Below are 48886 nucleotides of genomic sequence, written 5' to 3'. Positions count from 1 at the left end.
TCCTGTTCTCTTTTCAATTCATCTTTAACTTCTTCTTCATGATAATAGTATTTCATATGCATACCACCTTTCATGCCTACATTATAGGAGGGGAAAGGTTAAAAAAGAAGCGATTGTCAGTTGAATCCGTCAACCCTTCGTTGTATTTCACTCAACTGTCAGTTGGATTTTGCTGATTTAGTCATATTATGTACTTTTTTTCTTTTTTTGACAAGAAAAAAAAGGACGCTTAGTCCTTTTTAAAACATCAGCGTCAATGGCATCAGACAGATTCCTGCAAAAGCAGCCCACAAGGCAAGACGAGGATAACCGTAATCCCTGCTTGAAGGCAATAACTCTTCAATGGCAATATACAGCATGATACCGGATATCACACCAAAAATGATTCCTAAAGAAACATCATTGATAAACGGACGCAATACCAGAAAAGCCATTAAAGCGCCAATAGGCTCTGAGATAGAGGAAAGGAATGTATAATATATAGCCTTTCCTTTAGAACCGGTTGAAAAATATACCGGTAAAGCCACGGTAATGCCTTCCGGAATGTTGTGGAAAGCAATCGCAATCGCAATGGCCAAGCCCAATGAGCTGGAATCATAACCGGCCATAAAGGTTGCGATACCTTCCGGAAAATTATGAATCGCTATCGCCATCATACTGACAATTCCAACACGATAAAGATTTTCATGCTTCAGCTCATGTGTATCCTTTTCTTCTTCATGGGGTATGAATTTATCCAATAAAGAAGCAAACAATACACCCAGTATCAAACTGATCACCATATAAACGGTACTTAACTGTTCATTCGCAAATGAACGGAAATAAGACATTGAGCTGGGAAGCAGTTCCATGAAAGAAACTGAGATCATGACACCTCCGGCAAAGCCTAATGAGGTTGAGATCAGTTTTTCATTTTTCCGGTCTGAAAAGAAAATGATCAGTGCACCGATCATTGTTGAAAATCCTGCAAGCGTTGAGAGTAATAAAGCGCGTAAAGCTTCATGTTCCATAAAATCACCTCTCTCTATCATATTGTAATAAAAATGGTTTCAATAGGCAAATAAAACAATCTGATTTGTGATTATTTCCATATATTTCATAAAAACGATTGACAAATAACCAAAACTGTAATACTGTAATAGTACAGTAAGACGGAAGGAGGAATAACATGTTTATCATTCAAACCAAAGATGATACACCTGTTTATGTACAGCTGCAGCATCAGGTCTTAGATTATATTGCTTTAGGTATTTTAAAAAAAGACGATCAGCTACCGTCCGTACGCACCCTTTCAAAAGAGCTGGGCATCAATCCCAATACGGTTGCGAAAGCCTATTCGAATCTTGAACTGCATGGTTATGTTTACTCCATACCGGCAAAGGGAGTTTTTGTAAAGAGCGAGAATGTAACGGATCTGGTATATGAACAAAAGCTGGAGGAATTAAAAACAAAAATGAGAGATTGTAAGAATGTCGGAATTGAAAAAGAGAAGATTCTGGATCTTGTTGATAAGGTTTATGAGGAGGTTGATGAATATGTTGAAGGTTGAAGCTGTTTCAAAGAAGCTTGGTAATAAAACGGTACTTGAAAACTGTTCCCTGACGGTTCAAAACGGTTCGGTCATGGGCCTTATCGGACCTAACGGGGCAGGAAAATCAACACTATTAAGATGTATTTGTGATGTTTATCAATGTGATCAGGGAAGCATCACCTTAGATGGTGAAACGATTCATGAAAATGAATATTTAAAACAGAATATTCTTTATCTCAGTGATGATCCTTATTATATGTATAATGCCACGATCAAAGATATGAAAGAATTCTATCAGATCTTTTATCCGCAGTTTGATGAAAAACTTTATGAGAAATATCTGAAAATCTTCAAGCTGGATGAAAATAAGGTCATGAATAACTTTTCTAAGGGTATGAAACGTCAGGCATTTATTCTCATGGCTTTGGCGATATCACCTAAGCTGCTTTTATTAGATGAATCCTTTGACGGTCTTGATCCGATGATGCGTCTGTTATTCAAAAGAGCGATCGGTGAATGCATTGAAAAGAAAGATATCTCTATTATTATTTCCTCTCATAATTTACGGGAGCTGGAAGATATCTGTGATGCTTTTGCGATACTTGAAGATGCACATATTGAAACAAGCGGTATGATTGATGATACCAAAGAAGCCATTCATAAGATTCAGATTGCGTTTAGAGAAGAAAAAAATAAGGAAGCCTTTGAATCGCTGGATATCATGCATTATGCGAAAACAGGAAGGATCATTACGCTTGTCGTAAAAGGTGATCTTGAAGAAATCAAACAACAGATCCAGTCCTTACATCCATTGATGATGGATATCTTGCCTGTAAATTTAGAAGAGATCTTTATTTATGAAATGGAAAGGAAGGGGGTATTTGTCAATGAATAAGATAACGACCAACTACTTTAAAAACTTGTTTATTCGAAAAAGAAAGCTTTTGATCTTATATTTCTTTGTATGTTTCATGGCATATCCCTTTGTCATGTTTACTAATTTATTGACATCTGCCGGAAATAATGCCAGCAATATAACAGCCATCGTATTTTATCTTGCGTTGTTTGCATTAGGCGTATTTGCAATCGTATTGCCGATCTTTACATTTAAATTTTCCCTGACAAAACGTCATGTCGATACCTATTATGCGATTCCCATTAATCGCGATCATCTGTTTAAAGCACATTTTATTGCACCGATCATCGGTGTCTGTGTACCGATTCTGGTGAATTATCTGATTGGCGGACTGCTTCTTTGGGCTAATAGCTCTTTTATGGTTTATTTAAGTTTATTGATCGTACTTTGTCTGGCGTTTCTGCTATTTGTCATCATTTACAGCATCAATACTTTCTTTGTATTGAAATGCAACAATATCCTTGATGCTTGTATCATTACTGCGATGATCACGATCTTGCCTTTATTCGTCTATATGACCGTTACGATTTTCCTCGGTACACAGACAGTCAATAACGGCATGATTACGATTCGTGATATTCCGGAATTAGTGTTAAAGCTTCTTTCACCTATGAATGGACTGTTCATCGTGGAGCAAATCGTCCGTCTTGAGTATTCATATCCGATAAGGCTTTCTTTTCACTTTGGAGATGTTGACTGGGTGATGCTGAGCTATTATCTGGTGCTTGGCTGTGGTGCCATCGTTGGAGCTTATTTTACCTTTAAAAAGAAAAAGGGTGAAAGTGCTGAACAGCTGACGACAGATTTTATTACCTATCCGCTTCTTTCTAATATCGCTCTTGCCTGTCTGATTATTTGTTTCAATTTAATGGGCAATGAGTTAACGGTCAATATCTTGATTATCGTATCGCTGTTTGTAGTTTTCTTTATCGTTAATGGTATTGCGAAAAGAAGCATGAAACTGACGCCTTTGATGGCAGCGGAGTTTATCATTCTGATGGTATTGGTCAATGGCTTTAACTACGTATCCAGACAAACTGAATTTTTTGGAATCAACCGTCAGGTGCTGGATTATACTAACTATACGACAATTAATTTTGAGATATCTACTGTTGATTATTTTCCATTAAATGAGATGAAAAAGACGATTATCGTTAAAGATATTGATAAAGATGATCTGGCTCTTTTGGATTATGTGAAGGTATTGCAGGAAAAGACATCCTTGAATTTTAAAGAAAGAGGAGATACTTATATTGAGGACTGTGCTGCATATTTAGATATTAATTATCGTCTTGGTTATGATGAACATTATGTTCATTTCTATCTGGATAGTGAAGATGTCGAAATGCTGAGGTCACTGATTTTTAATGTGAGGTAGCAGTTATGTTTTATATTTATTGGATATTAATGATGATTGCTTTATTTACATCATTTGCTTATTTTTCTAAAGGCAATGAACATAAAAATCATGCTTTGATCATATCAAGCATGATTCAATGTCTGCTTACGCTGGTATTGCCACTGCTTAATTATTTGTTTGTGGCAGAGGGAAGATGGATGAACAGCTTTGAGAATGAGTTTGTATTTCTTTGGCAGAAGCTTCATGAGGGAAATATCGTTGCTTTTGTTATCTTATTTGGTTATTTGATTTTGTTTAGCTTAGTGATTTTTAATGGACGTTGGGCAGTTGAAAAGAATCACCGATCTTCAATTTCAATATAATAAGATATCTTATAAATGATATAACTATAAGAGATGATTTGAGAGCGAGTGCACTGCTTTCGCTCTTTTATTTTGTATATGAAAAAGATGATTTGTTGTGAGGTGTTACTATGAAATATCTGATAGACTTTATGTTTTTGATGCTTTTATATGTTTTTGTTTTTTATGGGAAGTGGAAAAACAGGGGATGTGATGTGTTATTTGTCAATACGCTTATGTATGTATATCTGTCATTTGTGCTTTATTTTACGTTGATGCCAATCATAACCTCGCTTCCATTTATGTTGGATCATCCTTACGTGGCAATGAATCTGGTGCCGTTTATAGATGTTTCAGCAAAACGAGGTGATTTTATAAGACAGATCGTATTGAATGTGATCATGACCCTTCCGTTTGGCTTTTTATTTCCGTTGACGCAAAAAAAAGGCGGATTTCTTAAAACCGTATTTTATGTTTTTTTGATGAGCCTGGGCATTGAGATATTGCAGCCTCTTATCAATGGTGTCAGATCTTCAGATATTACGGATATCATTACGAATGTGACAGGCGGAATGATCGGATATGTCTGTTATGTCATTTTCAAACCAATGATATATCAAATCTTAGATCATTTAACAGCAAGTAATTTAAAACTTTGAATTGGAAACAGCCAAATCAGAAAGAAAGTTCAGATAGTTATTATATCAAAAAGGCGTCCAACGACGCCTTTTAATTTACTTAATCTTATTCTTCCATTTTATTGAAGGCACTTGCCGGCTGATGACAGATCGGACAGCAGAACTCATCAGGAAGCTGATCTGTTGGTGGATGCGTTTAAGATTGACATAAACTCATCACCTGTGATCGTTTCTTTCTCATATAAGAATTTTGCCAATTCATCGAGTTTTCTGCGATTGTCTTGTAATATCTGACGAGCTTTTTCATGCTGCTTCTTAACAAGATCAACGACTTGCTGATCGATTTGGGCCTGTGTTTCTGCTGAGCAGGCAAGTGATGTATCACCGCCCAGATATTGGTTCGTAACAGTTTCCATAGCTACCATGTCAAATTCATCGCTCATACCAAAACGGGTGATCATGGCCCGTGCTAACTTTGTTGCCTGTTCGATATCATTGGAAGCACCGGTCGTAATGGAGTTAAAGATGATTTCTTCGGCAGCTCTTCCACCGGTAAGGGTTGCGATCTTATTTTCAATTTCCTCTTTGCTCATTAAGTTATGTTCACCCTCTTCTACCTGCATCGTATAACCGAGGGCACCTGAAGTACGAGGAACGATCGTAATCTTTTGTACGGGTGCGGAATGGCTTTGCATGGCTGCTACTAAGGCATGACCGATCTCATGATAGGCTACGATCATCTTTTCCTTATCACTTAAAATAGCATTTTTCTTCTGATAACCGGCAATCACGACTTCAATGCTTTCCTCTAAATCAGCTTCACAAACGTTTTTACGATTATTACGTACGGCACGCAGTGCAGCTTCATTGATGATATTCGCTAATTCAGCGCCGGATGCACCGGATGCCATACGCGCTATTTTACTGAAATCAACATCATTTGCCATTTTGATTTTCTTGGCATGGACTTTTAGAATTTCTTCACGTCCCTTCAGGTCCGGCAGTTCAACAGGTATGCGGCGGTCAAAACGTCCCGGACGTGTTAGGGCAGGATCCAAGGACTCAGGACGGTTGGTGGCAGCCAATAAGATGACACCGCTGTTTTCTTCAAAACCATCCATTTCTGTAAGCAGCTGATTCAATGTCTGTTCACGTTCATCATTGCCACCGATCTGACCTTCACGTTTTTTACCGATCGCATCAATTTCATCAATGAATACGATACATGGTGCTTTTTCTTTTGCCTGTTTGAAAAGATCACGAACCTTTGCGGCACCCATACCTACGAACATTTCCACAAATTCTGAACCGGACATTGAAAAGAAAGGAACATTTGCTTCACCGGCAACGGCTTTTGCCAGCATCGTCTTACCGGTTCCCGGAGGACCTACTAAAAGAATTCCTTTTGGCATGGCGGCGCCTATTTCTTTATATTTATTTGGGTTATGCAGATAATCAACGATTTCGGTCAGGCTTTCTTTTGCCTCATCTTCACCGGCAACATCTGAGAATTTAATACCTTCAGATGATTTCACATATATTTTTGCGTTGCTCTTGCCTAAACCAAAGCTCATGGAATTGGCGCCACCGGCACGATTCATCAATTTCTTCGACATATATTGACCGATACCTATGAAAATAACGATCGGTAAGACCCATGAAAGCAAAAAGCTTAACCATGGTGACATCTGTTCGATGATCTCACCGGAAAAATCAGCATCTGAATCAAATAAACGCTGGGTCAGATCAGGATCATCCACCATTCCTGTCTTATAGATCTGACCTTCTTTATCGGTAAATAAGATCTGGTTTTCTTGCTTTTGGATTTCTACCTGATCGATTTCATTATCAAGCGTCATAGACATGAAAGTACCATAATCGACTTGTTTGACCTGTCTTTCAGCCAGCCACGGTACCGCTAGAAAATTGATCAGCATCAAAACCAATAAAGCAATTGAATAATAATAAATCAATGGTTTTTTAGGATGTTTTACTTCATTCATACATGTTCCTCCTTTTCCTGAAGCTTATTTAATGTATTTTCTTCTGCATCTATCTGCATATCAATCGCCTTCAATGCCGCAATTAACGCATAACGCATCGATTGAACCGCAAAATCAATGGCATATTCCGCATAAAGCGCACTTGCTTCTGCTTTTTCTTCGAGAACTGGCTGTGATGCCATCTGATCCTTGAGAATCTCACTTGTTTTACGAAGGTATTCTTGCTGAGCATCGGCTAATGAAGCAACAATTGATGAATGGGAACCCTGTACCTGCTTTTTCAGTAAATATTCATTTTCCTGATACTCATCCATCGTGTCTTGAAGATGCTGTTTGATTTTAGAGTGATCCTGCTGCTGACAGAGATGAAGACGGCCCTGCATCTTTCCAAATTGCTCTTCCAGCTCATACAGCTTGATCGCAAATATTTCTTCATTGAGTTTCATATGACCTGCTCCTTTCACGAATAATGTTATATCAAAAGTTGGAAAAACGTTCCACTTGCAGATTTTGGAATCTGTATGAACACTTTTTTAAAAGTGTAAAAAAGCAAGACAAATCTTACTTTTTGTAAATAAAAAATTTTTGAAAATGACAGTTTCATTTTGTCCTGTCTTCTGCTATCCTATAATTAGAAAATATAACTCATCGAGAGTATCCGGGGGTAAAAATGAAAAGAGATGAAATGAATCAGGATGTAATGAAAATACTTGTTTCGCTGGATGAAAACTACCTTTATCAGCTTCAGGTACTTTTGACATCGATCGCCATCAATAATCCAAAAGAAAAAATAGAAATTTATCTGATGCATAGCGGCATATCGGCTTCTGATTTAGAAGGTGTCGAAAGAAGCTGCCAAAGCTTGGGATATCGCTTCTTTTCCATTTATGTGGATGCTTCTATTTTTGATGATGCCTTAGAAACCAAGCGATATCCACAGGAAATGTATTACCGATTATTAGCATCGTACTTTCTTCCAAAACAAATCGATCGTATCTTATATCTTGATCCTGATATATTAGTCATTAATGCTTTGCGCCCTTTGTGGGAAACCGATATGCAGGGAAATCTATTTGCGGCAGCTTCTCATACGAGCATGAAGGAGCTTTCTAACAATGTGAATCGCTTACGTTTAGGTACGGATCATGACTATTATAATTCAGGGGTCTTGTTAATGGATCTGAAGCTGTGCCGTAAGAAGATCGATCCCCGGGATGTGATTGATTTTTCAACGACGAAACGAATGAGTCTGCTTCTGCCGGATCAGGATATTTTAAATGCGATGTTTGGTGACAGGATACTGCCTTTAGATGATTCGATCTGGAATTATGATGCTCGCAAATATAACAGCTATCTGACACGAAGCTCGGGGAAAATAGATGTTGACTGGATCTTTGTGAATACGGTGATCCTCCATTTCTGTGGACGTGCCAAGCCATGGAAGCCACACTATCCGTATCGTTTTGGTTTGTTGTATAAGCATTACGAACAGTTGACAAAAAGGTGGTTCATAAATATTTAACAATTAGGTCTTAAAATATATTATTTTGATATTGAACTGTGAAAAAATTGAGAAGAATATTCATATAAATTATAAGATATGATATAAAAAATCCCCTCTAGTTATAAAAGAGAAGAGTTTAATAATTCTTGTCTTGCCTAGAGGGGAATTTTTTTTGTTCACTATTATTTGTTTTAACTTAGATCTTCTCCATTCGTAGCGATAACTTTCTGATACCAGTAAAAGGAGTCCTTACGTATTCTCTGATACGTGCCATTGCCTAGATCATCGGCATCTACGTAAATAAATCCATAGCGTTTGGACATCTCTGATGTGGAATTGCTTACGATGTCAATTGGTCCCCACATTGCATAGCCGAACACTTCGACACCATCTTTGATTGCTTCATGCAGCTGTTCTATATGTTGCCGGTAGAAATCAACGCGATAAGGATCGTGGATAGAACCATCAGCTTCAATGACGTCTTTGGCACCAATTCCATTTTCAGCGATGAAGATAGGTTTATGGTACCGGTCATATAGATTATTAAGTGTGGTGCGGAAACCCAGTGGGTCGATTGGCCATCCCCAGTCTGTGTTTTTCAGATATGGATTTTTTATTGGAGCAATCAGGCTTCCGGCATGAATAAGGTCTAGGTTTGGATTGTATTTGCAAACATATGTTTCATAGTAGCTGATAGAAATAAAATCAACGACACCTTTTTTTATAATTTCTAGATCGTGATCTTCAATATCGAGATGAATGTTATTTTCTTCAAAGACACGTTTCATGTAATATGGATATTCGCCTAGTACCTGCACATCAATATAAAAATAATTCAGATGACTTTCAAACATTGACTGATAAATATCTTTTGGATCAGGAGAGTTTGGATATTTTTCCAGCCTGCAGATCATACAGCCTATCTTCATTTCCGGATTGATAGAGTGGGCCGCCTGCACTGCCAGCGCTGAAGCGACAAACTGATTGTGAGACAGCTGGTATTTGAAATTCTTTTCATCACGCTTGCTTCTTTCCAACAACGCACCACAGCCACAGTAAGGGCTTCCCAGTGTAATATTGATTTCATTGAAAGTCAGCCAGTATTTCACTTTGTGCTTGTAGCGCTCCAGTACAGTCTTCGCATACTTAACAAAACAATCTACTGTTATACGGCTTTCAAAGCCATTGTATGTTTCACATAGATAGAGAGGAATATCATAATGCAGTAAAGTTACCAATGGTTCGATTCCGTATTTATGCAGTTCATCAAATACGTCATCATAAAATTGCAGTCCTTCTTCATTGGGCTTTTCCTCAATGCCGTTTGGATAGATTCGAGGCCAGGATATTGACATACGAAATACCTTAAAGCCCATTTCCGCAAATAAAGCTATATCCTCTTTATAGTGGTGATAAAAATCATTTCCGTGACGTTTAGGAAAGAAAAATTCGTCTTCATGAGTCTTGCGATATTGAAGCTGATCCCATGTCAATTCAATTCCTTTAAAACTTTTTTTGTCCGGAGTTTCATAGATTACCATATCGGTGGTTGCAAGTCCTCTGCCTCCTTCGTTATAAGCGCCCTCTAGCTGACAGGCAGAGGTAGCACCGCCCCATAAAAAATTCTTTGGAAAACTCATTTCATATACCTCCTTTTTTATGATGTAAACAAAGAATTTAATGCATAGTAAAATTCATCAAAGTTATTCGTATTGATCAGCTTCTGAAGGGTTACCTGGTTATCCAACAGTTTGATCAGCTGATCAAAAAACTTTGAGAAAATTTTTCGCGAATTGTTGTTGATACCAATCATTGCCACAAAATGGACAGCCTTATTGTCGGTCCACTGGATTCCTTTAGAAAAAATCGCTACATAAATAAAGCTTTTCTTCGTGCTGACAGAGGTCAGAGTATGGGGAACGGCAACATCATTGAAAGCAGTTGTAGAGAGTTTTTCCCTGTCTAAGATGTCCTCGTGAAAATGATCATCAACATAGCCCAGTTCTACTAAACGGTCACACATTGCATTTACAGCAACTACCCCGTCCTTAAAATCTGGATCTTTAAGATAAAGAGACTCATCGAAAAAGTTGAGAATATAGTCTTTCAGTTCTAACTTTTGTTTTTTTTCAGAAATCGCATAGATGACTTTCTCGAGATTGTTGAAATCATGTTCGTCCGGAAAGAAACCAACTGTAATCATCTCAATATTACTGTTTACCTTACAGTTTGGAGGTAAGATCAGTAAATCAATATCATCTCTGATAAGCGCCTGAATATCACTGGCGGCACTTGCTTCGATGATGGAAATATTCTTAAAACTTTCATGTAGTTTTTTTAGAGTATTTTTGTAGAAGTCATAGTAGTCGTTGTAAACATAAAGACAATTGACCCTTGTCATTTTGATGAATGCGTTATTTTCAAAATAGGAGCCAATATGAAATGAGATGAAAGCAATCTCATCTTCATTGAGATCAATATCATATAGAATTCGAAGCTCACGAGCGATGAAAACTGCGATGTCATAGACTAGAGGATAGGTCATCCGAATAATACCTGAAAGCGGATTTTTTACTTTAAAGTTGTTACGAGCACGGTAAAACAAGTTCTGTATGTGCAGGGTAAACTTTGTGATAAAACTATCTTTAAAAAGCTGTAAGTAATAATTGTCTTCAACTTTTTTCAATAGGTTTCTTGTGATATCGATGTATTTTTGGTCAACATATTTATGAATATTGTGCATGCTCAATTGATCATAATCAATGCGTTTGGTCATGACGATATTGTTGGATATCAGCAATGCCAAATTGATATACTCGGTTTCATTGAAATCAACATGGAAAAGTTCTTTACACCAGTGACCAAGAGAGGAAGCTGCTTGATAAAATACAGAATCACCGATCTCATCATATGTTGGTTCTTCATCTAGTTGATACCCACTTTCCAGACGACTGAGGATGATGATCAGATGTATCGTGATATTGTTAAGAACGAAGTTATTGTAATTCAGATGAAAGCGATCAAATGTTTTAATAATTTCTTGCTCTATATGTTTATAGTCATATTCCGTATTGAATAGAGAATATTGTTCTTCATAGAGATTGGTGTTAAAAGAATAATCCTGTACAAAATAGTACATCAGACGTCTTTTGTATTCCTCACTACATTCAAGACGGATGATATTGCGACGCGTAGTTAGTGATATATGACACTTTTTTAGATAAGTTTTTACATTTTGCAGATCTTTTTTTATTGTACTCTCTGATACATAAAGTTCATCTGCGAGATCAAAAATATCGCAGCCTTCCGGCGTTGTAATCAGTTTCTGAATAATATATTTCTGCCGATAATCTTGTTCACTGGAGCTGTTCTTTTGCTTCATGATAAATTCGCTATATAGAGATTGATCGAGCTGATATCCTTGACCGCTGGAAAGAACGTATTTTTTGTTCTTGTTGATACTTGCGATATATTTGCGGACCTGTCTTGTAGAAATCCCTAGAAAATCAGACAGTTGTGCCGCTTTGACCCATCCTTTTTTTTCTGATAGGTATTCGACAATTTTTTGCGTGTTATCCATTCTTTCCTCCATTTCTGATTTTTTCAATGTGGCTTGTTTAATCACATTCAATGCTTTGCCATATTTGTGATGTTTAATGACAATTGAATATAAAGATATTGACAGTCATGGCGAAAATCAGATGTACAATGATGCCAGCAAAAAGTAATTGAGCAACAAAATAAAAATCCCCCTGATTTTCTCGATATGTAAAGAAATGTTCCTTTCGTCTGTGAGCTTTAAATGCATATAGAAGCCACAGGAGTTATCTATCCCTTATATCCTTACTGGTTTTCCAGATGAGAAAGGCTACATTGATGTTGTTTGTGTTCATTAAAGTGTACATTTGAACATTTATATCATAGAAATTTGTATATTTAGATTCAAATAAATAAAAGTTCCTACCTGTGGAATCTATTTTGATTTGAAGAACACAAAAAGCAGATTTTATAATGATGACAAAGTTAAGAAAAGAAAAGGAGGTTGTTTATGAAAAGAATTTTGCTGTGTTGTGGTTCCGGTGCATCTAGCGGTTTTATGGCAAATAATGCGATGGCTGCTGCTAAGGCAAGGGGAATGGACATTAGCGTACAAGCTTGTAGTGAATCTGAGGTAGAAGATTATCTCGATGAAGTCGATCTAGTAATGGTTGGACCACATTTCCAGCATCGTCTGGAAGCAATCAAAGACATTGCGAATGAATATGGCGTTCCGGTCGATTTGATCGATGGCAACGTATATGGTTCTCTCGATGGCAACGGATTGCTTGAACAGGCATTGAAATCGCTGTAACGTCAGCAATTAATATGAAAGAAAGGAGATTGACGTATGCAAAAATTTATGACTTTTGTGGAGAAGCGCATTGCACCACTAATCGAAAAGATTGGTCAGAATGTGTGGATCAGTGCAACACAGGAAGCAATCCTGGCAGCAGTACCTGCAACACTTGTTGGTTCTGTTGCAACTCTGGTAAGTACCTTTAGAGGATTTGGATTAACATTTCTTCCTGATTTGACGCAGTTAAGTAATTTCTCGTTTGGTTTGTTTGGCTTGTTCCTGGCTTATGAGCTTCCATGTATACTCATGGAGAAAAAGAGACAGCGCCGCGTTGCCAGACAGGCTGGTTTAGCAGGGCTCGGTTTGTTCCTTCTGCTAGTATTTCCGCATTACGACGAGGCTGGAAATCTGGTGCTGGCCACAGCGAACCTTGGTGCCGGTGGTATGCTGAATGCATTGGTATCCGGTTATATCACTGCGGTTGTATTTAATATTTTTGCGAAATTCTCATTTTTCAAAAATAATACGACACTACCGCCATTCATCGTCACATGGTTTAATTCCATTATTCCGTGGACATTATGTTTGTTGTTTGGAATCGGATTAACGTTTGGATTGCAGTTTGACTTGATTGAACAGATTCGAGCACTGATCATGCCAATTTCTACATTTGCCCAGTCTTTCGGAGGATTCCTTTTAGTCATCTTAATGGTACTGTTTATGTATTCCTTTGGTATCTCTGCATGGATCTTGTATCCACTGATGTCTTTGATTTGGATGGAAGGACAAAATGCTAACTTAGCACTTGTTGCGCAGGGATTGCCTGCTACTAATGCACATACATATGAGGTCTTCCAGATGTGCTTTATCGGTGGACAAGGAGCTACATTGGCATTATGTATCTTTATGGCATTTTTAGCAAAATCAAAACGTTTGAAAACTGTAGGTCGTGCAGCAATCATTCCATCAATTTTCAATATTAATGAGCCAGTTGTCTACGGTGCTCCGGTTGCCTTCAATCCAGTACTGATGGTTCCTTTCTGGATTGCAGGACTTGCAAACTGTTTAATTGTTTGGTTTACATTCTCTATGGGATTAATTGCGATTCCGGTAGAGCCATTCCGTGTCACGATGCCTTCAATTTTATATGCACCATTAGCGACCGGAAACATCGTTGGTGGTTTGCTGTTACATATTGTCTGCTTTGCAGTGACTGCAATCATCTACTATCCATTCTTTAAAGTTTACGATAAGCAGTGTCTGGAAGAGGATGAAAAAGCAGTAGAAAAAGCAGCAAAAACAGCACCGACTGCACAAGATGCATAATGTTGGCTGGAGAGAATGCGAATGTCTGAGTATAGTGTAAAAGAATTGAATGAATTGGCCATGAAGATCATCCTACACGCAGGTGAGGGAAGATCTCTAGTCAATAAGGCATTTCAGTCTGCAGGGCAGGGAAAAAGCCGAGATGTGATAAAGGAACTATTAAAGGAGGCCAGGGAAAAAATTACTGAGGCGCATAAACTACAAACAAAGGTTATACAGGATACGGTGATGAACGAGTCACAATGCTTAACGATGCTATTTATTCATGCTCAAGACACATTGATGACGATTCACTCAGAACTTTTTATGGCTGAAAATGTTCTGGAACTATATTGTGCGAACCAAGGGAAGGAGGTAGAACATGAGTGAGTTTCCAAAAAACTTTTTTTGGGGTGGTGCCACTTCGGCGATTCAGATAGAGGGAGCATATAAAGAGGATGGAAAAGGACTATCAGGATCAGACTGTAAAACAGCAGGATCTTTCGCTAAACGCAGAGAACTGACTTATATCGATCAAGATGGAAAGCCGGGTGCTATTCCTTCTAATTTAGGAGGAACACTTCCAAAGGGGTCAAAACTTGCAGTTTTAGACGGATATTTTTATCCGAGTCATGAAGCAATCGATTTTTATCATACATATAAAGAAGATATTGCCTTATTTGCGGAAATGGGTTTCAAGATGTTTCGTATGTCAATATCTTGGCCACGTATTTATCCCAGAGGGGATGAAAATGCGCCAAATCAAAAAGGAATTGAATTTTATAAAAACGTATTTCATGAACTGCATAAATATGGAATTGAACCATTAGTAACTATTTTCCACGGAGATTTACCACTATATTTGGAGAATACTTATGGAGGATGGACAGATCGCCGTTTAATTGATTATTATATGAAGTTCGCTGAAACATGTCTGTGGGAATTCAAAGGTTTGGTTAAATATTGGCTGCCATTCAATGAGATGAACGATTATTTGTTAATGCTAGATATGTTTGGCAATATATCTACTAAGGAAACACATCAGAAGAGCTTTCAGATCATACATAACATGCTGGTGGCAAATGCAAGAACCGTGTCATTGGCTCATGAGATTGATCCGGAGAATAAGGTTGGATCGATGATTTGTGGTATTCCAAACTATCCGGCTACTTGTGATCCAAATGATATTCTGGAAACAAGATATCGTTGGGAGAAGGGAATCTATTATACAGGTGATGCCCAAGTGTTTGGTGAATATCCTGTGTTTGCCAAACGTCTATGGAGTGAGTATGAAGTAACCATGGAAACACAACCTGAGGATTTTGAAGATATGAAAAAGGGCAAGGTTGATTTCTATACATTCTCTTATTATATGAGTAATCTCGTAACAACACATGAGGTAAAGGATATCGTGCAAGGCAACTTTGCTAACGGAGCGCGTAACCCTTATTTGAATTATTCGCAATGGGGCTGGTCGTATGATCCAAAGGGACTTCGTTACTATTTGGAAGCAATCTATGATCGCTATCATTTGCCTATGATTATTACGGAAAATGGCCTGGGAGCAAAGGATACGCTTGTTGATGGAAAAATCCATGACGATTATCGAATTGAATATCTGAAGGATCATCTGCATGAGTGTAAGGTTGCGATTGAGCATGGTGTTGATTTAATCGGATATACCATGTGGGGATGTATCGATCTTGTCAGTGCCAGTACAGGAGAGATGTCCAAACGTTATGGTTTTATCTATGTTGACCGAGATGACGAGGGTAAGGGAACAAACCAGCGTATCCGGAAAGATTCCTTCTATTGGTATAAAGAAGTAATTGAAACCAACGGAGAAATGTTGTAAGTGATTGGACAGTTGTTTTTCTGATTTATTTAAGAGAAAAAGAAAACGAGTTTGGTGAAAATTCACTAAACTCGTTTTTACTTCAATGTATTTATGTTACTGGAGGACATTTTTTGACCTTTGTGTTTACCTGGGTATTAATTTAGATGTCCTTTTGCTTGACAATATATTCAATTGTGATTGTTTGAAGGAAGAATTTGACTGATCTGTTTTGCCAGTTTCTTGGTATCTATATCATCGTGCTGACAATACATCAATAACAGACCGCTGATACCAAAGCTATAGAAATTAAGGGCTACTTCTACATCATTATAATTGAGAGAAAGATCATGAGCTTTACATTCAACAAAAGCCTGAAGATATGTTTTTGTAGCCTGAACAAAGATTTTTTCCATTTGTGCTCTTTTTTGAGAATCCATAAGTTTATGGATCAGTTCATGATTTTCAACGGCAGAATCGATGAGATAGGTCAGAGCTTCTTTCAGCGTATCGGCTTTTTGAGTATATTTGATCGTTTCTTGAACCGCTCGCTCAATGGACCATTCAATGACTTCCATAATATCCTGAAAGTGATAATAAAAGGTCTGTCGTGAAATATGGCATTCTTCGATCAATGCTTTTACGGTTACTTTATCAATTCCTTTTTGTTTTGTCATCGCCAATAAAGTATCGGCAATGATGCCTTTCATATCTATGGGCATAACATATCCTCTCTTTTTTTGGATAAAATAACACAGATGACTTTATAGGTCAAGTGATTCATCAATTTATAAAATGAATTGAAAAATCTTAACGAATATTTAATCAGAAGATGAAAAATACAAATTATTCATTATTAAACTCAAACAAATCACGATCGAATGTCGTTAAAAATTCAGCACCGGTTTCTGTTACGAGGATCATATCTTCCACACGCATATAACATTCGCCTTCAAACATCATTTTCGGTTCAGAACAGAAGATCATGCCCGGACGTAAGATAGCATCGCTGGAACGGTTGACCATAGGATATTCATGACAGTCGGTTCCTATCTGATGGCCTAACATACCGGTATCTTTGAAACGCAAGACATCCGCAAATCCGCGTTTTTCAACTTCTTCAAGAACAAAATCATAGAGTTCATTTACATTTGTCTTGTTTGGAACGATACGCTCGACCATGGATACCTGTCCGGCTTGTAAAGCTTTATAACCTTCTTTGACTCTTTCTGGTGCTTTGCCATAATAAACAGTTCTTCCCCAGTCAGAGCAATATCCCTGGTCCATATAACCGACATCAAAGGCAATGGCCGTTCCCGGGACTAATTTTGAAGTACGTGGGAACACGAAGTTTTCTTCGCTTGAAAAAGTACCTCGTGTCTTAAAACCGGCCGTTGGCGGAAATGAGAAATCTTGGATGCCGTGATCCAGACCATACTGCATGAGCATCTGTTCAGCATCGTATTGAGTCATTCCTTCTTTGAGGTGGGTAACGACATACATGACGGCTTCATCGGTAAATTTAGCGAGCCTTCTCATGATCGCTATTTCCTTTTCATCTTTGATCGCGCGCAGATCATAAAACAGCTCTTCCGCATCAACGGTTTCTATCTTTGGATCAATTTCATGTAAGGCAGATTTGAGCCATTCATGACAGTCAACACCAATGCCGATCTTTTTTCCTTTGACATAAGGAGAAAGCGTATCTTCCATCTGATCCATATATGATACGATGACAGTTTCATTTGGGAAAGCATCTTTCAGACGCGGAATGGCAACGATCGTACACTCACCGCTAACGCTTAGATAAAGAACACATTCCGGCAATATTTTGGCACTGAGCCTGCCATCAATATTGTTCATACAGTTGCGCTGCCAGAAATAGTCCGTACTTTCACTTAAATACTGGAACGTAGGTCCGGTAGCAACCAAGACGCCATCCAGATTAGCTTCTTTTATTTTTGATATACATTTTTCTCTTCTCTGACTCATAAATATGTCCTCCTGTAGGTATGATAACATAAATTTTTAGTTTAATGTAAATAATTTTCAACAATAAATGTAAATATATGAAATAATTAGTGCAAAATTATGTAATTTTATGAAAAAAAGTATTGAAAATTATGTGAAAATGGTTTAATATAAACCCATATTTCACAGGAGGTAGCATATTATGTTTTCAAAAGAAAAAGTAAAAATTGCTTTTGATGCATTGCGGGACGAGAAAATTGATATGTGGATCATTGCCGGACAAGAGTCTGCAACGAACACGGAACCGATCTTGGCGGTTATGAGCGATGCAGAGTTTATTGGCTGTACGGCTCTTATCTTCTGCAAGGATGGTACGAGCACGGCTGTATGCACACCGATCGACTATAATGGATATGTGCATCATGGCGTCTTTGATGAAGTGATTGCTTTTCCGATATCATTTACAGATACCTTGGCTGAAGTGATCGTCAAAAAGAAGCCTGAAGTGATCGCTTTGGATTATTCGCTTGAAAATCCAAGTGCCGATGGTTTAAGTCTTGGTATGTATCATCTTTTAGAAGAAGCCTTTGAAAAAGCAAATTATCAGGGCAAGGTCGTATCTGCTGAAAACATTATCGTTCGTGTCCGGGGAATCAAATCAGAAGAAGAGCTTTCTAAGATTCGCAAAGCTTGTCTGGAAGCGGAAAAGATATTCGATGATGCGAAGGATTTCATTAAACCGGGAATGAACTGTAAAGATGTCTATGCTTTCTTCCAAAATGAGGTAGAACGAAAGGGGTTTGGATGGTCATGGCCAAAATCATGCAATCCGGGAGTCTTTAGCGGTTATGGATGTCCGGGAGGTCATATGGGAGCACCGGATTTTGCGATCAGCAGAGGAGATGTCGTCAATATTGATTTTGGTATCGTTGTTGATGGCTATGGCTGTGATCTGCAGCGTATGTATTATGTTTTGAAAGAAGATGAAAGCGAAGCTCCCAAAGATATCGTAGAAGCCTTCAATACCGTAAGGGATGGAATCTTATTAGCCGCGAAAGCCTTAAAGCCGGGAGTTACGGGCCTTGAGGTCGATACGGTAGCCCGTGAGTATATCACAGGTAAAGGATATGAGGATTGGAACGCTGCTTTAGGGCATCAGATGGGACGGGTTGCCCATGATGGAGGCCCTCTTTTAGGACCTGAAAAGCCTCGTTACAATAAAGACGAACTGATTCGGACACCTTTGTTTGAAAATATGGCGTTTACGCTTGAACCGGCAATACCGACGCGTGCCGGACGTATCGGTCTGGAAGAAGATGTTGTCGTGAAAAAAGATGGAGCAGAATTTATTGTTCCTCCTCAGAAAGAATTGTATCTGATATAAAAAGGGGGAGAGGGGTATGCTGAAATATATTATAAAAAAATTACTGATTGGCTGTCTGACTTTATTTGTTCTGGCAACAATTACTTTCTTTGGAATGAAAGCGATGCCGGGAAATCCTTTTTCACAGGATAACCGGGCTTTATCACAGGAAGCATATGAGGCTCTTGAAGCAAAATATGGATTAGATAAACCGGTCACTGAACAATATGTCATTTATATGACAAATGCTTTACATGGTGATTTTGGAGAATCGATTTCTAAAAAAGGACAGCAGGTCGCAGATATCATCATAAGCCGTTTTCCGGTAACGGCAAAACTCGGACTGGTTGCTTTTGCGATAGCACTTGTCGTTGGTCTGGTATTTGGTATTATATCGGCTTTGACCAAGCGAAGGGTCACCAATAATGTCATAACGATGATCGCGACCATGGGCGTATCGATACCGGGCTTCTTGTTAGCGATCCTTATGATGATCCTCTTTGGAGTAAAGCTGGGTTGGCTGCCGGTCGTAGGTTTGGATTCATGGAAGCATTATATCATGCCGGCATTGGCCTTATCATTCAGCTCGATTTCGATGATCACACGATTGACGAGAAGCTCGCTTAAAGATGTGATGAATAAAGATTATATTACACTTGCCCGAAGCAAGGGTACCAAAGAAGTGATGGTCACGGTGAAACACGGATTAAAGAATGCTTTGCTGCCAGTCATTACTTATTGTGGTCCGATGTTTGCAGGATTGATCACAGGTTCATTGGTCATTGAAACTCTATTTTCAATTCCGGGAATCGGACGTGAATTTACAAGCAGCATTACCAATCGTGATTATACTCTGGTCATGGGGTTAACTTTATTCTTTGGTGCTATCGTTATCATAATGAATATTATTTCAGATGTTGTAGCGGCTATTATCGATCCGCGTATCAAACTTGGAAAGTAGGTGTAAAACATGGAAAATAGAGAAATCGTTTATACAGATGATCTGTTTGAAAAGCTTGATGACAGTGAAAAGAATTCCGAGTTTATTGCCGTTGAAAGCAAGACCTTTTTAAAAGATGCATGGGATCGGTTTAAAAAGAATAAAATAGCACTTGCAGGTTTGATATTTCTGGTTGTAATGGTAATTCTGGTCATCTTTGTTCCGCTGCTATCTCCTTATAGTTATGAGGAGCAGAACATGAGCTTAAGAAATGCAATGCCAAGTCTGGCCCATCCGTTTGGAACGGATCAATTGGGTCGTGATATCCTTGTAAGAGTGATGTATGGCGGAAGAATTTCATTAGCCATTGGTTTTGCGACAGCGCTGATCAATTTGGTGATCGGTATCGTCTATGGCGGTGTTTCCGGCTATGTAGGTGGCAAGGTAGATATGGTGATGATGGGTATCATTGATATCATCTATGCAGTTCCTACTTTGTTATATGTCGTTTTGATCTTAATGATCTTTGGTAATTCAATTCCAAGCATGATGCTGGCGATTTGTTTGACTTCATGGATACAGATGGCCAGACAGGTGCGAACACAGGTCATGTCGTTGAAGGAAATGGAGTTTTCATTAGCAGCTAAGGTCTTAGGTGCCAGCAATCTTCGTATCCTTATTAAACATTTGATTATCAATGCATTAGGTCCGATCATTGTTTGTCTGACGATGATGGTTCCATCAGCTATTTTCACTGAATCTTTTCTTAGCTTTGTAGGTATCGGACTGGATCTTTCGATTCCAAGCTGGGGAACGCTGGCCAATGATTGTCGTAATGTGATCTTTACATATCCGATTCAGATCGTCTGGATCGTTGTGATCATGTGTCTGACCATCCTGTCACTGAATTTTGTGGGTGATGGTCTTGGTGAAGCCTTGGAAAACAAAAGGTAGGTGAAGGATATGGCGCTTTTAGAAATTAAAAATCTGAGTACACAGTTTACAATGGAACAGGGAAGCGTACAGGCCGTCCGTGATGTTTCCTTCACACTTGAACAAGGAGAGGTTTTGGGAATCGTTGGTGAATCCGGTTCAGGAAAGAGCCAGACCATGTATTCGATCATCGGGCTTTTGGCAGAAAACGGAAAAGTTACTGATGGAAGCATCTTATTTGATGGTCAGGATATTTCTCCTTCTTCATTTAAAGGCAGGAAAGATTATGAAGAAGCGATGCGGAAGATCCGCGGCAATACGATGGGGATGATCTTTCAGGATCCGATGACCTTTTTAAATCCGGTATTGAAGATCGAAACCCAGCTGATCGAGCCTTTGATGAATCATACCAATATGAGCAAATCCCAGGCACATGAAAGGGCATTGGAGCTGATGCGCCTGGTTGGTATTCCATCACCTGAAAAACGTATTCAACAGTATCCCTTTGAATTTTCAGGAGGTATGCGGCAGCGTATCGTCATTGCGATGGCCTTGGCTTGTAATCCAAAGCTTATCATCGCTGATGAACCGACAACAGCACTGGACGTAACGATTCAGGCACAGGTCCTTGAGCTGATCGATCATTTACGTGAAGAAAGTGATTCTGCGATCATCATGATTACCCATGATCTGGGAGTGGTTGCGAAATTATGTGATCGTGTGGCGATCATGTATGGCGGTAAGATCGTTGAAATCGGAACCGATAAGGAAATCTTCTATGAACCGAAGCATCCATATACCCTGGGATTATTAAGCTGTATCGCAAATCCGGAAGTTGATGATGATGTTGAGCTTACGCCGATACCGGGATCACCGCCGGATCTGTTGAATCCGCCAAAGGGCTGTCCTTTTGTGGATCGATGTGAAAAAGCGATGAAGATATGTAAGCAATATATGCCTGAAACAACAGAGTTCAGTAAGACACATCAATGTGCCTGCTGGCTGAATCACAGCAAGGTGGTGAAAAAATGAGTGAAGTAATCTTAAGTGTCAAAAATTTAAAAACACACTTTGATGTGACAAAAGGGCTTTTTTCCAAGAAGCAGGTCGTAAAGGCCGTGGATGGAGTAACATTCGATGTCATGAAAAATGAAACATTCGGACTCGTAGGTGAATCCGGGTGCGGGAAAAGTACTTTGGGAAGAACGATCGTTAAATTATATGATCCCGTCAGCGGTAACATTGAATTTAATGGTAAAGATATTTCCAACATCAAAGGAAAAGAGCTTAAAAGTTTCAGAAAAGATATGCAGATGATCTTTCAGGATCCGTATGCTTCTTTAAATCCACGAATGACCGTAGGTGAAATCATAAAAGAACCGATGATCATCCATAAGATTTATGATACGGATAAGGAAAGAGAAGAAAGAGTCGTTGAGCTTTTGAAGATCGTAGGGCTGAAGCCGGATCATATCCGCCGTTATCCGGCAGAGTTTTCCGGAGGCCAGCGTCAGCGAATCGGAATTGCCAGAGCCTTGGCAGTCAATCCGAAATTTATTGTCTGTGATGAACCGATCTCCGCATTGGATGTATCGATCCAGGCACAAGTGATCAACTTATTGAAAAACATTCAAAAAGAAATGGGATTATCCTATTTGTTTATAGCCCATGACCTGAGCATGGTCAAACATATATCCGATAAAATCGGAGTAATGTATTTAGGACATATGATGGAATGCGGGCCGAGCAATGATGTCTATCACCGGCCGCTGCATCCATATACTGTCGCTTTATTATCGGCGATTCCGATTCCGGATCCAGATATAGCCAAAACCAAGAATCGTATTGTTTTGGAGGGAGAGATCCCAAGTCCTATCAATCCGCCTAAAGGCTGCCCATTCTGTACAAGATGCTCAAAAGCGAGCGAACGTTGTTACAGTGAAACACCACAGCCGATCCAGGTGGGCAATCGCCTTGTATCATGTTTTTTATACGAAAAATAAAAGGAGGGAGTAGAAATGAAAAACATCGTAAAACGCTTATCTTGCTTATCTCTTGCCGCGATGATGACGCTGACGCTGGCAGCGTGCGGTGGAGATGGAGGTGAAACATCCGGTACTTTATCCGATACGTTCACCTATGCGATTTCTGGTGAGCCTACACAGCTTGACCCCGCAGTTGGAAGTGACAGTGTGACTTCTTATATTCTGAATCAGATATATTATCCACTATTTATCATTGGTGAAGATGGCAGCTTACAAAATGAAGCTTGTGAAGATTATGAGGTAAGTGATGATGGTTTGACTTATACGTTCCATTTAACTGAAAATAACTATTGGAGCGATGGTGAGCAGGTAACAGCTGCTGATTATGTATATGGAATGAAGCGTGCTATCGGCATGGGGGCTGCTGATTCTTACTATTCATATTTCCTGGCTGATTATGTATTGAATGCGAAAGCACATAATGACAATATGAGTGATGTTGCCGATATGGATGATGTAGGAATTGTTGCAACAGATGATTTTACGATTCAGATTACTCTTTCATCACCATGTCCATATTTTGTGAATCTGATGCCGGCAGGTGTCTTCTACCCGCTTCGTGAAGAATTTTCACCGGAACATGATTCTTCATGGGCCGATGATCCAACAGTGCCGACCAATGGTGCTTATCAGACGACGAAGATCGATTCTGCTGATGAATATGTCATGGTTAAAAATGAACACTTTGCACATGCGGATGATGTCGTAACTGAAACGCTGGTTGCAAAGGTCATGTCCGATCCGGATGCCCAGCTGGTAGCTTTCCAGACAGGTGAGATTGATTTCGCAACGGGCGTAAATAATCAGGTAACGAAAGTTTACGAAGGACAGCCTGAATTATTGCTTTCTGATTCAGTGATTAATTATTACATCATGTTGAACGCTTATAGTGAAGATACACCGGCTTTACAGGATGTTCGTGTTCGTAGAGCAATCCAGTTAGGTATTGACCGTACTGAACTTGTTACGGCATTGGATGCAGAAGATGTTTACTATGAATTATATGGTTATGTTCCAAAGGGCTTTGAAGGTGTCAATGGTGATTTCCGTGAAGAAGCCGATGCTGAAAATAAGTTAGTTTATACGGATAAAGATGAGGCAAGAAGTCTGATGGAAGCAGCCGGATATAATGAAAATAATCGTCTGCAGCTGACATATTACACAAATCAGGCTGCTGATCATAGCACGATTGCACAAGTTATCCAGGTTCAGTTAGCAGACATCTATATTGATGTAACCTTGAAGACAGGTGAAATTCGTACCTTCTTTGATGATCGTGAAAATGGTTTATTCGATATGGCCCGTGGTGCCATGAGTGCTGATTACATGGATGTATCTACTTTCTTGGATATGGCAGCCAGCTGGACACAGTATGGTCATGTGACTTGGGGCGATGAGGCATATGATACCATGATCAACGAATCTCGTGCCATAGAAGATAATACTGAGCGTCTTGAATTGCTTCATGATGCAGAAACATACCTGGTTGAAGAAATGGCCTATACCGTTCCATTGTTTGGTTATAAGCAGATCTGCTTAGGAAAGCAGGGAGTCAGCGGTTATATCAGCTCACCTCAGGGTAATCATGTATTCTGGTATATACAGGTACCTGAATAAAAAAATATTAAGCGAGAGTTTCTGAAAGGAAGCTCTTCGCTTGATTTATAAAGGAGGTTAATCAATGTACTTAGATAAGGAAAAATTACCTATCATATATGAAGCTCTTCGTGAGAATCAAGTTGATGCATGGCTGATTACCGGAAGAGAGAGCATCATGAAAAGCGAACCGGTTCTTCCAGTTTTAGGTGATATGGATTTTATTATTGCAACGACCCTTATTTTCACTGCCGAAGGAAAATGTATTGCGATCGTTTCGCCTTTAGATGTTGAAGGATATAAATTGATCGAAGGCATTGATGAGGTGGTTGAGTATCAGACAACGATGGAAGAGTCGATTTATGAGGTTCTTTCAAAATTAAAACCAAAACGCTTGGCGCTGGATTACAGCAGCTCAGATGCCGCAGCCGATGGCTTGACGGTGGGCATGTATAAGATGCTTGAGCGTGTATTCAGACGTTTGGATTTTAAAATGGAAACGGTCAGTGCTTTTCCGATCGTATCGGATGTCCGTGGCAGGAAAACGAGCACGCAGATTGAAAAGATCCGTCATTGTGCCGTTAAGGCTGATGAATATTTAAGAAGAGTACCTGAAATGTGTAAAAAGGGAACGACATCACTGGATATCTTTAATTTTCTCCATGAAGTGGCATATGAGGATGGTTATGGCATGTCATGGGCGGATTCACAGTGTCCGGGTGTCAGCGTAGATCCAAATGTTCCAAGCGGACATATGGGCATCGTTTCAACACCTATCGTAGAAGGTTATCTCATCAATATCGATTATGGTGTAAGCAAGGATGGTTACTGTTCTGATTTACAGAGAATGTATTATGTATTGAAGGAAGATGAAGAGGATGCTCCTGAAGAGGTGAAGAAGGCTTTTTACCTCGTACGCGATGCGATCAAGGAAGCCAAAGAATTCATGCGTGAAGGGGTTACCGGTTTCCAGGTCGATCAGATTGCCCGTCATAAGATCGTAGATGAAGGCTATGATTCATGGAATGCAGCCTTGGGTCATCAGGTCGGTCACCAGACACATGATGGAGGAACGATCCTGGCAAACCGGCGGCCACGTTATAATCGTCCTGAACTGATCGATACGCCATTACGTGTTGGCAATGTCTTTACGATCGAACCGGGCATTGAAACGCCATGGGGACGTGTTGGTATCGAAGAGGATGTCGTTATTACCGAGCATGGCACAGAATGGCTTGCCGAACCGCAGCAGGAATTGATTTTAATTAGAATCTGAAAGGATGCCTATGTTATCTTTAGCGAAACAGAATGAATTAAAAGATGAAATCTTAAAAGAACGTTTAGACGATATCTTACCGCCACTCATGCTTGAATGTGGTATTGATGCCTGGATCATTGCCAGCCGTGAATATAATGAGGATCCGCTGTTTCATGCCCTGACGCCTTCAAGGTTTGTGACAGCCCGGCGGACGACCATTCTGGTATTGGCGATGAAAGATGGAAAAGCTGAACGATATTGTGTGAATATGCATGATGATGAATTGGAAAGATATTATGTCCAAGATTATGATGCGCAAAAAGAAACACAGATGGAAGCCCTGACAAGGGTTTTGCAACGTCTTGATGCGCAAAAGATCGCCATCGATGTATCCGACCACTTTGCCTATACAGATGGTTTATCTGTTGGTTTATATCGTCAGCTCATGAACGAATTACCGAAGGAATTGACCGATCGTTTTGTAAGCAGTGATGATATCGGCATTCGCTTCCTGGAAACACGTTCACCAAAAGAGCTTGAAATTTACCCGGAGGTCATGAAGATCGCAGTTGAGATCATCGAGGACACTTTTTCTAAAGAGAGGATCGTGCCGGGCAAGACGACTTGTCGTGATCTGATGGATTATATGGAACAGCGTGTCAATGATCTCGGTATTGTGACATGGTTTGAATCGACAATCGATTTACAGCGAGCAGATGGCATGCATGGTGAAGGCTGTGTGATTGAAAGAGGCGATCTGCTTCATTGTGATTTTGGTATTCGTTATTTAAATCTGTGTACCGATACCCAACGTCTATGTTATGTATCAAAGGAAGGCGAAACTCAAATACCGGCTGAGCTGGTAAGGGCAGTTGAGCGGAATCATCGTTTTCAGGATATCGTACGATCCAATATGAAAATTGGTGCCAGCGGCAATGAAGTATTCGTCAACAGTATAGAAATGGCGAAAAAAGAGGGATTGAGGCCTGTTTTATATACCCATCCTCTGGGTTTCCACGGACACGCAGCCGGACCGACGATCGGTTTGTTTTCAAATCAGCATCCGATCCCTGTCAAGGGTGATCTGAAGCTGCATGATCATACCGCTTATGCATTAGAATTAAGCATTATTGAATATTTAGACTGTTATCAGCGTGACACTTATATCTTTACCGAGGAAAGCGTTGTTTTAGAAGGAAATGAAGTATCATTTTTAGCTTCAGGGCGCAACAGCATCTACATGATTTAAATAAAGGAGATCAGTTATGAAATCTATCCAACTGGATTTATTTACCCGATATCGTTTCTTATCGGATCTGACGCTTTCTTTGGATGAAAGCAGGCTTGCTTATGTAGAAAGTCGTACAGATTTGGAAAATAATGATTATCAGCAAAGAATGCATGTCATGGATACAAAGAGCCGTCAGGAAGTATTTGCAGGGGAATGGATGAAGCGTTGTGTCATCTATCCCTTAGATGATGATTCGCTGCTCATGGTCCGAAATGATGAGAAAAATCCATTGATCCATACCCGTTTTGTGCGTATCTCTCTGTCAGATGGCAAAGAATGTGATTCTTTCTCTCTGCCATGCATCGTGAATAAGATCGAAGTCTTCAATGAAGATTATTATCTGGTCAATGCTGTGATCCAACGCTCTTTGCCTCATTATCATCATCTTAGTGAGGAAGAACAAAAACAAGCATTAGAGAATAAGAAAAAAGATGATGACTATATCATCCTTGATGAATATCCCTTCTTTTTCAATGGTGAGGGAATCATAAATGGTAATCGTTCGACACTTTTGTTAGTGAACCGGAAAACACATGAGGTCAAGGATCTTGTAAAAGAAACGATTGATGTAGAAAGCTATGATATCTGTGGTGATGAACTTGTTTATTGTGGAGTTGATTATACATCATTTAAGGGGAAATGGAGCCATGTCTGGAAAATGAATGTGGTCAGCGGTGATACATCTGTCTTGTTTGATGATGTCATGCAGATCAGCAGGGTCTTTTTTCAGGATCAGAAGGTTATCGTCTTAGGAACTTTTGCAAAGGAATACGGAGCGATGGAAGCGGCAAAATTTTATGAGCTGAGAGATAAGACGATGTATCTTGTGGCAGATAATGAATACAGCATGTATAACAGCGTTGGCAGTGACTGTCGCTTTGGACGCGTCAAAAACTTTTTAAAGAAGAATGATCAGGCTTATTTTATTACGACAGATGGTTCACGCAGCATTGTTGTCCGGTTAACGGATCACGGACTTGAAAAGGTCGTGGATTTTGAAGGTTCCTGTGATGATTTTGTCGTAAAAGATGATGAGATCTATCTGATTGCGATGAAAGATCAGAAATTACAGGAGGTCTATGTCCAAAAGGATGACAAACTGGAACAATTGACCTGTCTGAACGAAGAGGTATTGAAGGATGTTTATGTTGCCCATCCTGAAAAAGTGATACTTGATAAAGAAACGCCGATCGTAGGCTGGGTATTAAAACCGAAGGATTATGATCCTCACCAATCCTATCCTGCAATCATGGATATCCATGGCGGACCTAAGACAGCCTATGGTGAGGTCTACTATCATGAGATGCAGGCCTGGGCAAATTTAGGATATTTTGTCTTTTTCTGTAATCCGCGGGGATCGGATGGACGAGGAAATGCCTTTGCGGATCTGCGCCGGAACTTTGGCAAGATCGATTATGAAGATCTGATGGATTTCTGTGATCTGGTGCTCAAGCTTTATCCTGCAATAGATAAAGAACGTTTAGGGGTTACCGGAGGCAGCTATGGGGGTTATATGACCAATTGGATCGTGGGTCATACCGATCGCTTTAAAGCGGCCGCTTCACAGCGTTCGATCTCAAACTGGATCAGTGAGGTTTGTGCCAGTGATTATGGCATTGATTTCCCGATCGAACAGGAGTTTGATGACCTTTATGACTGTCAGCAGGAATTATGGGATATGTCACCTTTAAAGTATGTGAATCATGTCAAGACACCTACATTGTTTATTCATTCAATCGAAGATTATCGCTGTCCGGTATGGGAAGCACTTCAGATGTACACTGCCTTGAAATGCCGTAAAGTTGAAACAAAGCTTGTGGCATTTAAGGGGGAAAATCATGAATTGTCCAGAAGCGGAAAGCCATTGCATCGTCTGCGCCGATTGAATGAGATTACACAATGGATGGAAAAATATCTGAAATAGGAGGGAAGTACAATGGAATTTGAAATTACAAATCGTCCGCGTTTCTTTTTCGCAGAATGTGCCAGAATACCGCATGGCAGTAAAAACGAAAAGGAACTCAGCGATTATATCGTGGCTTTTGCGAAAGAACACGGATTGAAGTATAAACAGGATGATATGTATAACGTCATCGTTTATAAGGATGGGTCAAAGGGATATGAAAATGACGGCAGCCTGATCCTGCAGGCACATATCGATATGGTGTGTGAAAAGAATAAAGACTGTGATCATGACTTTGAAAAAGATCCTTTAAAATTATATGTAGAAGATGGCATCTTGCGGGCAAAGGGAACGACCTTAGGCGCTGATGACTGTACGGGAGTGGCCTATATGCTGGCCATCTTGGAAGATGACAGCCTGGCCCATCCGCCACTTGAATGTATTTTTACGGTTCAGGAAGAAATTGGTCTTTTAGGAGCCATGAATCTCAAAGCTGAGGATATCCATTCACATCGCATGATCTCTCTTGATGGCGGGGGCGAAACGACGACCATGCTCTCATCGGCAGGAGGCTGTCAGTGTAACCTTACCAAAAAGCTTACCATGGAAGAGAATAGCGCTCCGACTTATGCGCTTCATATCACTGGTCTGAGCGGTGGCCACTCGGGTGGTGAGATCCATAAAGAAAAAGGAAATGCCAATCAGCTGGCGATCCGCGTCGTAAAGGAAGCGGTCTTAAAAGGCGCTCAGATTCAGCTTGTTTCATATGATGGCGGTTTGAAGGACAATGCCATTCCCCGAGAAGCAGATGTCGTTTTCGCATCAGTTACACCAAAAGAAGAACTTCAGGCATATTTTGAAGCTTCAGCGAAGGATATTTCCACAGAACTTGAATTTAGTGATGCCGGCTTTACATTAAAATTTGAGGAAACAGCCATGGCTCCTTATAAAGCAATTCAAAAGGACAGTGATGATCTGATGGATTATGCTTATCTGATGCCGAATGGTTTCCAGCACCGCTCGATGGCCATTGAAGGCTTGACCCTGACTTCTTTGAACTTAGGTGTCGTTACGACAAAAAATGATCAGGTAGAATTGATCATATCTGTCCGCAGTGCGATTGAAAGCGGTATTGATAATCTGGTCAATATTTTATCGGTATTGGCAAAGCGCCTGGGCTTTGATATGGAAACGTCTGCACGTTATCCGGGATGGAATTATAATGAAATTTCACCAATGCGCGATATCTATAAAGCTGCTGTCAAAAAGCTTTATGATAAAGACCTTGAAATGGTCGCCGGACATGGCGGCTGTGAGTGTGGTGTATTCTGCAGCCTGGTTCCGGATATGGATATCATTTCTTTAGGACCTGTTTCAGCCCACGTGCACACGCCTGACGAAGAGTTGGATCTGGAAAGCTTTGATCGCACATATAAGCTTTTATGTACGGTCGTTAGTGCGGCAAAATAAAAGGGGGATATTTATGGCAAAAGGACTTGTAGTAATTTTAAGCGGCGCAAGCTCAGTAGGAAAAGGAGATATTCGAGATATCCTGCTTCAGGATAAAGATTTAAAGCTGTTTTATTCTATTTCAGAAACTACCCGCCCGCAACGTCCGGATGAAGTAGATGGCAAGGATTATTATTTCGTTACGCATAAAGAGTTTGCGGAATCAGTACGTAATAAAGAGCTTTTGGAATATACCGAATTTAATGGTTATTATTATGGAACACCGAAGCAGCAGGTCGAATTTCTTCAAAGCAAGGGAAAGAATGTCCTGATTGAGGTTGAAGCACAAGGTGTAGGTCCGATCAAGCTGAATATGCCGGAAAGCATCGCTTTCTTTGTGATGCCGCAAAATTTTGAACAGCTTGAAAAACAGATCAATGAATTATATAAGGATGACCAGGCAAGTGCCCAGCGAAGGATCAATAAGGCGAAGATGGATATGGAATTGGCACCGCTGTTTAATAATGTGGTATCAAATGAGGATGCGCAAAAAGCAGCGGCTCAGATCAAAAAGGTTCTTATGAAAGAATTGGAGAAACGCAAATGAATCCAATACGATTGAAGAAATATGCCCGTGTATTGTTAGAGATCGGGGTGAATTTTCAAAAGGGTCAGATCCTTTTGCTTCAGACCTGTACGGATGCCTTGGATCTGGCACGTTGTTTGACAGAGGAAGCTTTTATGATGGGGGCAAAGGATGTTATCGTACATTTAGAGGATGCACAGATAGAACATTTAAGAGCCTTGCATTGTGATACAGATACTTTAAAAGAACTTCCCGAATGGAAGAAGGAATCGCTGGATTACTATCTTCGTCAGGACTGTGTACAAATGTCATTGATGGGAAGCTATCCGACATTAAATGAAGATGTTCCAAGCGATCATTTATTAGCGAAAGGTTTCAGCAGCAATGAATTGCGAAATGTCGTTCGGAAATATATCCATGCGGGTACCTTGAAATGGACAGGCACCGTATATCCGAATGTGAATTGGGCCAAAAAGGTCTATCCTGAATTAAGTGACCATGAGGCCCTGATCCAATTGGAAGAGGCCTTGTGCAAGATGATGCGTATTGATGATGAAAGTGATCCTGTTGAAAATTGGCATAAACATTGTGAAAGCTTAGGAAAGATCTCAGCGAAGCTGAATGATTATAATTTTAGATCATTGCATATCACAAGTGAATTGGGTACGGATATCATGATGGATCTTGTAAAAGATCATATCTGGACCAGTGCTGCGGATATGGGGTCAAGCAAGGTCAAGGAGCCTTATGTAGCCAATATGCCGACAGAGGAGATCTTTACGGATCCGGATTATCGCAGCGTGAATGGTGTGGCATATGCTTCTTTTCCACTTATGATGTCACAAAAATTAGTGACTGATTTTTCGATTACCTTTAAAGATGGAAAGGCTGTTGACTGTCATGCCAGCGCTAATGAAGAATTGCTTCGAGATGCTCTTTTTAAAAATGAAACGACCCGTCGTTTAGGGGAAGTTGCGTTAGTATCGAAAAATTCTCCGATCAAGCGGATGAATCGTATTTTCTATAATGGGCTGATCGATGAAAATGCTGCTTGTCATCTGGCTTTTGGACAAAGCTTTTCAAGCAATATAAAAAACGGTGCCTCGATGAGCGATCAAGAGCTTTTGGCACATGGGGTCAATGTGGCAACCAGTCATAATGATTTTATGATTGGAACACCCGAAACGAAGGTTGTTGGCATTACTTTTGATGGTCAGGAAGTGGTCATCATGGAACACGGTGATTTTGTTATTTGAAGGGAGGGAATATAAGTGGTGATATCAAAAGAAGATTTTTTAGTACAAAAGGTAAGCGTCGATGAATTTAAGAAAAAGATCCTGCCTTATCGTGAACAGGAAGCACTTTTAGATAAATGGCTCGTGCATCGTTTAGATACGATCCTGCCTGTTGTGATGAAACGCAGCGGAATCGATTGCTGGGTAGTTGCCTGCAACGAATATAATGAGGACCCGGTTTTGAAAACCCTGGTTCCTTGTGCGATGATGACGGCAAGACGTCTGACGATTTTATTGTTTCATTTACAAAAAGACGGTGTGGTAAAGCGTTATGCATTGACACGGCCGAATGTCGGTTTAGATGATGTATATGAATCGGTATGGACCAATCCGAAGGGATCGGATTGGCAGGATAAGGATGCTCTGATGCCTTTTGGAAAGAAAGGCAAGGGGGAAGAGAGTCCGTGTGAAACACAGATGGAATGTCTTCATCGGATGATTGCTTCATGCAATCCAAATAAAATCGGTTTAAATTTCTCAAATACCTTTGCTTTTGCGGATGGACTTTCCCATAGCCTGTATGAAACGATCATGGCAGCTTTAGATGAGGATCAAAAGAAAAAGGTCGTCAGTGCTGAGAATGTCTGTGTAGGCTGGCTTGAAACGCGCAGCGAAGAGGAAATGCAGGCCTATACCGGCATCATGCAAATAGCACATGCTTTGATTGCAGAGGCATTTTCCAGCAAGGTCATCCTGCCGGGTGTCACGACCAATGCCGATGTAAAGTATTTCATGCTTGAAAAATGTAAAGAATTAGGTCTTGAACCATGGTTTGATTTTGAAGTATCCGTACGCCGTGCTGAGGTCAATGAAGTGTTTGGGGAAACAGTGATCCAGCCGGGTGATCTCTTGCACTGTGATGTAGGTTTCCGCTATCTGAATTTATGTACCGATACCCAGGAAAATGCCTATGTGCTGAAATTGGATGAAACGGATGCGCCTGAGGAATTGAAACAGGTCATGAAGACGGTCAATCGCCTTCAGGATATTACGATCTCTCATTTTAAAGCCGGAAGAAGTGGTAATGAGGTATTGGCAAAGGCATTGAAACAGGCAAAAGAAGAAGGAATCGTGCCTTGTATCTATACGCATCCGATCGGTTTCCACGGTCATGCAGCCGGTCCGACGATCGGTCTGTGGGATATGCAGAATGGCGTACCGGGTTCCGGTGATTATCTGCTGTATGACAATACCGCATATTCATTAGAGCTGAATTGTAAGTGTGAGGTCAAAAGCTGGAATGTTACCTTGACCTTTGGAGCTGAAACAGATGTCTTATTTACCGGTGGAAAGGTCTATTATCTTGCCGGAAGACAGGAAAACTTTCATTTGATCAAATAAGGTGAAGTATGAAAAAGATTTCGATTCGCCGCTTATTTATCATGATCGTCCTATATTCATTAGTTGCGAATTTTGCTCATCCGATAACACCGACCTTTATCCAAAATCTGCATCTTAATGATTATATGTTTGGTGTGGCTTTTGCCTGTATGGCTCTGACTAACTTTCTTTTCTCACCCTTTTGGGGCAAATTTTCAAAAAGTGTAGGAACCGCTCGTATCACCGGCTACTGTTTCTTTGGATATTCTTTTGCGCAGGCCCTTTTCAGTATGTCGACGAGCGAATGGCAGATCATCGCGGCACGTCTTATCGGAGGCTTTTTCATCGGCGGTATTTCTGTTTGTAACATCCTTTATGTCATTGAAAATTCATCAGATGAAAAGAAAGGACAGGATCTGGCAACCAGTGTTACGCTCAATGCGATATTCTCAGCTTTCGGATATATGATCGGAGGCTTTTTAGGGGATATCTCACTTCCGTTGACATTTATATGCCAGGTGGCAGGTTTGGCATTGATCGGGGTACTCTATTTATTGTTTTTAGGTGATGCACCGACCAGTGAACGCTTTTCGTGGAAAAGTCTGCTTCACCAATCCAATCCTTTTCAGGCCATTCTTGACTCACGCCATATCATGACGATGGCTATCTTTGTCTTTTTGGTAGTCTGTGCAGCGACTTCCTTTGCCAGCACATGTTATGAACAATGCTTCAATTATTTCATAAAAGATCAGTATGGCTTTCCGCCATCATATAATGGATTATTAAAGGCAGCGGTTGGCTTTATTACCTTGCTTGCCAATTCTACGATCTGTGTGCTGCTGATGAAGAAAACAAATATCCTAAAATCGATCATTCCTGTTTTAGGTATATGCTTTTTGATGATGATAAGCATCATCATCCTTGATAATGTCGTTCCGTTTATTATCATGAATGTAGTCTTCTTTGGCTTTAATGCTGTTTATCAGCCGTTGCTTCAGGCCATGATCTCATTGTTTGCGAAGCCGGATGAGAATGGTCTGATGGTAGGTGTCTATAATTCGATGCGTTCTTTAGGTATGGTGGGCGGTTCACTGTTTGCAGGATTTATTTATGAAATCGGTCCTAAGCTCTCTTTTGTTTCCAGTGCGATAGCTTTTCTGATTTCGGTAATATTTGCTGTTATATCCTATCTGTTGATGAATAAGAAAGTACAGCGTACTTTATAAGACCTCTTTTGTTTGTGAATCGCCCACACCGTAAGAATGATTTTAAATAAATAAAGGAAACGATGGCTCTTATTGATGAAAATATCACAAAAAATACTTGATTTAGCTTTCTTTTGATGGTATCATGTATTAGCACTTACTTTGGGTCGATCAGACACTCAAGGCGGAAGGAGAATGAAAGATGAAAAAAGGAATTCACCCTACTTACAATCGCATTACTGTGAAATGTAGTTCATGCGGCGCTGAATTTGAAACAGGTTCAACAGCTAAGTCATTGAGAGTTGATACTTGTTCAAACTGTCACCCATTCTATACCGGAAGACAGAGATTTGCAGCTGCTGCAGGTAGAATTGAGAAATTCAATAAGAAATACGGACTTAAATAAGAAAAAGAGGACATTAAGTCCTTTTTTCTTTCACAAGATTTGTGTATAATGTATGGGTATTCGAGGTGAAATTATGTATCAACAATATAAAGAGGGCTGGATCGAAGTTATTACCGGCTGTATGTTTGCGGGCAAGACCGAAGAGCTGATCCGAAGGATCAATGTCTTACAGTTTGCGAAAAAGAAGATCGTCGTATTTAAACCGAGCATTGATAATCGTTATAGCGTGGATAAGGTGGTTTCGCATGCCGGTACGAGCGTTGAAAGCTATGCAATCAAAGATTCTGCTGAAATCTTGAAGCTTTGTAAGGATGCGGAGGTCATTGCGATCGATGAGGTACAGTTTTTTGATGAGGATATCGTCGATATCTGCAACTATCTTGCCGATCAGGGAAAACGTGTCATGTGTGCCGGCTTGGATATGGATTTTCGTGGTGAACCATTCAGCATCATGCCAAGACTGGTCACTCAGGCCGAGTTTGTAACGAAGCTGACAGCCGTATGTACAAAATGTGGGGCACCTGCTACCCGTACCCAGCGCATCATCAATGGAAAACCGGCAAATTATAAGGATCCGATCATTCTTGTAGGTGCCAGTGAATCATATGAAGCCCGTTGTCGTCATTGTCACTGTGTTCCGGGAAAAAAGACGATCGGTGGGAAATCTTAAAATGAGCCATCTATAATTTTATTTATTAGAAGGAAAAGGAGGGAACATTCATGAATCCAATGATAGAAAGACTTGAAAGCATTGTTTCTCGATATAATGAATTGGGTGAGCTTTTATTAAAGCCTGAAACACTGGCGGATAATCGCTTGATGGCAAAGTATGCCAAGGAACAGGCTTCTTTGACACAGGTCGTTGAAACATATGCGGAATATAAAAAAGTAAATGAAGAATTAGAAGCAGCACATGAGCTGCTTTCAGAAAAAGATGAAGAAATGAAAGAAATGGCGAAGATGGAAATCGAAGAATTGGAGCCTAAGAAAGAAGAGCTTCATCAGAAATTAGAAATCTTACTGATTCCTAAAGATCCGATGGATGAAAACAATGCCATCGTGGAAATTCGTGGAGCAGCCGGCGGTGATGAAGGAAATATTTTTGCGGGTGATTTATTCCGTATGTATAGCCGCTATGCGGAAACAGTCGGCTGGAAGATAGAAGTGATGGAAGAAAGTCCTGCGGAAGCAGGTGGTTTTTCACTGATCAGTTTTATGGTAAAAGGACCGCATGCTTATGGTGCCTTAAAATTTGAAAGTGGCAGTCATCGTGTACAGCGTGTGCCAAAGACCGAATCGGCAGGAAGGATCCATACTTCCACGGCTACGGTACTGGTATCACCGGAAGTCGAAGAGGATGATTTTGATATCGATCCAAATGACCTGGAAATCGAAACCTGCCGTTCAAGCGGAGCAGGCGGACAGCATATCAATAAGACTGATTCTGCCGTTCGTATCGTTCATAAGCCAACAGGCATCGTCGTAAAATGTCAGGATGGCAGAAGCCAGCACGCAAATAAAGAAACAGCCATGCGTCTGATCCGTGCCCGTGTTTATGAAGATCATATGGAAAAAGAAGCGGCTAAGGCCGGTGAAGAGAGAAGAAATAAGATCGGTACGGGAGATCGCAGTGAAAAGATTCGTACCTACAATTATCCTCAAAACCGTGTGACAGATCATCGTATCAACTTTACATTGAATCAGCTGGATCGTGTGATGGAAGGCAAGCTCGGTGATATTCTGGCTGCCTTAGAGGAATATGACCAGAAATTAAAGCTGGCAGGAAAATAAACATGAATTATCGTGAATGTCTGATGAATGCGAAAAAGCAGATGGTGGCAAGAAACCTTTCGGAAAATGCCGCCATGCTTTTGATGATGGAAATCACCGGTAAAGAAAACCATGATCTCTATATGGAATTTGAGGATGAGATCAGTGAAGATATCCTTCAGGAATTTAATGAGAAATTTGCCTTATTGCTGACAGGAGAACCTTTACAGCACATCTTAGGCTATGAGTATTTCTATGGCTATAAATTTATCGTCAATGAAGATGTCTTGATTCCACGTCCTGAAACAGAGGAATTGGTTGCGAATGTTTTGGCTTATTATGATGAATATTTCGCTGGTCAAAAAGTACAGGTATGTGATATCGGTACCGGGAGCGGTGCGATTGCCATCACCCTAAAAAAAGAAGAGGACAGCCTTCAGGTGACAGCCAGTGATATTTCAGAAAAAGCTATTGAAACAGCTGAGAAAAACGCACAAAATCTCAATGTTGATGTAACTTTCTTAGTAGGGGATATGTGTGAACCACTCATCGAAAAGAATATAAAGGTCGATATTCTTGTTTCAAATCCTCCCTATATTCCCATTCATGAGGAAGTGGAACATAGCGTCAAGGATTATGAGCCTCATGTAGCTTTATTTGGCGGTGAAGATGGATTAAAATTTTACCGGATCATCTTTGAAAGAAGTCAGTTTTTATTAAAAGAAAAAAGCATGCTGGCCTTTGAAATGGGTTATGACCAAAAAGAACGTCTAAGCGCATTGGCTAAGCAATATTTTCCAAACAGCCGTATTGAAGTCATCAAAGATATGAGCGGTAAAGACCGCATGTTATTTATCTTTAATCATATAGGAGAGTAATCTCCTTTTTTTGTACATTATGACAATAATGTGAGATTTGTTGATGATGAGGATGAAGATGAGTAAAATATCAAAAGAAATATGGTTCATGAACCATGATTCAGGAGGTAATTTGATGGATCGTTTTAAGAAAACTTATGTGCAGGGAAGTCTTGAAGTATTTGAAATCTGGGTAGATACGGAAACAGGTGTCAATTATATATTTCATAGAAATGGGAATGCCGCCGGCTTTACGCCCCTGCTTGATGAAAACGGACAACCGGTCGTGACACCGATGTCAGACTTGTAGAAGAAACATATTTAAGAGATCATTGCTTTGATCTCTTTTTTTATTCAGACCATTTGTAAGCTTACATATGATATATATCATGAAAAACTGTTATAAAAAAAGCGGAATCTCTCCGCTTTGCTTTTCATGGTCGGGATGACCGGATTTGAACCGACGACCTCTTGTTCCCGAAACAAGCGCACTACCAAGCTGTGCTACATCCCGATTGCTTTATTATTGTACTTCGCTAAGCAAATTTTTTCAATAGTTATTTTAATTTTATTTTAAAGGGGCTTTACAAGTCCTTATAAGAGGAGTATTATAAAAATGCATAAAATAAACTTCAGGGCAGAGTGAAATTCTCTACTGGCGGTATACTCCGCGAACCAAGTAATTGGCCGAATCGGTGAAACTCCGATAGCAACAGTTATAGTCTGGATGAAAGAAGAGTATTTTGTTGTATTCCTAATATAGCAAGTACACGTACCTAGAAGGATATTTTAGGCACGTTTTTCTTTGTGATAGGAGGGATATGATGAATACAAAGAAAATTACTACGATCGGTATTCTTTGTGCCATGGCTGTTGTCATCAATGTACTGGTTCATTTTCCGATGGTGCCGGCTGTTTCCTTTTTGAGCTATGACCCAAAGGATATCGTCATCGTGATCGGTGGTTTTATTTATGGACCGATGGTTTCACTTTTGATGAGCGGTATCACTTCAGTGTTGGAGCTGATGTACCGTGGAGGAACGATCCTGGATGTTGTGATGAACATGGTATCAACTTGTGCTTTTGCTTGTACGGCAGCCTTTATCTATAAGAAGCTGCATACGAAAAAAGGAGCCTTGATCGGTCTGGTATCAGGTGTCATCTGTACGGTGATCATGATGGTGATCTGGAATTATATCGTTACTCCGATCTATTATGGCATGCCAAGAGAAGCGGTCATTGCCATGATGGTACCGGGAATCATTCCGTTTAACCTTTTAAAGAGCGGCTTAAATGCAGGTATCACATTATTTCTATATAAGCCTGTTGTTTCTGCTTTGCGTTATACAAATCTTGTCGATAAAAAGGAAGGTTCAGAAAACAAGTATTTAGGATTCCTGATCCTAGGCTTATTTATTTGCGCAACCGTTATCTTTGCGGTCATGGCCATTCAAGGAATCATATAAGGAAAGGAGTATGTTTATGGAATTTAATGAAGCAAAAAAAATAATGGATCAAAAGTTAGGCGATTGGAAGATCATGGCACTGGCAAGCTGTGTGGATAATTATCCGATGGTTCGCAACGTCAGCTGTATCTTCTATAATGATAAGATCTATTTTAAAACGGATAAGAATTTCCGTAAGACACAACAGCTTTTTCAAAACAACCGGGTAGCAATGTGCTTCAATGGTGTTCAGGTAGAAGGTATTGCGAAAAATCTGGGATTGGTCGTAGATGAAGAAGGACGTACATTTGAAAAGAAATATAAGGAATATCTATGGCAGAGCTATAATGCTTATTCTCATGTCGATACAGAAATCCTGATTGAAGTAACTCCGCAGTTTGTAGAGATCTGGGATGAGGATGAAAATCGCAAGGCTTTCCAGCTTTTCATTGATTTTAATACAAAAGAAGTCACTTATAAACCATACGATTAAGGAAACAAAGCATTTGATGGTCATCATTGAATGCTTTTTGTATATTTTTATATTTTTTGGGGAATATCTAATTAGGTGATCTTATGCGGAAAGTGATTTTATCTGTCTTACTCTGTTTTTTCTTTTTTAGTATGCCTGTGGAATCGAAATCAAAGGATCTTCGTTTTATCATCGTATTTGATTCAAAGGAAACTCAGTTGATCGAGAGAAAAAAGGAAATCGTCGATCTTGTCAATGATATGTTGGATCATGTCAGTGAGAATAGCTTTTATGAATGGCTTGAGGGTGTGGCAGATGAATTAGAAACAGAAAGCAGGAAGGTATATTTTTATAAATCAACCTTGTTTTTTTATCTGGGTGACACCAAGGGAATTAAAATTGAAGGAAGCTTTGTAAGGAATAGCTTTTGTATGGCTGAAGTAAAACCTAAATCTTTTATAAGGAAATGGTTTAACTTTTAGTGTATAATGATGATGTGGAGGTTTTGATATGAATCTGTATAAAATCTTAAGTGTTGTCATTTATTTATTTAGTTTTGCCTTTGCTTTCATTGGACTGAGCAGTATTCAGTTTGAAAAATTCTGTAATGTAAAGAAGCCGGTACAGGTACAGGTGCTTTTATTTGCGTTTTCGATGGGATTAGGTTATCTGATTGCGCAATTTTTAATGATGTTTGTGATGTGAGGTAGTTATGAATATAGAAGAATTAAAAAGAAATTGTGAATTAAATCGTTTTTGCTTTGATTATGTGGAAACCGTTGAAGAATGTCGTGAACTGGTTGGTCAGCTGATTCATGAAGGGGATGTTGTCAGTCATGGCGGAAGCGTCACCTTAAGTGAATGTGGAATCATCGATCTTCTAAGAAGCAGGAAGGATATCACCTATTTGGATCGTGAGAACTGCGAGGATGTACAAAAGCTCTATCGTGAATGTTTTAGCGCAGATGTCTATCTGACAAGCTCAAATGCGATCACTCAAAAGGGTGAATTATATAATGTAGATGGCACCGGTAATCGTGTGGCAGCCATGATATTCGGTCCTAAAAAGGTAATCGTGATCGTAGGGATCAATAAGATCGTTGAAAATATCGAGGATGCAGTTAAAAGGGTCGAAGAAATTGCGGCTGTGAAAAATAATATTCGCTTACATAAAAATAATCCATGCGTACAGGTCGGACACTGTGTACACTGTAATTCTCCGATTAAGATCTGTCGTGAATATACAGTAATTTCAAGCAGCTATACACCTCAGCGGATTCATATCATATGTGTGAATAAGGAACTGGGATATTGATATGAAGATCGTTATAGGCAGTGCTTCTATGGCGAAGAAAAGATATTTTGAAGAGTATTTTAAAGATTACGACTGTGAATTTGTGCTGGGGAAAGATCTGGGAATCGAAGAGCCGGTAGAATATGGGGCGACCTCTTATGAAAATGCACTGATCAAGGCACGTCATTATTCACAAAGAAGCGGTCTTTCGGCCATTGCACTGGACAGCTCGATTCTGTTTTTAGATTATCCTTACGATGATCCCATCCAGGCAGGCTCACATGTGAAAAGTCCGCAGGGAAAAGAATTGAGTCCGATTGAGATGAAAGACTATTATCAGCAGCTGGCTCATGAACATGGCGGAAGGCTTCGCAGTGCATGGGTCGATGCTTATGCACTGGTCGGGGATAATTTTGAATATTGTCGTGATTTTAAAGATGTTTCAGAAGATCAAAGCTTCTATTTGTGTGATGAAAGCCATGAGAAATTCATTGCTTCCCAGCCTTTAGACAGTATCTCAAAAAATCTTGCTGGCGTATTTTACTATGATCTTGATGATATTGATGAAAAAAGTCTTCTGATCAAAGATGAGCATGATCAAAGCAAATATCAATTATTCGTAAGAGAGGTCATTTGTGAGATGGCCGGACTATTAAAATTGAGAAAAAGAGGTAACATATGAAAGAAATGAGACGTTTTAAACAGAAGATGGATGAAAAGGAAATCATAGAGATATTAGATCGTAATACACATGGTGTATTATGTGTGTATGGGTTAGAGGGATATCCGTATCCTATTCCTTTGAGCTATGCACGAGTCAATCAGACATTATATTTTCATTGTGCAAAAAGCGGTCATAAGATTGATGCGATCATAAAAAATCCCAAGGTATCTTTTTGTGTGGTGGATGATGATACGATCGTACCTGAGAAATTTACTACCTATTATAAGAGTGTCATCGTTTATGGAACGGCATTTCTTGTCGATGATGAGGATGAACGCAGAAAAGCCTTTGATGCCTTGGCGGATAAGTATTCTAAGGAGATTGCCCGGCCTCTGAAAGATGAAGAAATACGAAAAGCAGGTCCTGCGGCCTTGATCGTACGCATTGATATCGAACATATGTCAGGAAAAAAAGCGATTGAATATGTTTAAAAGAAATTTTGTCAGACAAAGTGAAGATTCTCAAAATTCCTGTGACATTTATCGACAAAATATGTATAATAGAACATACAGGAGGGATTTGATGCCGGATAAACAGCTTACATTATTTTCTGAAACAGTGCTTCAATTAATGAATGAAGGAAAGCTGCAGGTGATGAAGGATTATATCCAGCATGGCAGCATTACGACCCTGGATCATTCCTTGATGGTGGCTTATTATAGCTGGCGGCTGAATCAACGATTAGGCTTGAAGGCAGATGAAAGCTCATTGATCCGAGGAGCGTTGTTACATGATTACTTTCTATATGACTGGCATGTGGCAGAAAAGTGGCATCGGTTCCATGGATTTCGTCATCCTGCATTTGCACTTAAAAATGCTCGTCAGGATTATCAGTTAAATGAAATTGAAGAAGAAATTATAAAGAAGCATATGTGGCCGCTGACGATCATTCCGCCTACTTGCAGGGAAGCATGGATCGTGAATGCGATGGATACTTTTTCATCTGTTGTTGAAGTTATGATGGAGTATCGTTTATTTTCTGTTTTGAAAAGAAAATGGTATGAACGTTTAGATGAAACGGTTTTTAAAGATTTTAAAAAAATACATTGAAAGAGTGTTGTCTGGCGATGATTTTCATGGCCTGAACAGCACTTTTTATATTGAGCGTTACAAATGAAAAAGAGATGATATAATATATCTGTTTAGGAGGTTGTATGGAACGTAAGGTCATTTTTATTGATGTAGACGGAACGCTTGTGGATTATGAGAATGTTCTTCCTGCAAGCGCAAAAGAAGCAATCGTGAAAGCAAGAAAAAACGGTCATCGTGTTTATATTTGTACGGGAAGAAGTAAAGCAGAAGTCTATGATGAAATTTGGAATATTGGCTTAGATGGGATGATCGGAGCAAATGGTGGCTATATAGAAGATCAAGGACAAGTCATCTTAGATCTGATGCTTACTTATGATGAATGTAAACATATCGTGGACTGGCTGAAAAAGAGAAATCTTGAATTTTATCTGGAAAGTAAAAACGGCTTGTTTGGCAGCGAAAATTTTGAAAAAAGAGGTGAACCTGTCATTCAAGAGTATAGCCGTCGCAAAGGAAAGGATCATGCGGAAACGATGCGTGTCCGCGATGCTTTTCCGGATATGATTTTTGGAGCATGTTTATATCGTGATGATGTTAGTAAGATCAGCTTTATCTTAAACAGTTATCAGGATCATCTTGATTCGATAAAAGCATTTCCTGATTTAAAATGTTCAACATGGGGAGGCAAGGGAGAAATTGCCTTGTTTGGAGATATCGGTGTGAAAGATGTGACAAAGGCTTATGCGATCGAGAAGCTGTTGGAACATATCGGGGCTGATAAAGAGGATACGATCGCTTTTGGTGATGCAAAGGTAGATATACCGATGCTTGAATACTGTCAAATCGGAGTAGCGATGGCTAGTGGCGGAGAAGAAATCAAGGCTATGGCAGATATGGTAACAGATGGCGTGGATGAAGACGGTCTTTATAAGGCTTTTGTCAGGCTGGGTCTGTGTTAGGACTGGTCTAAAAGCTGAAGAATGATTGAAATGTAAATTTTGTATGAAATATCGTATACTCATAATAATTGGAAAAAATAGTCTTGCATTTCAAAATGTTTAATAGTATGATGGAAGAGGCTGTACAAAAGTACACAAGAAAGGAGGTAAACACATGTTCATGTTTAAAGATTTATTTGCGAATGAATTAAATTGTGCTGATACTGAATTTACGAGTGTATTTTTTCGTTGTACGATAGAGGTCAGGACTCATTGACATATCATATCGTAGAAAAATAAAGGTGCACTTGTGTGCACTTTTTTTGTAGTTAAGGGGGGATCATATGAAGGACTTAAAATTTATTATACGGTTTTCTAAACCTCATCAGTTCAAAGTAGCAGCGATCCTGATTGATGTTGTCATCTATGTTGGGGGACTTCTGGCAGCACCGCTGATTCTTTCGTATATGATTGATAATGTGATTCAGGGCATTCCTTTGGAAGAAGGTCTGGTATTGAATATCGTTAATGCTTTGGGTGGGATCGAACATTTGCGTGCGAATCTTTGGATCGGCGGCTTGCTGGTGATCGCAGCTTATGCACTTGTTGGTTTTGGGATCCATCGGAGGGCAAGGAATTGCGGTATCTTATCAGAAACATTTTCAGAGAATGTCCGTAACGAGCTTTATGATCATATGCAGAAGCTTCCGTTTCGCTATCATAAGATGAAGGATAGTGGGGATCTGCTTCAGCGGAGTACCTCTGATATCGATACGATAAGAAGATTTTTGGCCGGTCAGATTTCAGAATTATTATATTCGATCATTATCATTGGATTGAGTGCGGCTGTTTTATTTTCAAGAAATATTACCTTGGCACTCATTGCTTTATGTATGACGCCGCTGACCTTTCTTGCCACGTATATTTTTTATAAGGTATCGAAGAAAGCCTTTCTTGAATGTGATGAAAGTGAAGCCAGAATGATGGCGGTAATTCAGGAAAATCTGAACGGTACACGTATCGTTAAGGCATTTAATCAGGAAATTCATGAAATCGAGAAATTTGAAACAGCAAATGAAGAATTTAGAAATTTGCTTTATCGGATGATTCATGTCTTGGCGATTTATTGGTTCGTGAGTGATCTGATCGGTACGATCCAGATATTCATCATGGTGCTGGCAGGTATCTTTATGGCGATGAATGGTCAGATTACCGTAGGTACTTTTTCAGTGTTTATTTCTTATGAAAGCATGATCATATGGCCGATTCGTCAATTAGGACGTATTATATCGGATATGGGTAAGATCAGTGTTTCGATCAGTCGTATCCAGGAAGTATTGAATGAAGAATGTGAAGACCTGGAAAGTGGCTGTAAACCGGAAATTGTCGGTGATATTGAATTTTCACATGTAAATTTTGCCTATGCAGATGCATCAATCGCAACCCTGCACGATATTTCTTTCCATATCAAGGCTCATACCAAGGTGGCTATCATGGGACCGACGGGCAGCGGTAAAAGCTCTTTGATCCATTTGTTGAATCGTATTTATGATTATGACAGCGGCAGTATTAAGATCGATGGTATTGATATTCGTGATATCAATAAGTCGTGGTTAAGAAAAAATGTACAGATCGTTTTACAGGAACCGTTTTTATATGCAAAGACGATCAAGGATAATATTTCTGTGGCTACTTCATCTTCCTTTGAAGAAATACGCAGTGTGGCAAAGACAGCAAGCATTGATCATGTCATTCAGGAATTCGAACAAGGCTATGATACGGAGGTCGGTGAAAAAGGTGTCACGCTTTCCGGCGGACAGAAACAGCGTGTGGCCATTGCCAGAACATTGATTTTAAAAAGTCCGATCGTTGTCTTTGATGATTCCTTGAGTGCCTTGGATTCTAAAACAGATGCCGCCATTCAAAAAGCTCTGAATGAACTGGATTATCCGGTAACGACGCTCATGATCACACATCGTATCAATTCGGCGAAGAGTGCCGATCAGATCATCGTATTAGATGAAGGACGTGTCGTTCAACAGGGAACCCATGATGAATTGATCCGGCAGGAAGGCATATATAAACGTATCTATGAAATACAAAACGAAGGAGGTGATTCTCTTGAGTAGTATCTTAAAGGAAAAGGAATATACAACAGAAAAGTTTGATCTGGTCTTATGGAAAAAGCTGTTTAAGATATTATGGGAACATAAGAAGCTGGTGATCTGGCTTATCGTCTTTAATATTTTTATTGCTGCCAATGATGTTATCTTTCCTCTTTTAAATCGTAGTGCGATCAATGATTTTGCCATCAATAAAGGAGAAAATGCCAATCTTACGCTTTTCTGCATCATCTATATCGGTATGATTGCTTTTAAATCGTTCTGCCTGTTTTCATTTTTCAAGTATGCAGGACATGTGGAGAGTGATTTTGGAAAGAATCTTCGAAAGAAGTGCTTTGACCATGTACAGCAGTTATCCTTCCCGTATTTTGACCGTACAGCCAACGGGTGGATCATGGCAAGAATTTCATCGGATTGCAGCAGGATCGCCGAAACCTTGGCATGGAGCTTTGTTGATTTGATTTGGGGTGCTTTTTTGATCGTTGAACTGACGATCGTCATGCTGGTCATTGATTGGAAGATGGCACTTGCGGTTTTGGTGATCGTACCGATCTTATTTGTCGTTTCTTTGTATTTTCAAAAAAGGATCCTGCGGGAACAAAGGGCGACCCGTAAGGCGAACTCCTTAGTAACGGCCGGTTTTTCAGAAAGCATCAATGGTGCAAAGACGACGAAGACTTTGGGCGTAGAAGAAAGAAATTTTGAAGAGTTTATGGAAAAGACGCATTCTTTTAAGATGCATTCCCTAAAAGCAGTTTATCTGAATTCTATCTTTCAGCCGATCGTCTTTTTATTGGCAGCTTTAGTCATTGCGATGCTGATGACGATTGGCGGACAGGAAGTCTTATTAGGGACGATTGAGTTTGGTACGCTTTCATTGTTCATCAATTATGCTGATCTTTTCTTTGAACCGCTTAAACAGATAGCGAGGATCATGAGCGAGGTTCAGGTAGCACAGGCAAATGGGGAACGTATCATATCGCTGATTGAAGAACCGATCGAAATACAGGATCGTGCGGATGTCATTGAAAAATATGGAACATTATTAGCACCGAAGGTTGAAATTTATGAGGAATTGAAAGGGGATATTGATTTTAACCATGTTGATTTCTACTATAATGAAAATGAACCGGTATTACGTGATTTTGATCTTCATGTCAAACAGGGAAGCATGGTTGCCCTGGTAGGTGAAACCGGAAGCGGAAAGAGTACGATCGTTAATCTTTTGTGTCGTTTCTATGAGCCTAAAAAAGGTGAGATATGGATCGATGGTCATAATGTGCAGGATCGCAGCATCGGCTGGCTTCATTCCAATATCGGTTATGTCCTGCAGTCACCTTCGCTTTTTTCCGGAACGATCTTAGATAATATTCGCTTTGGGAAGCCTGAGGCAAGCAAAGAGGAAGTGGTTGCGGTAGCCAAGCTGATTCATGCACATGAGTTTATCATGAAGATGGAAAAAGGGTATGAGAGTCAGGTAGGTGAAGGCGGAGATCTGCTTTCAACGGGTGAAAAGCAATTGATTTCATTCGCCAGAGCGCTGTTATCAGATCCGCGAATCGTAATTCTTGATGAAGCAACAAGCAGCATTGATACGGAAAGTGAAAAGCTGATCCAGCATGCGATCGTGACCTTATTGAAGGATAGAACGAGCTTTGTTGTGGCACACCGTCTTTCTACGATCGTTGATGCCGATGTGATATTGGTATTGGATCATGGAAGAATCATGGAAAAGGGTACACATAGTGAATTAATGAAACTTAAGGGCATGTATTATGAATTGTTTACCTCACAGGCAATCGCCGAAAAAACGCAGGAGGTCTTACATGAAGAAGAATAGCATAGAAGTAAAGTTAAAACACTATGCCGATGAATATGAAGATGAAGTATTGAAGGATATTATTTCTTTTTGGAAGACTCATAATTGTGAACCTTCCAAAGAGGAAGCTTCAGAGGATCTGAAGCATTGGACAAGTAAAGGACATTTGCTGTTTCTTATTTTTGCGGATGACTATATGTGCGGCTTTGTTCATTTAGGAAGCCGGGGTGCGAAAATCGACTGGCTGGAGGATATTTTCGTACGAGCAGAGTATCGCGGCAAGGGCATTGGTTCTCAAGCGATTGAATGGATATGGGAATATATTCGTAGGCAAGGATTGGAAACTCTTTATTTAGAGGTTGTCCCGGCGAATATCGAAGCCATTCGTCTATATCATAAATTAGGCTTCACCAATCTGAATACATTGACGCTGAACCGGTCCGTAAAGAAAAAAGAAATGATAGGTGAAGAAACGATATATGGCTTTATCTTTAAAACATATTTGCCGAATAAGTGATGAACTGATCTTATAGAAAAAGACAAGCCTTAGGGTATTGTCTTTTTTTATATATTAGGAAATTTCAATTTTGATGGGCAGAAAGATAATGAAAGAGAATGAAAAAAGTTAAGTATATTTTATGTTTTGATATTATGTGTTATTAATTTGAAATTATAATATCATTATAGTTACTATTGTGATATAATATCTGTGTGAATACTCTTTTTTCTATCAAGGAGGCATCATGAAAGTCTTTTCTCTTTCCAACCGTTTCTATTACCGTGAATTTCCTGATCTGAAGAACATCGTTCTTCATGATCTGAGAGTCTATAACCGTGTTCTTCATAAGGCCTATAAATATCTTTACGATCGTGCCTATAAGGGAGCCTCGTTCAAGGACTGCGAGCTTCATCAGCTTCTTAAAAAGCAGTTTCATCTCAGTGACTATATCCCTCTGTCTGCCACCCATGAAGCCAAGGCCTTGTTAAAAGCGAATGCTTCCTTGAATAACAATCTTATCAGGAAAACAGACAAGAGAATGAAGAGGATCAAAATGAAGATCAAAGAAAAGGAAACAAAATTAG

Annotated in this window: 49 protein-coding genes, 1 tRNA gene and 1 riboswitch; of the genes, 42 read left to right on the top strand and 8 right to left on the bottom strand. The window is 39.7% G+C overall.

Annotated elements, in window-relative coordinates:
* Positions 1-239: 239 nt before the first annotated feature.
* Positions 240-1010: a zinc transporter ZupT gene (gene zupT / locus Q0K35_RS00525; RefSeq protein ID WP_294560608.1), complete on the bottom strand. Its 771-nt coding sequence runs from the start codon at positions 1008-1010 to the stop codon at positions 240-242.
* A 158-nt stretch (positions 1011-1168) separates the two neighbouring features.
* Here zupT and Q0K35_RS00520 point away from each other — a divergent pair, with 158 nt between their 5' ends.
* The 5 genes from Q0K35_RS00520 (at position 1169) to Q0K35_RS00500 (ending at position 4807) form a co-directional block, all read left to right on the top strand.
* Positions 1169-1549: a GntR family transcriptional regulator gene (locus Q0K35_RS00520; protein ID WP_294560606.1), complete on the top strand. Its 381-nt coding sequence runs from the start codon at positions 1169-1171 to the stop codon at positions 1547-1549.
* Positions 1536-2426, top strand: a complete 891-nt coding sequence (locus Q0K35_RS00515; RefSeq protein WP_294560604.1) for an ABC transporter ATP-binding protein — start codon at positions 1536-1538, stop codon at positions 2424-2426. Before Q0K35_RS00520 ends, Q0K35_RS00515 begins: the two co-directional genes overlap by 14 nt.
* Positions 2419-3825, top strand: coding sequence for a hypothetical protein (locus Q0K35_RS00510; protein WP_294560602.1), 1407 nt, complete (start codon positions 2419-2421; stop codon positions 3823-3825). The genes Q0K35_RS00515 and Q0K35_RS00510 overlap by 8 nt, the downstream gene beginning before the upstream one ends.
* 5 nt (positions 3826-3830) lie before the next feature.
* Positions 3831-4169, top strand: coding sequence for a hypothetical protein (locus Q0K35_RS00505; RefSeq protein ID WP_294560601.1), 339 nt, complete (start codon positions 3831-3833; stop codon positions 4167-4169).
* 110 nt (positions 4170-4279) lie between these two features.
* Positions 4280-4807 (top strand): VanZ family protein, encoded by a 528-nt coding sequence (locus tag Q0K35_RS00500; protein WP_294560599.1) that lies wholly within the window; start codon positions 4280-4282, stop codon positions 4805-4807.
* A gap of 146 nt (positions 4808-4953) precedes the next feature.
* Here the strand turns inward: Q0K35_RS00500 and ftsH are convergent, their stop codons facing one another.
* Positions 4954-6789 (bottom strand): ATP-dependent zinc metalloprotease FtsH, encoded by a 1836-nt coding sequence (gene ftsH / locus Q0K35_RS00495; RefSeq protein ID WP_294560597.1) that lies wholly within the window; start codon positions 6787-6789, stop codon positions 4954-4956.
* The gene (locus Q0K35_RS00490) at positions 6786-7235 is read right to left on the bottom strand and encodes a hypothetical protein (RefSeq protein ID WP_294560595.1); all 450 of its coding nucleotides are present in this window, start codon (positions 7233-7235) and stop codon (positions 6786-6788) included. The genes ftsH and Q0K35_RS00490 overlap by 4 nt, the downstream gene beginning before the upstream one ends.
* 224 nt (positions 7236-7459) lie before the next feature.
* On the opposite strand from Q0K35_RS00490, the gene Q0K35_RS00485 reads away from it, so the two are divergent.
* A complete protein-coding gene (locus Q0K35_RS00485; protein ID WP_294560594.1) occupies positions 7460-8311 on the top strand; it encodes a glycosyltransferase family 8 protein in 852 nt (283 codons plus the stop codon).
* Positions 8312-8484: 173 nt separating this feature from the next.
* On the opposite strand, the gene Q0K35_RS00480 is transcribed toward Q0K35_RS00485, so the two are convergent.
* Positions 8485-9933, bottom strand: coding sequence for a family 1 glycosylhydrolase (locus Q0K35_RS00480; protein WP_294560592.1), 1449 nt, complete (start codon positions 9931-9933; stop codon positions 8485-8487).
* A gap of 17 nt (positions 9934-9950) precedes the next feature.
* Positions 9951-11873: a BglG family transcription antiterminator gene (locus Q0K35_RS00475; protein WP_294560590.1), complete on the bottom strand. Its 1923-nt coding sequence runs from the start codon at positions 11871-11873 to the stop codon at positions 9951-9953.
* A 468-nt stretch (positions 11874-12341) separates the two neighbouring features.
* On the opposite strand from Q0K35_RS00475, the gene Q0K35_RS00470 reads away from it, so the two are divergent.
* The 4 genes from Q0K35_RS00470 to Q0K35_RS00455 are packed head-to-tail and all read left to right on the top strand — an operon-like array spanning position 12342 to position 15789.
* The gene (locus tag Q0K35_RS00470) at positions 12342-12644 is read left to right on the top strand and encodes a PTS sugar transporter subunit IIB (RefSeq protein ID WP_294560588.1); all 303 of its coding nucleotides are present in this window, start codon (positions 12342-12344) and stop codon (positions 12642-12644) included.
* Positions 12645-12692: 48 nt separating this feature from the next.
* Positions 12693-13955 carry a PTS transporter subunit EIIC gene (locus tag Q0K35_RS00465; RefSeq protein ID WP_294560586.1) on the top strand — a complete coding sequence of 421 codons (1263 nt, stop codon included), beginning with the start codon at positions 12693-12695 and terminating at the stop codon, positions 13953-13955.
* A 21-nt stretch (positions 13956-13976) separates the two neighbouring features.
* Complete coding sequence (locus tag Q0K35_RS00460) at positions 13977-14324, top strand: PTS lactose/cellobiose transporter subunit IIA (RefSeq protein ID WP_294560585.1); 348 nt, start codon at positions 13977-13979, stop codon at positions 14322-14324.
* Entirely contained in the window at positions 14317-15789 is a 1473-nt protein-coding gene (locus Q0K35_RS00455) for a glycoside hydrolase family 1 protein (RefSeq protein ID WP_294560583.1), read from the top strand. Before Q0K35_RS00460 ends, Q0K35_RS00455 begins: the two co-directional genes overlap by 8 nt.
* 170 nt (positions 15790-15959) lie before the next feature.
* On the opposite strand, the gene Q0K35_RS00450 is transcribed toward Q0K35_RS00455, so the two are convergent.
* Positions 15960-16490 carry a TetR/AcrR family transcriptional regulator C-terminal domain-containing protein gene (locus tag Q0K35_RS00450; protein ID WP_294560581.1) on the bottom strand — a complete coding sequence of 177 codons (531 nt, stop codon included), beginning with the start codon at positions 16488-16490 and terminating at the stop codon, positions 15960-15962.
* Positions 16491-16614: 124 nt separating this feature from the next.
* Positions 16615-17760, bottom strand: coding sequence for a Xaa-Pro peptidase family protein (locus Q0K35_RS00445; protein WP_294560580.1), 1146 nt, complete (start codon positions 17758-17760; stop codon positions 16615-16617).
* Between the two features lie 181 nt (positions 17761-17941).
* On the opposite strand from Q0K35_RS00445, the gene Q0K35_RS00440 reads away from it, so the two are divergent.
* From Q0K35_RS00440 to Q0K35_RS00350, 19 genes are all read left to right on the top strand, one after another.
* Positions 17942-19123 (top strand): Xaa-Pro peptidase family protein, encoded by a 1182-nt coding sequence (locus tag Q0K35_RS00440; protein WP_294560578.1) that lies wholly within the window; start codon positions 17942-17944, stop codon positions 19121-19123.
* A gap of 16 nt (positions 19124-19139) precedes the next feature.
* The gene (locus Q0K35_RS00435) at positions 19140-20063 is read left to right on the top strand and encodes an ABC transporter permease (protein ID WP_294560576.1); all 924 of its coding nucleotides are present in this window, start codon (positions 19140-19142) and stop codon (positions 20061-20063) included.
* Positions 20064-20072: 9 nt separating this feature from the next.
* The gene (locus Q0K35_RS00430; protein WP_294560574.1) at positions 20073-20996 is read left to right on the top strand and encodes an ABC transporter permease; all 924 of its coding nucleotides are present in this window, start codon (positions 20073-20075) and stop codon (positions 20994-20996) included.
* A 9-nt stretch (positions 20997-21005) separates the two neighbouring features.
* Positions 21006-22007, top strand: a complete 1002-nt coding sequence (locus Q0K35_RS00425) for an ABC transporter ATP-binding protein (RefSeq protein WP_294560572.1) — start codon at positions 21006-21008, stop codon at positions 22005-22007.
* The gene (locus Q0K35_RS00420; RefSeq protein WP_294560570.1) at positions 22004-22978 is read left to right on the top strand and encodes a dipeptide ABC transporter ATP-binding protein; all 975 of its coding nucleotides are present in this window, start codon (positions 22004-22006) and stop codon (positions 22976-22978) included. Before Q0K35_RS00425 ends, Q0K35_RS00420 begins: the two co-directional genes overlap by 4 nt.
* Before the next feature lie 15 nt (positions 22979-22993).
* Complete coding sequence (locus Q0K35_RS00415; protein ID WP_294560569.1) at positions 22994-24637, top strand: peptide ABC transporter substrate-binding protein; 1644 nt, start codon at positions 22994-22996, stop codon at positions 24635-24637.
* A gap of 64 nt (positions 24638-24701) precedes the next feature.
* Complete coding sequence (locus Q0K35_RS00410; RefSeq protein ID WP_294560567.1) at positions 24702-25892, top strand: M24 family metallopeptidase; 1191 nt, start codon at positions 24702-24704, stop codon at positions 25890-25892.
* Positions 25893-25902: 10 nt separating this feature from the next.
* Positions 25903-27123 carry a M24 family metallopeptidase gene (locus Q0K35_RS00405; protein WP_294560565.1) on the top strand — a complete coding sequence of 407 codons (1221 nt, stop codon included), beginning with the start codon at positions 25903-25905 and terminating at the stop codon, positions 27121-27123.
* A gap of 16 nt (positions 27124-27139) precedes the next feature.
* Positions 27140-29089 (top strand): S9 family peptidase, encoded by a 1950-nt coding sequence (locus Q0K35_RS00400; protein ID WP_294560564.1) that lies wholly within the window; start codon positions 27140-27142, stop codon positions 29087-29089.
* 12 nt (positions 29090-29101) lie between these two features.
* On the top strand, positions 29102-30538 hold the full coding sequence (pepD, locus tag Q0K35_RS00395; RefSeq protein WP_294560562.1) for a beta-Ala-His dipeptidase: 1437 nt from the start codon (positions 29102-29104) through the stop codon (positions 30536-30538).
* Between the two features lie 13 nt (positions 30539-30551).
* Positions 30552-31124: a guanylate kinase gene (gmk, locus tag Q0K35_RS00390; RefSeq protein WP_294560560.1), complete on the top strand. Its 573-nt coding sequence runs from the start codon at positions 30552-30554 to the stop codon at positions 31122-31124.
* Positions 31121-32359: an aminopeptidase gene (locus Q0K35_RS00385; protein WP_294560558.1), complete on the top strand. Its 1239-nt coding sequence runs from the start codon at positions 31121-31123 to the stop codon at positions 32357-32359. The genes gmk and Q0K35_RS00385 overlap by 4 nt, the downstream gene beginning before the upstream one ends.
* Positions 32360-32374: 15 nt before the next feature.
* Complete coding sequence (locus Q0K35_RS00380) at positions 32375-33739, top strand: M24 family metallopeptidase (protein WP_294560556.1); 1365 nt, start codon at positions 32375-32377, stop codon at positions 33737-33739.
* 8 nt (positions 33740-33747) lie between these two features.
* Positions 33748-34944 carry an MFS transporter gene (locus Q0K35_RS00375; protein WP_294560554.1) on the top strand — a complete coding sequence of 399 codons (1197 nt, stop codon included), beginning with the start codon at positions 33748-33750 and terminating at the stop codon, positions 34942-34944.
* 181 nt (positions 34945-35125) lie between these two features.
* Positions 35126-35329: a 50S ribosomal protein L31 gene (rpmE, locus tag Q0K35_RS00370; protein WP_071441214.1), complete on the top strand. Its 204-nt coding sequence runs from the start codon at positions 35126-35128 to the stop codon at positions 35327-35329.
* Positions 35330-35402: 73 nt separating this feature from the next.
* Positions 35403-35999, top strand: coding sequence for a thymidine kinase (locus Q0K35_RS00365; protein WP_294560551.1), 597 nt, complete (start codon positions 35403-35405; stop codon positions 35997-35999).
* 50 nt (positions 36000-36049) lie between these two features.
* Entirely contained in the window at positions 36050-37120 is a 1071-nt protein-coding gene (gene prfA / locus Q0K35_RS00360; RefSeq protein ID WP_294560549.1) for a peptide chain release factor 1, read from the top strand.
* 2 nt (positions 37121-37122) lie between these two features.
* On the top strand, positions 37123-37977 hold the full coding sequence (prmC, locus tag Q0K35_RS00355; protein WP_294560547.1) for a peptide chain release factor N(5)-glutamine methyltransferase: 855 nt from the start codon (positions 37123-37125) through the stop codon (positions 37975-37977).
* 58 nt (positions 37978-38035) lie between these two features.
* Positions 38036-38266, top strand: coding sequence for a DUF6440 family protein (locus Q0K35_RS00350; protein ID WP_294560545.1), 231 nt, complete (start codon positions 38036-38038; stop codon positions 38264-38266).
* A gap of 127 nt (positions 38267-38393) precedes the next feature.
* On the opposite strand, the gene Q0K35_RS00345 is transcribed toward Q0K35_RS00350, so the two are convergent.
* Positions 38394-38470, bottom strand: a tRNA-Pro gene (locus Q0K35_RS00345).
* A gap of 110 nt (positions 38471-38580) precedes the next feature.
* Positions 38581-38699, top strand: a riboswitch (FMN riboswitch).
* A gap of 81 nt (positions 38700-38780) precedes the next feature.
* Here Q0K35_RS00345 and Q0K35_RS00340 point away from each other — a divergent pair.
* From Q0K35_RS00340 to Q0K35_RS00280, 13 genes are all read left to right on the top strand, one after another.
* Positions 38781-39422 carry an ECF transporter S component gene (locus Q0K35_RS00340; RefSeq protein ID WP_294560544.1) on the top strand — a complete coding sequence of 214 codons (642 nt, stop codon included), beginning with the start codon at positions 38781-38783 and terminating at the stop codon, positions 39420-39422.
* A gap of 16 nt (positions 39423-39438) precedes the next feature.
* Positions 39439-39894, top strand: a complete 456-nt coding sequence (locus Q0K35_RS00335) for a pyridoxamine 5'-phosphate oxidase family protein (RefSeq protein ID WP_294560542.1) — start codon at positions 39439-39441, stop codon at positions 39892-39894.
* Positions 39895-39977: 83 nt separating this feature from the next.
* A complete protein-coding gene (locus Q0K35_RS00330) occupies positions 39978-40355 on the top strand; it encodes a hypothetical protein (protein WP_294560540.1) in 378 nt (125 codons plus the stop codon).
* Positions 40356-40383: 28 nt separating this feature from the next.
* A complete protein-coding gene (locus tag Q0K35_RS00325) occupies positions 40384-40578 on the top strand; it encodes a DUF1146 domain-containing protein (RefSeq protein WP_294560538.1) in 195 nt (64 codons plus the stop codon).
* 7 nt (positions 40579-40585) lie between these two features.
* Complete coding sequence (locus Q0K35_RS00320) at positions 40586-41188, top strand: lactate utilization protein (protein ID WP_294560537.1); 603 nt, start codon at positions 40586-40588, stop codon at positions 41186-41188.
* Between the two features lies 1 nt (position 41189).
* Complete coding sequence (locus Q0K35_RS00315; RefSeq protein ID WP_294560535.1) at positions 41190-41849, top strand: non-canonical purine NTP pyrophosphatase; 660 nt, start codon at positions 41190-41192, stop codon at positions 41847-41849.
* Positions 41846-42322: a pyridoxamine 5'-phosphate oxidase family protein gene (locus tag Q0K35_RS00310; protein WP_294560533.1), complete on the top strand. Its 477-nt coding sequence runs from the start codon at positions 41846-41848 to the stop codon at positions 42320-42322. The genes Q0K35_RS00315 and Q0K35_RS00310 overlap by 4 nt, the downstream gene beginning before the upstream one ends.
* Before the next feature lie 91 nt (positions 42323-42413).
* Complete coding sequence (locus tag Q0K35_RS00305) at positions 42414-42941, top strand: HD domain-containing protein (protein WP_294560531.1); 528 nt, start codon at positions 42414-42416, stop codon at positions 42939-42941.
* Between the two features lie 104 nt (positions 42942-43045).
* Positions 43046-43882: a Cof-type HAD-IIB family hydrolase gene (locus Q0K35_RS00300; RefSeq protein ID WP_294560530.1), complete on the top strand. Its 837-nt coding sequence runs from the start codon at positions 43046-43048 to the stop codon at positions 43880-43882.
* Positions 43883-44205: 323 nt separating this feature from the next.
* Positions 44206-45990 carry an ABC transporter ATP-binding protein gene (locus tag Q0K35_RS00295; RefSeq protein ID WP_294560528.1) on the top strand — a complete coding sequence of 595 codons (1785 nt, stop codon included), beginning with the start codon at positions 44206-44208 and terminating at the stop codon, positions 45988-45990.
* A complete protein-coding gene (locus Q0K35_RS00290; protein ID WP_294560526.1) occupies positions 45953-47824 on the top strand; it encodes an ABC transporter ATP-binding protein in 1872 nt (623 codons plus the stop codon). Before Q0K35_RS00295 ends, Q0K35_RS00290 begins: the two co-directional genes overlap by 38 nt.
* Positions 47811-48320: a GNAT family N-acetyltransferase gene (locus tag Q0K35_RS00285; RefSeq protein ID WP_294560524.1), complete on the top strand. Its 510-nt coding sequence runs from the start codon at positions 47811-47813 to the stop codon at positions 48318-48320. Before Q0K35_RS00290 ends, Q0K35_RS00285 begins: the two co-directional genes overlap by 14 nt.
* A gap of 226 nt (positions 48321-48546) precedes the next feature.
* Positions 48547-48886: hypothetical protein (locus Q0K35_RS00280; protein ID WP_294560523.1), on the top strand; the 340-nt coding region annotated here is incomplete at its 3' end.

Source organism: uncultured Traorella sp. (assembly GCF_944327115.1).
Taxonomy (GTDB): Bacteria; Bacillota_I; Bacilli_A; order Erysipelotrichales; family Erysipelotrichaceae; genus Traorella.
The sequence above is the reverse complement of the archived record's forward strand: the minus strand, read 5'-3'. Positions and strand labels throughout refer to the sequence as shown.

Coding starts and splice junctions, on each gene's coding strand:
- zupT (WP_294560608.1), bottom strand. CDS start 1,010: ATGGAACATGAAGCTTTACGCGCTTTATTACTCTCAACGCTTGCAGGA.
- Q0K35_RS00520 (WP_294560606.1), top strand. CDS start 1,169: ATGTTTATCATTCAAACCAAAGATGATACACCTGTTTATGTACAGCTG.
- Q0K35_RS00515 (WP_294560604.1), top strand. CDS start 1,536: ATGTTGAAGGTTGAAGCTGTTTCAAAGAAGCTTGGTAATAAAACGGTA.
- Q0K35_RS00510 (WP_294560602.1), top strand. CDS start 2,419: ATGAATAAGATAACGACCAACTACTTTAAAAACTTGTTTATTCGAAAA.
- Q0K35_RS00505 (WP_294560601.1), top strand. CDS start 3,831: ATGTTTTATATTTATTGGATATTAATGATGATTGCTTTATTTACATCA.
- Q0K35_RS00500 (WP_294560599.1), top strand. CDS start 4,280: ATGAAATATCTGATAGACTTTATGTTTTTGATGCTTTTATATGTTTTT.
- ftsH (WP_294560597.1), bottom strand. CDS start 6,789: ATGAATGAAGTAAAACATCCTAAAAAACCATTGATTTATTATTATTCA.
- Q0K35_RS00490 (WP_294560595.1), bottom strand. CDS start 7,235: ATGAAACTCAATGAAGAAATATTTGCGATCAAGCTGTATGAGCTGGAA.
- Q0K35_RS00485 (WP_294560594.1), top strand. CDS start 7,460: ATGAAAAGAGATGAAATGAATCAGGATGTAATGAAAATACTTGTTTCG.
- Q0K35_RS00480 (WP_294560592.1), bottom strand. CDS start 9,933: ATGAGTTTTCCAAAGAATTTTTTATGGGGCGGTGCTACCTCTGCCTGT.
- Q0K35_RS00475 (WP_294560590.1), bottom strand. CDS start 11,873: ATGGATAACACGCAAAAAATTGTCGAATACCTATCAGAAAAAAAAGGA.
- Q0K35_RS00470 (WP_294560588.1), top strand. CDS start 12,342: ATGAAAAGAATTTTGCTGTGTTGTGGTTCCGGTGCATCTAGCGGTTTT.
- Q0K35_RS00465 (WP_294560586.1), top strand. CDS start 12,693: ATGACTTTTGTGGAGAAGCGCATTGCACCACTAATCGAAAAGATTGGT.
- Q0K35_RS00460 (WP_294560585.1), top strand. CDS start 13,977: ATGTCTGAGTATAGTGTAAAAGAATTGAATGAATTGGCCATGAAGATC.
- Q0K35_RS00455 (WP_294560583.1), top strand. CDS start 14,317: ATGAGTGAGTTTCCAAAAAACTTTTTTTGGGGTGGTGCCACTTCGGCG.
- Q0K35_RS00450 (WP_294560581.1), bottom strand. CDS start 16,490: ATGCCCATAGATATGAAAGGCATCATTGCCGATACTTTATTGGCGATG.
- Q0K35_RS00445 (WP_294560580.1), bottom strand. CDS start 17,760: ATGAGTCAGAGAAGAGAAAAATGTATATCAAAAATAAAAGAAGCTAAT.
- Q0K35_RS00440 (WP_294560578.1), top strand. CDS start 17,942: ATGTTTTCAAAAGAAAAAGTAAAAATTGCTTTTGATGCATTGCGGGAC.
- Q0K35_RS00435 (WP_294560576.1), top strand. CDS start 19,140: ATGCTGAAATATATTATAAAAAAATTACTGATTGGCTGTCTGACTTTA.
- Q0K35_RS00430 (WP_294560574.1), top strand. CDS start 20,073: ATGGAAAATAGAGAAATCGTTTATACAGATGATCTGTTTGAAAAGCTT.
- Q0K35_RS00425 (WP_294560572.1), top strand. CDS start 21,006: ATGGCGCTTTTAGAAATTAAAAATCTGAGTACACAGTTTACAATGGAA.
- Q0K35_RS00420 (WP_294560570.1), top strand. CDS start 22,004: ATGAGTGAAGTAATCTTAAGTGTCAAAAATTTAAAAACACACTTTGAT.
- Q0K35_RS00415 (WP_294560569.1), top strand. CDS start 22,994: ATGAAAAACATCGTAAAACGCTTATCTTGCTTATCTCTTGCCGCGATG.
- Q0K35_RS00410 (WP_294560567.1), top strand. CDS start 24,702: ATGTACTTAGATAAGGAAAAATTACCTATCATATATGAAGCTCTTCGT.
- Q0K35_RS00405 (WP_294560565.1), top strand. CDS start 25,903: ATGTTATCTTTAGCGAAACAGAATGAATTAAAAGATGAAATCTTAAAA.
- Q0K35_RS00400 (WP_294560564.1), top strand. CDS start 27,140: ATGAAATCTATCCAACTGGATTTATTTACCCGATATCGTTTCTTATCG.
- pepD (WP_294560562.1), top strand. CDS start 29,102: ATGGAATTTGAAATTACAAATCGTCCGCGTTTCTTTTTCGCAGAATGT.
- gmk (WP_294560560.1), top strand. CDS start 30,552: ATGGCAAAAGGACTTGTAGTAATTTTAAGCGGCGCAAGCTCAGTAGGA.
- Q0K35_RS00385 (WP_294560558.1), top strand. CDS start 31,121: ATGAATCCAATACGATTGAAGAAATATGCCCGTGTATTGTTAGAGATC.
- Q0K35_RS00375 (WP_294560554.1), top strand. CDS start 33,748: ATGAAAAAGATTTCGATTCGCCGCTTATTTATCATGATCGTCCTATAT.
- rpmE (WP_071441214.1), top strand. CDS start 35,126: ATGAAAAAAGGAATTCACCCTACTTACAATCGCATTACTGTGAAATGT.
- Q0K35_RS00365 (WP_294560551.1), top strand. CDS start 35,403: ATGTATCAACAATATAAAGAGGGCTGGATCGAAGTTATTACCGGCTGT.
- prfA (WP_294560549.1), top strand. CDS start 36,050: ATGAATCCAATGATAGAAAGACTTGAAAGCATTGTTTCTCGATATAAT.
- prmC (WP_294560547.1), top strand. CDS start 37,123: ATGAATTATCGTGAATGTCTGATGAATGCGAAAAAGCAGATGGTGGCA.
- Q0K35_RS00350 (WP_294560545.1), top strand. CDS start 38,036: ATGAGTAAAATATCAAAAGAAATATGGTTCATGAACCATGATTCAGGA.
- Q0K35_RS00340 (WP_294560544.1), top strand. CDS start 38,781: ATGAATACAAAGAAAATTACTACGATCGGTATTCTTTGTGCCATGGCT.
- Q0K35_RS00335 (WP_294560542.1), top strand. CDS start 39,439: ATGGAATTTAATGAAGCAAAAAAAATAATGGATCAAAAGTTAGGCGAT.
- Q0K35_RS00330 (WP_294560540.1), top strand. CDS start 39,978: ATGCGGAAAGTGATTTTATCTGTCTTACTCTGTTTTTTCTTTTTTAGT.
- Q0K35_RS00325 (WP_294560538.1), top strand. CDS start 40,384: ATGAATCTGTATAAAATCTTAAGTGTTGTCATTTATTTATTTAGTTTT.
- Q0K35_RS00320 (WP_294560537.1), top strand. CDS start 40,586: ATGAATATAGAAGAATTAAAAAGAAATTGTGAATTAAATCGTTTTTGC.
- Q0K35_RS00315 (WP_294560535.1), top strand. CDS start 41,190: ATGAAGATCGTTATAGGCAGTGCTTCTATGGCGAAGAAAAGATATTTT.
- Q0K35_RS00310 (WP_294560533.1), top strand. CDS start 41,846: ATGAAAGAAATGAGACGTTTTAAACAGAAGATGGATGAAAAGGAAATC.
- Q0K35_RS00305 (WP_294560531.1), top strand. CDS start 42,414: ATGCCGGATAAACAGCTTACATTATTTTCTGAAACAGTGCTTCAATTA.
- Q0K35_RS00300 (WP_294560530.1), top strand. CDS start 43,046: ATGGAACGTAAGGTCATTTTTATTGATGTAGACGGAACGCTTGTGGAT.
- Q0K35_RS00295 (WP_294560528.1), top strand. CDS start 44,206: ATGAAGGACTTAAAATTTATTATACGGTTTTCTAAACCTCATCAGTTC.
- Q0K35_RS00290 (WP_294560526.1), top strand. CDS start 45,953: ATGAAATACAAAACGAAGGAGGTGATTCTCTTGAGTAGTATCTTAAAG.
- Q0K35_RS00285 (WP_294560524.1), top strand. CDS start 47,811: ATGAAGAAGAATAGCATAGAAGTAAAGTTAAAACACTATGCCGATGAA.